General features: G+C 69.5%; 51 protein-coding genes and 2 pseudogenes (2 of these 53 only partly in view). 30 read left to right on the top strand and 23 right to left on the bottom strand.

Annotated features, from left to right (window positions below; genetic code table 11):
* Positions 1–353, top strand: partial view of a putative bifunctional diguanylate cyclase/phosphodiesterase gene (locus tag KIK09_RS33510; RefSeq protein ID WP_214323402.1) — the 3' end only. Its footprint begins 1,699 nt before the window's first position; the window shows 353 of its 2,052 coding nt (coding positions 1,700–2,052); the start codon falls outside the window, past its left edge; its stop codon occupies positions 351–353.
* Here the strand turns inward: KIK09_RS33510 and KIK09_RS33505 are convergent.
* Positions 343–840 (bottom strand): O-acetyl-ADP-ribose deacetylase, encoded by a 498-nt coding sequence (locus KIK09_RS33505; protein WP_214323401.1) that lies wholly within the window; start codon positions 838–840, stop codon positions 343–345. The genes KIK09_RS33510 and KIK09_RS33505 overlap by 11 nt on opposite strands.
* A gap of 100 nt (positions 841–940) precedes the next feature.
* Here KIK09_RS33505 and gatC point away from each other — a divergent pair, with 100 nt between their 5' ends.
* The 3 genes from gatC to gatB are packed head-to-tail and all read left to right on the top strand — an operon-like array spanning position 941 to position 4,220.
* Positions 941–1,240, top strand: coding sequence for an Asp-tRNA(Asn)/Glu-tRNA(Gln) amidotransferase subunit GatC (gene gatC, locus KIK09_RS33500; RefSeq protein WP_214323400.1), 300 nt, complete (start codon positions 941–943; stop codon positions 1,238–1,240).
* Positions 1,237–2,727: an Asp-tRNA(Asn)/Glu-tRNA(Gln) amidotransferase subunit GatA gene (gene gatA, locus KIK09_RS33495; protein WP_214323399.1), complete on the top strand. Its 1,491-nt coding sequence runs from the start codon at positions 1,237–1,239 to the stop codon at positions 2,725–2,727. The genes gatC and gatA overlap by 4 nt, the downstream gene beginning before the upstream one ends.
* Positions 2,728–2,732: 5 nt before the next feature.
* Positions 2,733–4,220 (top strand): Asp-tRNA(Asn)/Glu-tRNA(Gln) amidotransferase subunit GatB, encoded by a 1,488-nt coding sequence (gene gatB / locus KIK09_RS33490; RefSeq protein ID WP_214323621.1) that lies wholly within the window; start codon positions 2,733–2,735, stop codon positions 4,218–4,220.
* A 58-nt stretch (positions 4,221–4,278) separates the two neighbouring features.
* Here gatB and KIK09_RS33485 read toward each other — a convergent pair whose 3' ends face one another.
* Positions 4,279–4,911, bottom strand: a complete 633-nt coding sequence (locus KIK09_RS33485; RefSeq protein WP_214323398.1) for a hypothetical protein — start codon at positions 4,909–4,911, stop codon at positions 4,279–4,281.
* Between the two features lie 132 nt (positions 4,912–5,043).
* Here KIK09_RS33485 and KIK09_RS33480 point away from each other — a divergent pair.
* Both KIK09_RS33480 and KIK09_RS33475 read left to right on the top strand, forming a co-directional pair.
* A pseudogene (locus KIK09_RS33480) lies at positions 5,044–5,211 on the top strand (SDR family NAD(P)-dependent oxidoreductase); the annotation flags it as partial.
* Positions 5,212–5,230: 19 nt separating this feature from the next.
* Positions 5,231–5,560, top strand: coding sequence for an SDR family NAD(P)-dependent oxidoreductase (locus tag KIK09_RS33475; protein WP_308164462.1), 330 nt, complete (start codon positions 5,231–5,233; stop codon positions 5,558–5,560).
* A gap of 105 nt (positions 5,561–5,665) precedes the next feature.
* Here the strand turns inward: KIK09_RS33475 and KIK09_RS33470 are convergent, their stop codons facing one another.
* On the bottom strand, positions 5,666–5,911 hold the full coding sequence (locus KIK09_RS33470) for a hypothetical protein (protein ID WP_214323396.1): 246 nt from the start codon (positions 5,909–5,911) through the stop codon (positions 5,666–5,668).
* Positions 5,908–6,657 (bottom strand): AraC family transcriptional regulator, encoded by a 750-nt coding sequence (locus KIK09_RS33465; protein ID WP_214323395.1) that lies wholly within the window; start codon positions 6,655–6,657, stop codon positions 5,908–5,910. The genes KIK09_RS33470 and KIK09_RS33465 overlap by 4 nt, the downstream gene beginning before the upstream one ends.
* A 71-nt stretch (positions 6,658–6,728) precedes the next feature.
* Between KIK09_RS33465 and KIK09_RS33460 the strand changes: the two genes are divergently transcribed.
* The 3 genes from KIK09_RS33460 to KIK09_RS33450 all read left to right on the top strand — a co-directional run bounded on the left by KIK09_RS33460 (position 6,729) and on the right by KIK09_RS33450 (position 9,159).
* Positions 6,729–7,520: a phytanoyl-CoA dioxygenase family protein gene (locus KIK09_RS33460; RefSeq protein ID WP_214323394.1), complete on the top strand. Its 792-nt coding sequence runs from the start codon at positions 6,729–6,731 to the stop codon at positions 7,518–7,520.
* A complete protein-coding gene (locus KIK09_RS33455; RefSeq protein ID WP_214323393.1) occupies positions 7,517–7,780 on the top strand; it encodes a hypothetical protein in 264 nt (87 codons plus the stop codon). The genes KIK09_RS33460 and KIK09_RS33455 overlap by 4 nt, the downstream gene beginning before the upstream one ends.
* A 62-nt stretch (positions 7,781–7,842) precedes the next feature.
* On the top strand, positions 7,843–9,159 hold the full coding sequence (locus tag KIK09_RS33450) for an MFS transporter (protein ID WP_214323392.1): 1,317 nt from the start codon (positions 7,843–7,845) through the stop codon (positions 9,157–9,159).
* Between the two features lie 78 nt (positions 9,160–9,237).
* On the opposite strand, the gene KIK09_RS33445 is transcribed toward KIK09_RS33450, so the two are convergent.
* Genes KIK09_RS33445 through KIK09_RS33435 form a run of 3 tightly spaced genes read right to left on the bottom strand, consistent with a single transcriptional unit; the run spans position 9,238 to position 12,191 of the window.
* Complete coding sequence (locus KIK09_RS33445) at positions 9,238–10,752, bottom strand: tripartite tricarboxylate transporter permease (RefSeq protein WP_214323391.1); 1,515 nt, start codon at positions 10,750–10,752, stop codon at positions 9,238–9,240.
* Positions 10,753–11,229 carry a tripartite tricarboxylate transporter TctB family protein gene (locus tag KIK09_RS33440; RefSeq protein WP_214323390.1) on the bottom strand — a complete coding sequence of 159 codons (477 nt, stop codon included), beginning with the start codon at positions 11,227–11,229 and terminating at the stop codon, positions 10,753–10,755.
* Positions 11,229–12,191, bottom strand: coding sequence for a Bug family tripartite tricarboxylate transporter substrate binding protein (locus KIK09_RS33435; RefSeq protein WP_214323389.1), 963 nt, complete (start codon positions 12,189–12,191; stop codon positions 11,229–11,231). The genes KIK09_RS33440 and KIK09_RS33435 overlap by 1 nt, the downstream gene beginning before the upstream one ends.
* A gap of 133 nt (positions 12,192–12,324) precedes the next feature.
* Here KIK09_RS33435 and KIK09_RS33430 point away from each other — a divergent pair, with 133 nt between their 5' ends.
* The 3 genes from KIK09_RS33430 to KIK09_RS33420 all read left to right on the top strand — a co-directional run bounded on the left by KIK09_RS33430 (position 12,325) and on the right by KIK09_RS33420 (position 16,607).
* A complete protein-coding gene (locus KIK09_RS33430; RefSeq protein ID WP_308164434.1) occupies positions 12,325–13,857 on the top strand; it encodes a sensor histidine kinase in 1,533 nt (510 codons plus the stop codon).
* Positions 13,854–14,510, top strand: coding sequence for a response regulator (locus tag KIK09_RS33425; protein WP_214323388.1), 657 nt, complete (start codon positions 13,854–13,856; stop codon positions 14,508–14,510). Before KIK09_RS33430 ends, KIK09_RS33425 begins: the two co-directional genes overlap by 4 nt.
* Positions 14,511–14,597: 87 nt before the next feature.
* Complete coding sequence (locus KIK09_RS33420; RefSeq protein ID WP_214323387.1) at positions 14,598–16,607, top strand: VanW family protein; 2,010 nt, start codon at positions 14,598–14,600, stop codon at positions 16,605–16,607.
* On the opposite strand, the gene KIK09_RS33415 is transcribed toward KIK09_RS33420, so the two are convergent.
* The gene (locus KIK09_RS33415; RefSeq protein ID WP_308164433.1) at positions 16,597–17,526 is read right to left on the bottom strand and encodes a PQQ-dependent sugar dehydrogenase; all 930 of its coding nucleotides are present in this window, start codon (positions 17,524–17,526) and stop codon (positions 16,597–16,599) included. The genes KIK09_RS33420 and KIK09_RS33415 overlap by 11 nt on opposite strands.
* Before the next feature lie 152 nt (positions 17,527–17,678).
* On the opposite strand from KIK09_RS33415, the gene KIK09_RS33410 reads away from it, so the two are divergent.
* The 7 genes from KIK09_RS33410 to KIK09_RS33380 all read left to right on the top strand — a co-directional run bounded on the left by KIK09_RS33410 (position 17,679) and on the right by KIK09_RS33380 (position 27,200).
* Complete coding sequence (locus KIK09_RS33410; protein WP_214323385.1) at positions 17,679–18,587, top strand: 2-hydroxyacid dehydrogenase; 909 nt, start codon at positions 17,679–17,681, stop codon at positions 18,585–18,587.
* A 227-nt stretch (positions 18,588–18,814) separates the two neighbouring features.
* Positions 18,815–21,442, top strand: coding sequence for a putative bifunctional diguanylate cyclase/phosphodiesterase (locus KIK09_RS33405; protein ID WP_250574136.1), 2,628 nt, complete (start codon positions 18,815–18,817; stop codon positions 21,440–21,442).
* A gap of 205 nt (positions 21,443–21,647) precedes the next feature.
* The gene (locus tag KIK09_RS33400) at positions 21,648–23,384 is read left to right on the top strand and encodes an acetolactate synthase large subunit (protein WP_214323384.1); all 1,737 of its coding nucleotides are present in this window, start codon (positions 21,648–21,650) and stop codon (positions 23,382–23,384) included.
* Complete coding sequence (ilvN, locus tag KIK09_RS33395) at positions 23,377–23,901, top strand: acetolactate synthase small subunit (RefSeq protein WP_214323383.1); 525 nt, start codon at positions 23,377–23,379, stop codon at positions 23,899–23,901. Before KIK09_RS33400 ends, ilvN begins: the two co-directional genes overlap by 8 nt.
* Before the next feature lie 16 nt (positions 23,902–23,917).
* Complete coding sequence (gene ilvC / locus KIK09_RS33390; protein WP_214323382.1) at positions 23,918–24,910, top strand: ketol-acid reductoisomerase; 993 nt, start codon at positions 23,918–23,920, stop codon at positions 24,908–24,910.
* Positions 24,911–25,563: 653 nt separating this feature from the next.
* Entirely contained in the window at positions 25,564–26,655 is a 1,092-nt protein-coding gene (locus tag KIK09_RS33385; RefSeq protein WP_250574135.1) for a helix-turn-helix domain-containing protein, read from the top strand.
* Positions 26,652–27,200, top strand: coding sequence for a PIN domain-containing protein (locus KIK09_RS33380; RefSeq protein ID WP_214323380.1), 549 nt, complete (start codon positions 26,652–26,654; stop codon positions 27,198–27,200). Before KIK09_RS33385 ends, KIK09_RS33380 begins: the two co-directional genes overlap by 4 nt.
* A 19-nt stretch (positions 27,201–27,219) precedes the next feature.
* Here the strand turns inward: KIK09_RS33380 and KIK09_RS33375 are convergent.
* Positions 27,220–27,994 (bottom strand): annotated as a pseudogene (locus KIK09_RS33375) (transposase family protein).
* Positions 27,995–28,186: 192 nt separating this feature from the next.
* The gene (locus KIK09_RS33370) at positions 28,187–29,083 is read right to left on the bottom strand and encodes a LysR family transcriptional regulator (protein ID WP_308164431.1); all 897 of its coding nucleotides are present in this window, start codon (positions 29,081–29,083) and stop codon (positions 28,187–28,189) included.
* Positions 29,084–29,215: 132 nt separating this feature from the next.
* Between KIK09_RS33370 and KIK09_RS33365 the strand changes: the two genes are divergently transcribed.
* Positions 29,216–29,803 (top strand): isochorismatase family protein, encoded by a 588-nt coding sequence (locus KIK09_RS33365; protein WP_214323379.1) that lies wholly within the window; start codon positions 29,216–29,218, stop codon positions 29,801–29,803.
* 113 nt (positions 29,804–29,916) lie between these two features.
* Positions 29,917–30,297 carry a hypothetical protein gene (locus tag KIK09_RS33360; protein ID WP_214323378.1) on the top strand — a complete coding sequence of 127 codons (381 nt, stop codon included), beginning with the start codon at positions 29,917–29,919 and terminating at the stop codon, positions 30,295–30,297.
* Positions 30,298–30,982: 685 nt separating this feature from the next.
* On the opposite strand, the gene KIK09_RS33355 is transcribed toward KIK09_RS33360, so the two are convergent.
* Positions 30,983–31,525 carry a dihydrofolate reductase family protein gene (locus tag KIK09_RS33355; protein ID WP_214323377.1) on the bottom strand — a complete coding sequence of 181 codons (543 nt, stop codon included), beginning with the start codon at positions 31,523–31,525 and terminating at the stop codon, positions 30,983–30,985.
* 496 nt (positions 31,526–32,021) lie between these two features.
* Positions 32,022–32,588, bottom strand: a complete 567-nt coding sequence (locus KIK09_RS33350) for a TetR/AcrR family transcriptional regulator (RefSeq protein ID WP_214323376.1) — start codon at positions 32,586–32,588, stop codon at positions 32,022–32,024.
* 92 nt (positions 32,589–32,680) lie between these two features.
* On the opposite strand from KIK09_RS33350, the gene KIK09_RS33345 reads away from it, so the two are divergent.
* Positions 32,681–33,595 carry a TIGR03564 family F420-dependent LLM class oxidoreductase gene (locus KIK09_RS33345; RefSeq protein WP_214323375.1) on the top strand — a complete coding sequence of 305 codons (915 nt, stop codon included), beginning with the start codon at positions 32,681–32,683 and terminating at the stop codon, positions 33,593–33,595.
* 324 nt (positions 33,596–33,919) lie between these two features.
* Here KIK09_RS33345 and KIK09_RS33340 read toward each other — a convergent pair whose 3' ends face one another.
* Positions 33,920–34,906: an NADP-dependent oxidoreductase gene (locus tag KIK09_RS33340; protein WP_214323374.1), complete on the bottom strand. Its 987-nt coding sequence runs from the start codon at positions 34,904–34,906 to the stop codon at positions 33,920–33,922.
* 89 nt (positions 34,907–34,995) lie between these two features.
* On the opposite strand from KIK09_RS33340, the gene KIK09_RS33335 reads away from it, so the two are divergent.
* On the top strand, positions 34,996–35,595 hold the full coding sequence (locus KIK09_RS33335) for a TetR/AcrR family transcriptional regulator (RefSeq protein ID WP_214323373.1): 600 nt from the start codon (positions 34,996–34,998) through the stop codon (positions 35,593–35,595).
* Here the strand turns inward: KIK09_RS33335 and KIK09_RS33330 are convergent.
* The gene (locus tag KIK09_RS33330; protein ID WP_308164430.1) at positions 35,580–36,149 is read right to left on the bottom strand and encodes a TetR/AcrR family transcriptional regulator; all 570 of its coding nucleotides are present in this window, start codon (positions 36,147–36,149) and stop codon (positions 35,580–35,582) included. The genes KIK09_RS33335 and KIK09_RS33330 overlap by 16 nt on opposite strands.
* Before the next feature lie 82 nt (positions 36,150–36,231).
* On the opposite strand from KIK09_RS33330, the gene KIK09_RS33325 reads away from it, so the two are divergent.
* The 3 genes from KIK09_RS33325 to KIK09_RS33315 all read left to right on the top strand — a co-directional run bounded on the left by KIK09_RS33325 (position 36,232) and on the right by KIK09_RS33315 (position 38,387).
* The gene (locus tag KIK09_RS33325; protein WP_214323372.1) at positions 36,232–37,320 is read left to right on the top strand and encodes an FAD-dependent oxidoreductase; all 1,089 of its coding nucleotides are present in this window, start codon (positions 36,232–36,234) and stop codon (positions 37,318–37,320) included.
* Between the two features lie 90 nt (positions 37,321–37,410).
* A complete protein-coding gene (locus KIK09_RS33320) occupies positions 37,411–38,166 on the top strand; it encodes a putative protein N(5)-glutamine methyltransferase (RefSeq protein ID WP_214323371.1) in 756 nt (251 codons plus the stop codon).
* Entirely contained in the window at positions 38,163–38,387 is a 225-nt protein-coding gene (locus tag KIK09_RS33315; protein ID WP_214323370.1) for a hypothetical protein, read from the top strand. Before KIK09_RS33320 ends, KIK09_RS33315 begins: the two co-directional genes overlap by 4 nt.
* A 340-nt stretch (positions 38,388–38,727) precedes the next feature.
* On the opposite strand, the gene KIK09_RS60205 is transcribed toward KIK09_RS33315, so the two are convergent.
* From KIK09_RS60205 to KIK09_RS33300, 3 genes are all read right to left on the bottom strand, one after another.
* Positions 38,728–39,537, bottom strand: a complete 810-nt coding sequence (locus KIK09_RS60205) for a CAP domain-containing protein (RefSeq protein ID WP_308164428.1) — start codon at positions 39,535–39,537, stop codon at positions 38,728–38,730.
* Between the two features lie 497 nt (positions 39,538–40,034).
* Positions 40,035–41,576 (bottom strand): D-alanyl-D-alanine carboxypeptidase/D-alanyl-D-alanine endopeptidase, encoded by a 1,542-nt coding sequence (gene dacB / locus KIK09_RS33305; protein WP_214323369.1) that lies wholly within the window; start codon positions 41,574–41,576, stop codon positions 40,035–40,037.
* A 99-nt stretch (positions 41,577–41,675) separates the two neighbouring features.
* Positions 41,676–42,227, bottom strand: a complete 552-nt coding sequence (locus KIK09_RS33300; protein WP_214323368.1) for an FHA domain-containing protein — start codon at positions 42,225–42,227, stop codon at positions 41,676–41,678.
* 195 nt (positions 42,228–42,422) lie between these two features.
* On the opposite strand from KIK09_RS33300, the gene KIK09_RS33295 reads away from it, so the two are divergent.
* The 3 genes from KIK09_RS33295 (at position 42,423) to KIK09_RS33285 (ending at position 46,218) form a co-directional block, all read left to right on the top strand.
* Positions 42,423–42,920 carry a PadR family transcriptional regulator gene (locus KIK09_RS33295; RefSeq protein WP_214323367.1) on the top strand — a complete coding sequence of 166 codons (498 nt, stop codon included), beginning with the start codon at positions 42,423–42,425 and terminating at the stop codon, positions 42,918–42,920.
* Entirely contained in the window at positions 42,917–43,615 is a 699-nt protein-coding gene (locus tag KIK09_RS33290) for an ABC transporter ATP-binding protein (RefSeq protein ID WP_214323366.1), read from the top strand. Before KIK09_RS33295 ends, KIK09_RS33290 begins: the two co-directional genes overlap by 4 nt.
* Before the next feature lie 74 nt (positions 43,616–43,689).
* On the top strand, positions 43,690–46,218 hold the full coding sequence (locus KIK09_RS33285; RefSeq protein ID WP_214323365.1) for an FtsX-like permease family protein: 2,529 nt from the start codon (positions 43,690–43,692) through the stop codon (positions 46,216–46,218).
* On the opposite strand, the gene KIK09_RS33280 is transcribed toward KIK09_RS33285, so the two are convergent.
* Both KIK09_RS33280 and KIK09_RS33275 read right to left on the bottom strand, forming a co-directional pair.
* Complete coding sequence (locus KIK09_RS33280) at positions 46,196–47,497, bottom strand: MFS transporter (protein WP_214323364.1); 1,302 nt, start codon at positions 47,495–47,497, stop codon at positions 46,196–46,198. The genes KIK09_RS33285 and KIK09_RS33280 overlap by 23 nt on opposite strands.
* A 41-nt stretch (positions 47,498–47,538) precedes the next feature.
* Positions 47,539–48,396 carry a hypothetical protein gene (locus KIK09_RS33275; protein ID WP_214323363.1) on the bottom strand — a complete coding sequence of 286 codons (858 nt, stop codon included), beginning with the start codon at positions 48,394–48,396 and terminating at the stop codon, positions 47,539–47,541.
* A 237-nt stretch (positions 48,397–48,633) separates the two neighbouring features.
* Here KIK09_RS33275 and serA point away from each other — a divergent pair, with 237 nt between their 5' ends.
* Positions 48,634–50,223, top strand: coding sequence for a phosphoglycerate dehydrogenase (gene serA / locus KIK09_RS33270; protein WP_214323362.1), 1,590 nt, complete (start codon positions 48,634–48,636; stop codon positions 50,221–50,223).
* 44 nt (positions 50,224–50,267) lie between these two features.
* Here serA and KIK09_RS33265 read toward each other — a convergent pair whose 3' ends face one another.
* The 4 genes from KIK09_RS33265 to KIK09_RS33250 all read right to left on the bottom strand — a co-directional run.
* Entirely contained in the window at positions 50,268–53,252 is a 2,985-nt protein-coding gene (locus tag KIK09_RS33265) for a DUF11 domain-containing protein (RefSeq protein ID WP_214323361.1), read from the bottom strand.
* Between the two features lie 488 nt (positions 53,253–53,740).
* A complete protein-coding gene (locus tag KIK09_RS33260; protein WP_214323360.1) occupies positions 53,741–54,604 on the bottom strand; it encodes an ROK family protein in 864 nt (287 codons plus the stop codon).
* Positions 54,601–55,785 carry a sugar ABC transporter permease gene (locus KIK09_RS33255; protein WP_214323359.1) on the bottom strand — a complete coding sequence of 395 codons (1,185 nt, stop codon included), beginning with the start codon at positions 55,783–55,785 and terminating at the stop codon, positions 54,601–54,603. Before KIK09_RS33255 ends, KIK09_RS33260 begins: the two co-directional genes overlap by 4 nt.
* Positions 55,782–56,153, bottom strand: the 3' portion of a protein-coding gene (locus KIK09_RS33250; protein ID WP_214323358.1) for an ATP-binding cassette domain-containing protein. It continues 348 nt past the right edge of the window; 372 of the gene's 720 nt are visible here — the last part of the coding sequence; its start codon lies off the right edge, out of view — the gene reads right to left on this strand; its stop codon occupies positions 55,782–55,784. The genes KIK09_RS33255 and KIK09_RS33250 overlap by 4 nt, the downstream gene beginning before the upstream one ends.

The raw sequence follows: 56,153 nt of genomic DNA, 5'->3' as shown, positions 1-56,153 counted from the left end.
TGCCGCTGGCGCTGGACGACTTCGGCACCGGGTACTCCTCGCTCATCCGGCTGCAGCGGCTGGTCGTGGCGGAGGTGAAGATCGACTCCTCGTTCGTGACGCGGATCGCCGAGTCGGAGGACGACGACCGGATCGTGCGCTCGATCGTGGACCTGGTGCGTTCGCTCGGGCTGCGGTCGGTGGCCGAGGGCGTGGAGTCGGACGAGATCGCGATTCGGCTGGCCGAGATGGGCTGCTGCATGGGGCAGGGCTGGCTGTTCAGCGAGCCGATGCCGGCCGCGGAGGCCACCGTGTGGCTGCGGGAGCGCGTGGGCGGCAACCTCGAGGAGGCCCCGGCAGGGGTCAGCGTGTGAACACGTCGTAGGCCTGCTTGTCGAACAGGACGAAGCGGACCTCCTCCACCTGCGTGTCGGCGGTGCGGACCGCCTCCAGGGCGATGCGGGCGGCGTCCTCCAGCGGCCAGCGGTAGATGCCCGTGGAGATGGCGGGGAAGGCGACCGTCTTGGCGCCCAGTTCGTCCGCTATGCGGAGGGACTCCCGGTAGCAGGAGGCCAGCAGGTCGGAGCGGTCCTCGGTGGCCGAGTAGACCGGGCCCACGGTGTGGATGACCCATCTGGCGCCCAGGTTTCCCGCGGTGGTGGCGACGGCCTTGCCGGTGGGGAGGCCCTTGCCGTACTTACTTGACCTGATTTTTCGGCAGTCGTCGAGGATTGCGTGGCCGCCGCGCCGGTGGATCGCGCCGTCGACCCCGCCACCGCCCATGAGCGAGGAGTTCGCGGCGTTGACGATCGCGTCCGCCGTCTGGTCGGTGATGTCACCTTGGAGCATGGTGAGCCTCATCTGTCGACGGTATCGCGGGTTAATGGTTCGGACACGCTCAGTCAGGGCCCCTAGGATGACAAGTGACCGAACACCAACCACGAAACGGGTTCTCCGACACATGTCCGCCATAACCCGCGATGAAGTCGCGCACCTGGCGCGGTTGTCCCGCATGGCGCTCACCGACGATGAACTCGACCACTTCGCCACCCAGCTCGATGTCATCATCGGAGCGGTGGCCAAGGTGAGCGAGATCGCCGCCGTGGACGTGCCGCCTTCGTCGCACGCGCTGCCCCTGACCAACGTCTTCCGCGACGACGAAGTGCGACAGTGCCTCACGCCCCAGCAGGCGCTCTCCGGCGCGCCCGCCGTCGAGGACGACCGCTTCCGCGTGCCGCGCATCCTGGGGGAGGAGGAATGAGCCTTATCCACAAGACCGCCGCGGAGCTGGGCGCGCTGATCGCCGCCGGCGAGGTGACGGCGGAAGAGGTCACCGAGGCTCACCTCGACCGGATCGAGGAGGTCGAGCCCAAGGTCAAGGCCTTCCTGCACGTCGACAGGGAGGCCGCGGTCGCGCAGGCCAGGGCCGTCGACGCCCGCCTGGTCGCGGGCGAGAAGCTGGGCCCGCTGGCCGGGGTGCCGATCGCGCACAAGGACATCTTCACCACCAAGGACATGCCGACCACGGCCGGGTCGAAGATCCTGGAGGGCTGGCGCCCGCCGTACGACGCGACCGTGACGGCGCGCCTGCGCGCGGCCGGGCTGGTCATCCTGGGGAAGACGAACCTCGACGAGTTCGCGATGGGCTCCTCGACGGAGAACTCGGCCTACGGCCCGACGCACAACCCGTGGGACCTGTCCAGGATCCCCGGCGGTTCGTCCGGCGGTTCGTCGGCGGCCGTGGCGGCCTACGAGGCGCCGCTGTCCACCGGCACCGACACCGGCGGCTCGATCCGCCAGCCCGCCGCGGTGACCGGCATCGTGGGCATGAAGCCCACCTACGGTGGCTCGTCCCGGTACGGGCTGATCGCCTTCGCGTCCTCGCTGGACACGCCCGGGCCCTTCGCCCGCAACGTGCTGGACGCCGCGCTGCTGCAGGCGGCCTTCTCCGGCTACGACCCGATGGACTCCACCTCGGTGGACGAGCCGGTGCCCGACGTGGTGGCGGCCGCCCGTCATGCCGATGTCTCCGGCATGCGGATCGGCGTGGTCAAGGAGTTCGACGGCGAGGGATACCAGCCGGGCGTCCTGGCCCGCTTCCACGACGCGATCGAGGTGCTTGAGTCGCTGGGCGCCAAGGTCGTCGAGGTGTCCTGCCCGACGTTCACCACCGCGCTGCCCGCCTACTACCTGATCGCGCCCTCGGAGTGCTCGTCCAACCTGGCGCGCTTCGACGCCATGCGGTACGGCCTGCGGGTCGGCGACGACGGCACTCGCAGCGCGGAGGAGGTCATGGCGCTGACCAGGGCCGCCGGGTTCGGTCCTGAGGTCAAGCGGCGCATCATGCTGGGCACGTACGCGCTGTCCAGCGGCTACTACGACGCCTACTACGGGCAGGCCCAGAAGGTCCGCACGCTGATCTCGCGTGACTTCGAGGCCGCCTACCAGCAGGTCGACGTGCTGATCTCGCCGACCACGCCGACCACGGCGTTCCCGATCGGCGAGCGCGCCGACGACCCGATGGCGATGTACCTGGCCGACCTGTGCACGATCCCGTCCAACCTGGCGGGCAACGCCGCCATCTCGGTGCCGTGCGGTCTGGCCGACGAGGACAACCTGCCGGTGGGCCTGCAGATCATGGCCCCCGTTCTGGGCGACGACCGCTGCTATCGGGTGGGCGCCGCCGTGGAGAAGGCTTTGGAAAGCCGCTGGGGCGGCCCGCTGCTCAAGGAGGCTCCAGCCCTATGACCGTGATGGCCTACGACGAGGCGCTTGACCGGTACGAGCCGGTCCTGGGCCTGGAGACCCACGTCGAGCTCGGCACCAGGTCGAAGATGTTCTGCGGCTGCGCCACCGCGTTCGGCGCTCCGCCCAACACTCAGGTCTGCCCGACCTGCCTGGCCTTCCCCGGCTCGCTGCCGGTGGCCAACGCCGAGGCGATCGAGTCCACGATCCGCATCGGCCTGGCGCTCAACTGCTCGATCGCCGAATGGTGCCGCTTCGCCCGGAAGAACTACTTCTATCCGGACATGCCGAAGAACTACCAGATCTCGCAGTACGACGAGCCGCTGTGCATCAACGGCTACCTCGACGTCGAGGTCGACGGCCAGACCGTGCGCGTCGAGATCGAGCGCGTGCACCTGGAGGAGGACACCGGCAAGTCCACCCACGTGGGTGGCGCCACCGGCCGCATCCAGGGCGCCGACTACTCGATCGTCGACTACAACCGCGCCGGCATCCCGCTGGTCGAGATCGTCACCAAGCCGATCGAGGGCACCGACCGGCTCGCCCCCGACGTGGCGCGCGCCTACGTCACCGAGCTGCGCGAGGTCATGCGGGCTCTGGGTGTCTCCGACGTACGCATGGAGGAAGGCTCCCTGCGGTGCGACGTGAACGTCTCGCTGATGCCGCGCGGCTCGTCCGAGTGGGGCACCCGCACCGAGACCAAGAACGTCAACTCCCTCCGCTCGGTCGAGCGCGCCGTCCGCAGCGAGATCGAACGGCAGGCCTTCGTGCTGGCCGAGGGCGGGCGCATCGTCCAGGAGACCCGCCACTTCCACGAGGACACCGGGGTCACCACGCCCGGCCGGTCCAAGGAGGAGGCGCAGGACTACCGCTACTTCCCCGACCCCGACCTGGTGCCGATCGCGCCCGACCCGGCCTGGGTCGCCTCGCTCAAGGCCGAGCTGCCGGAGATGCCGCTGGCCAAGCGCAAGCGCCTGCAGGCCGAGTGGGCCGTGTCGGACCACGACCTGGAGTCGATGCACAACGCCGGCGCCATCGAGCTGGTCGAGGCCACCGTCGCCGCCGGCGCGCCGGCCGCGGACGCCCGCAAGTGGTGGATGGGCGAGCTGGCCCGCACGGCCAACGAGAGCGGTAAGGCTCTGGCCGACCTCCCGATCACGCCCGCGCAGGTCGCCCGCGTGACGGAGCTCGTGGCCTCCGGCGCGCTCAACGACAAGCTGGCTCGCGAGGTTCTCGAGGGCGTCCTGGCGGGCGAGGGTTCGCCCGACGAGGTCGTCGCCTCCCGCGGCCTGCAGATCGTCAACGACGAGGGCGAGCTGTCGGCGATCATCGACCAGGTGCTCGCGGACAACGCGGACGCGGCCGACAAGGTCCGCTCCGGCAAGATCGCCGCTGCCGGCGCCCTGGTCGGCGGCGTCATGAAGGCCAGCCGCGGCAAGGCCGACGCCGCCAGGGCCCGCCAGCTGATCCTGGAGAAGCTCGGCGTCTCGGAGTAGCCCGATCCCACGCCTCACGAGAAGGGGTACGGCCTGCCGTACCCCTTCTCCAAGGGCGTCAGCCCACGATCACCTTCTCGCAGCGGTTCATTCTGTCCCCTGCGTCGGCCCTGACTTCGTCGGGCTTCTCGAAGAGGCCGCGCGCCCCGCAGTCGACGTCGTCGGCCTGGCCGTCGCGCACGTCGGCGGTGTCGGCGTTGAGGCCCAGTCGGACGGTGTCGTGCCCGCCGTTGGGCAGGACGGTGTCGTTGCCGGATCCGCTGTCGATGGTGTCGTCGCCGTTGCCCGTGGAGATGTCGTCGTCTCCGGTGCCGCCGTCGACGATCATCGGGATGGACAGTTCGACGCCGCCGCGCATCCGGTCGGCGCCGCCGCCCAGCTCCACCTTCAGGCTGCTCACCAGGGCCAGGTCGCAGTGGACCAGGTGGCCGTTGTTGGTCGTGACGCAGTGCGCCAGGTTCTCGGTGAGCAGCGCGCCCTGGTCGGAGAGGGCGATCCTCTCCTGACCGCTGACGAGGATCTTCCCGACGGACAGGTCGTTGTCCACGCCGTTGCCGGCGGTGAAGATCAACGTCGTGTTGTTCGCGGTGATGGTGCCGGGGTTGGGTGTGGCCGCGGACGCGGGGGTGGCCATCGCGAGCGCGGCGAGAGCGGCGGTCGCGAGGACTGTGAACGGTGAGCGGAACTTCATGATCTGGCCCCTCCTGGGTGCTACCCCGGGCCCCCTAGGCGTACAAGAGTGGGCACGTTCCGTAACCCCTACCGCGCACAAAGCCACAGTCGGAGCGTGCCGTTGTACGTGGACACCGGGTAGGTCTTGACCATGGAGATCAACAGTGCTGTCGTCACCGGTGCCGCGGGTGGGATCGGGAGGGCGCTGGCCGTACGGCTCCGTGAGGGCGGAGCGCGGGTGGTGCTGGCCGACGTGGACGGGGCGGCCCTCGCCAGGACCGCGGACGAGCTGGGCGTCGAGGCCGTCACGACGGACGTGTCCCACGCCCAAGCACCTCCTGATCACCGCCTCCCTGGCGGGGCTCGTGACGTTCCCCGCCGGAGGCGCCTACGCGGCCTCCAAGCACGCCGTCGTCGCCGTGGCCGAGCAGGCGGCGCTGGGGCTGGCGGGGACGCCCGTCGGGGTGACGGTGCTGTGCCCGGCGCTGGTCCGCAGCGGGATGTCGGAGGAGGGCGAGGATCCCCTGGTCGTCGCCGAGCAGGCGCTCGCGGCCGTACACGCGGGCACCTTCACGGTCACGCCCGGCGAGTGGACGGAAGAGATCGCCCGCCGTGGGCACCGCCTCGCCACCGGCGCGCAGCCGCAGATGCCCTCACCGACCGCCTGACATCAGGCCGACCACCCGGTCGTAACGGCGTATCTCGTCCGCGGGCACCGTCCCGGTGAACAGGATCGTCGTCGCCAGCCGGAAGATCAGAGCCCGCACCAGCAGCTATTCGGCGGCCGCCCAGCCCTCCACCATGTACTCTCCCGTGGGCGAGTGGAGTGGTCGTGGCACGCGGAATCCTGGGGCGGTGGGCAGGGACGCGTAGAGCCGGGAGGTCCACTCGGTCTCCTCCCGCGAATCGACGGGCTTGAGTACGGCGTCGCCGACCCGGACCGACGTACCCTGGCCGCCCCCGAGCGGCACGGGTGGGCCGCTGAGCCCGAAGGCGTTCAGCACGGTCTCGGGGATCATGCCCGGATGGTGGTCGGGGAGGCGCCGAGTTCGCGGCGGCAGGTCTTGTTGAAGGCCTGCAGGTCGGGGATGCCGACCTCGGCGGCGATCGAGGCGATCGACTGGGTGGAGGCGCGCAGCAGGTGGCGGGCGCGCTCCATGCGGCGCTGCCGGATGTAGGCGACGATCGTGGCTCCCGTCTCCGCGCGGAAGAGCCGGGTCAGGTGGTTGTGCGAAAGCCCCGCCGCGCGGGCGATGGCGGGGACCGTCAAAGGACCCGCGAGGTTGGACTCGATGTGGGCGATGGCCGCGGAGACGGCCGGGTGCGGGCCGTTGTGCGGAGACATGGTCAGGGTGGCGACGCGCCACAGCACCGTCCAGAGCTCGGCCGACCTGCGGGCGGGCGGCGCGGTGACGGCCGCGCGCATCAGGCCCGACAGCAGGGGCGTCTCCGCACCGGCGTCCTGCATCAGCGGCACCGTCCGCCGGTCCTCCAGACCTGGCAGCCGGAAGTGGGCGAACAGGTGCGTGGACCGCCCGAGGTAGTCGAACCGCACCTCGACGTCCGGCGGCACCAGGCTCACGTGCCCGGGCCGGATCGCGTGGCCGACCCCGTGCACGGTCAGCGTGGCGGCATAGCCGTACAGGTGCAGTTGCCACAGATCGGGCAGCCGGAAGACGTCGAAGGGCCCGCGCGTGCCGTGGACGCCGATGCCGACGTCGGCCACGACGGGCGGCTCGTTCAGCGCCAGCTCCACCTGATCCATGGTGAAAAACTACCAGGAGACGCCGAATACACCCCACGACAGGACGGATCCCTATAAATAGCGTTTGATGCATGCGAACCACTAAGTTGACCTCTGTCCAGATGGCGAGGTTCGTCGCACACGGATACCTGCGCCTGGACGGGGTGGTGCCCGACGAGCTCAACCAGCAGGCGATCCAGGTCTTCGACGAGGGCATCCCCGAGGTCCCGTACGGCACGCCGCTGCGTGAGGCGTTCCCCGCGGGATCCTTCGCCCGGCGCCTGATCGAGGTGCCCGAGGTGGCCGGGGCGCTGGAGAGCCTGGTGGGCCAGGACCCGACCGTGGACCACCACGCCGTCCACATCAGGGAGCCGCACGGCGGCGAGGCCCAGCCGCTGCACGGCGACGCGATCATCGACGTCCGGCGGCAGGCCTTCGACGTGCAGCTCATGTACTACCCGCGCGAGGTGGCCGCCGACATGGGCGGAACCCTGGTCGTCCCGGGCAGCCACCTGCGCCGCACCAACGAGAGCGACACCGGCCGCTACCAGAACCTGCTCGGCCAGACCAGGCTCACCTGCCCGGCGGGCACCGTGATGTTCGTGCACCACGGCATCTGGCACGGCGGCAGGCGCAACGACAGCGACGTGCCGCGGTACATGTTCAAGATCCGCTTCAACCCGACCGTGCCGCAGGTCAGGCTCTGGGACACGGCCGACCTCGGCGACCCCGCGGTCGCGAAGGAGCTGGACACCCCCTTCCCGTGGTACGAGCACGCCGCCGGACGGCTGGAGATCTACAACCGCGTCAAACTCTGGCGGGCGCTGACCGCCGACGACACCTTCGACATCGACTACTGGGTAACCCGGGTGAGTGCCGTATGAAGCAGCAGGTCCTGGTCCTCTATCTGGCCACCTCGGCCCTGGACTCGCAGGTCGTCGGCTGGGCGAACTACGACGGCACCGGGCGCACCAGCCCGACCACCGGCGACGGTGACGTGCCGCCCTACGAGAGCGGAGTCCACGCGCTCCGCGACGGATGGCGGCTCTTCCAGGCCTCGCAGCTGATCCCGCCGTATCCGGGTCAGGAGTACGACACGTCGTTCATGAAGCACGAGTTCTTCTTCGAGAAGCTGGAGTCCTAGGCCCATCTGCGTAGGCCTCTCGCTGGAGGCGCCGAGCCGGATTGATCCGTAGCGTCTTATTCATGACGCGCAGGGCATTGACGGCAGGTTTGGTGGCCATGGTCACGCTTGTGGCCTTCGAGTACATGGCGGTCGCGGTCGCCATGCCGGTGGTGGCCAGGGAGCTCGACGGCGTGCCACTGTACGGGCTGGCCTTCAGCGGGTCGATGGCCTCAGGCGTGATCGGTACCGTCCTGGGCGGGCGCTGGGCGGACCTGCGCGGGCCGCTTGCCCCGCTGTGGGCCGGGGTGGCGACCTTCGCCGGCGGGCTGGCCGTGGCCGGGTTCGCCCCGGCCATGGAGGTGCTCATCCTTGGCAGGCTCGTGCAGGGGTTCGGCGGCGCGCTGGTCAGCGTGGCGCTGTACGTGGTGGTGGCCAGGGCCTATCCCGAGGAGCAGCACCCGAAGATCTTCTCGCTGTTCGCCACGGCCTGGGTGGTCCCGTCCATGGTCGGCCCCGCCGTCGTGGGGATCGTGGTGGACACGGCCGGATGGCGGTGGGTGTTCCTCGGCGTGCCGATCCTGACCGCGCTGGCCGCCATGGTGCTCCGGCACGGGCTGGCCGGCCAGCCGGTCGTGGGCGGGCAGGCCGAGCCGGCGCCCGGGCTGGCCGCCAAGATCGGCTGGGCCGCGGTCACGGCCGTGGGCGCCGGGCTCATGCAGTACGGAAGCTCAGGCGACTTCCTGCTGGTCGTGGCCGGGCTCGTGGTGCTGTTCGTGGCGCTGCCCAAGCTGCTGCCCGCGGGCACGATGAAGGCGGCGGGCGGCCTGCCCGCGGTCGTGGCGCTGCGCGGGCTGGCAACCGGCGCGCTGTTCGCCGCCGAGGTGATCATCCCGCTCATGCTGGTGGACTCCAGGGGACTGTCGCCGCTGCTGGCCGGCTTCGCGCTCACCGGCGGCGCGCTGACCTGGTCGTTCGCCTCCTGGCTGCAGGGGCGTGGCGTGTTCAGCCGGATGACGAACCTGCGCGGCGGATCGGCGCTGATCGCGCTGGGCATCCTGGCCATGGGAGCCGTGACCTTCGACGCCGTCCCGGTGTGGCTGGCCTACCCGTCGTGGATCGTCACCGGGTTCGGCATGGGGCTGATCTACCCGACGCTGTCGGTGCTCACGCTGGAGATCTCCCGGCCAGGAGAGCAGGGCATGAACACCTCGGCGCTGCAGGTGGGCGAGGCCGTCTTCTCGGTGGTGGCGGTGGCCGTCACCGGCGCGCTGTTCACCGCGGCCGGGTCGGGCTACTGGACGGTCTACGCCGCGACCCTGGCGATGGCGCTGGCCGGCTTCTGGGTCGCACCCCGCGCGCTCGCCGCTCAGCGGGCGCGCCAGGTCGTGACCGTGTGAAGCAGGAAACCCCGCCGGGTGGACGACGTCCGGCGGGGCCCCAAGAACCATCTGGGTGATGCCCGGAAACAGGCCGGGTCAGTCCAGTTGAGACGGCACCGTGACGGGTTCGCCGCCGCGGCGTGCCCACAGCTTCCTGGCGAGCGGGGCCAGCAGCGCGAGCACCGCCAGCGCCAGCAGGATCACCGCGATCGGGCTCTTGACGAGCACGGTCACGTCGCCCGCCCCGATGGCCAGCGCCCGCCGCAGCTGGACCTCCGCCATCGGCCCCAGGATCATCCCGATGACCGCGGGAGCGACGGGAAGGCCGAAGCGGCGCATCGCGAAGCCGAGCAGCCCGAGCAGGAACAGCACCCACAGGTCCACCAGCGACCCGTTCAGCGCGTACACCCCGAGCGCCGCGAACACCACGATCCCGGCGTACAGGTACGGCCGCGGGATCCGCAGCACCCGCGCCCACAGCGGCGCCAGCGGCAGGTTCAGCACCAGCAGCATCGTGTTGCCGATGAACAGCGAGGCGATCATGCCCCACACCAGCGCCGGGTTGTGGTCGAAGAGCTGGGGTCCCGGTTGCAGGCCGTACTGCTGGAAGGCGGCCAGCAGGATCGCGGCCGTGGCCGAGGTGGGCAGGCCCAGCGTGAGGAGCGGCACGAGAGTCCCGGCGGCAGAGGCGTTGTTGGCGGCCTCGGGCCCGGCGACGCCCTCGATGGCGCCCTTGCCGAACTCGTCGCTGCCCGACAGCCGCTTCTCCGCCGCGTACGACAGGAACGTGGGGATCTCCGCGCCGCCGCCGGGCAGCGCGCCGAACGGGAAGCCGAGCGCGGTGCCGCGCAGCCACGGCCCCCAGGAACGGCGCCAGTCGCCGCGCCCCATCCACGCCCTCCCGACCGGCACCACCTCGGGCGGCGAGTGGCGCAGCCGGGAGGCCACGTACAGCGCCTCACCCAGCGCGAACAGGCCGACCGCGACGACCACCACCTCGATGCCGTCGAGCAACTGCGGGATGCCGAGCGTGAGCCTGGCCTGCCCGGTCTGCTGGTCGATGCCGATCAGGCCGATCACCAGGCCGAGCCCGAGCGAGGCGAGCCCGCGCACGACCGAGCGCGACAGCACCGAAGAGACCGCGGTGAAGGCCAGGATCGCCAGCGCGAAGTAGTCCTCGGGCCCGAACGCGATCGCGAAGCTGACCACCGCGGGCGCGGCCACGACCAGCAGCGCGGTCGCGATCGTGCCCGCGATGAACGACCCGATCGCCGCCGTGGCCAGGGCCTGCGCAGCCCGGCCACGCCTGGCCATCTTGTTGCCCTCCAGCGCCGTGATCATCGACGACGACTCGCCGGGCGTGTTGAGCAGGATGGAGGTGGTCGAGCCGCCGTACATGCCGCCGTAGTAGATCCCGGCGAACATGATGAACGCGCTGGTCGGCGGCACGGTGAAGGTGATCGGCAGCAGCAGCGCCACGGTCATCGCGGGCCCGATGCCGGGCAGCACGCCCACCAGGGTGCCCAGCGTGACGCCGATCAGGGCGTACATCAGGTTCACTGGGGTGAGCGCGGCGCCGAACCCGTCGAGCAGGAGCCGGAGCGATTCCACCTAGAACACCCCCGAGGGCAGCGAGACGCCGAGCACCTCGACGAACAGCAGGTAGGTCACCACGCCCAGCGCCAGCGCCACGATCGCGGCCCTGACCTTGTGCTCGGCCCCGAGCACCACGGCCACGCCCCAGAACAGCAGGCCGGCGGAGATCACCCAGCCGAGGTACTCCAGCACCGCCGTGAACGCCAGGAAGATCCCGCCCATCAGCAGGACGGCACGCCAGTCGGCGGGCGCGTCGGCGTCCACGTCCTCGCCTTCCTCGGGGTCGCCGTGCCCGCCGCGGAGCACGTCGGCCACGTAGCAGACGCCGACCACGATCATCGAGCCGCCGACGAGCATGGGGAAGAAGCGCGGCCCGATCCCCAGGGTGGAGGCCGCGGCCGAGACGTCCAGCGTCCCGACCACGACGAACACCCCGAGCCCGAGCACGACCAAGGCCAGCCCCAGCTCGGGCCGCCACAACCGGGTGAGCATCAGGACACGAGCCCCATCTCGGCGATGATGCCCTTGACCCTCGTCTGCTCGGCGCCGAGGAAGTCGGTGAACTGCTGCCCGGTCTGGAAGGAGTCGATCCAGCCGTTCTTGGCCACCGCGTCCTTCCACGGCTGCGAGTCGTGCATCTTGGTGACCAGGTCGGTCAGCGCCTTCTCGTCCGCGTCCTTGATGCCGCCGGGGGCCACGAAGCCGCGCCAGTTGGCCAGCTCCACGTCCAGGCCGCCCTCCTTGATCGTGGGCGCGTCCAGGTCGGCGATCCGCTGCGGGGCCGAGACGGCCAGCGCGCGCAGCTTGCCGGACTTGACGTGCTCGGCGAACTCGCCAAGCCCCGAGATGCCGATCGTGGCCTTCTCACCCAGCAGCAGGTTGAGCGCCTCGCCGCCGCCGGAGTTGGCCACGTAGTTGATCTGCTTGGGGTCGACGCCCGCGGCCTTGGCCATCAGCCCGGCCAGGATGTGGTCGGTGCCGCCGGCCGAGCCGCCCGCGATCGACACCTTGGCCGGGTCGGCCTTCCACGCCTTGACCAGGTCGTCGAGCGACTTGAGCGGAGAGGAGGCGGGCACGACGACGATCTCGTACTCCTCGGTCAGCTTGGCGATGGGCGTGGTCTCGCTCAGCGTCACCTTGGACTTGTTCTGCTCGATCGCGCCCACCATGACCAGACCCATGGTCATCAGCAGGTTGCCGTTGCCCTTCTCGCCGGCCAGCTGGGCCAGGCCGATCGTGCCGCCCGCGCCGGGCACGTTGAACACCTCGACCTTGCGCTGGGGATCGGCGGACTTCAGCGCCTGCTCGGCCGTGCGGGACGTCTGGTCCCAGCCGCCGCCAGGGGCGGCGGGCGCCATGATGCGCAGCGAGCCGGTGCCGCCGCCGGCGCCCGAGCCGGTGCCGCAGGCGGTCAGCGCGGCCAGCATGACGGCCGCGAGTATGCGTAGACGCATGGTGTCTCCTCACAGGGGGTGACTCCGGATCGTGAGCCGCCTCCCGGGAGAAAGCCATAAATCGCAACTACCCGTCTTATTGGTCTTTTTGGTCGCGACCCGCCTGTGACCTGGGGATGTTTCCATCGGTGGGGTGAGACTCGGGACCCAGCTGTTCGTGCTGCAGATGGTGATCGTGCTGCTCGCCGTAGGAGGGACCGCGACCGTCTGGGCGGTGCACACGCGCAACCAGCTCGACGCGCTGCACAAGCAGCGCGCGCTGGCGATCGCCCAGTCCGTCGCCGGGCTCCCGCAGGTCAGGGAGGCCTTCAACCGGCGCAACCCGGAGACGGTGCTGCAGCCGCTCGCGCTCGGCGTGCAGCAGGCCACCGGCGCCGACTACGTGGTCATCGCCAACAGCGAGCAGACCCGCTACGCCCACCCCAACGCCGCGCTCATCGGCAAGAAGCTGTCCACCGACGGCACGACCGTGCTCAGGACGGGCAGGAGCTGGATCGGAACCGAGACCGGCACGATCGGCACCACCGTGCGCGGCAAGGCGCCCATCTTCGACGAGTACGGCAACGTCATCGGCCTGGCCTCGGTGGGCGTGCTCCAGACCACGGTCATGGGCCAGCTCTGGACGGCGCTGCCGCCGCTGCTGTGGACGGCGCTCGCCGTACTGCTGGCAGGGCTCGCGGCCGCCGCGCTGATCACCGCGCGGATGCGCAGGCAGACCTTCGGCCTGGAGCCCGGCGAGATCGCCGCGCTGCTCGAGCAGCGCGAGGGCGTGCTGCACGGCGTCAAGGAGGGCGTGCTCGCCTTCGACCTGACCGGCAAGGTGACGCTGGTCAACGACGCGGCCCGCGAGCTGCTCGGCGACGTCGGCCCCGACCTGGCCGGGATGCCCGTCTCCGACCGCCTGCGCGACGTGCTCGGCGGCGCCGACCCTGGCGTGGACAGGGTCGTGCTGCACGGCGACCGGGTGCTCGTGCTCAACCGCACGCCCGTCTCCGTGCGCGGCCAGCAGCGCGGCTGGGTGGTCACGCTGCGCGACAGGACAGAGCTGGTACGGCTGGCGCGCGAGCTGGACGACACGAGCTCGGCCACCGAGGCGCTGCGCGCCCAGGCCCACGAGTTCGCCAACCGCATGCACACCGTGGTCGGCCTGCTGGAGCTGGGGGAGCCCGACGCGGCGGTCGCGTTCATCACCCGCACCACGCGCAGCACCTACGCGACGGGCATCCGCGAGCGGGTCCAGGAGCCCACCCTGGCCGCGCTGCTGCTCGCCAAGTCGGCCGAGGCGGCGGAGCGAGGCGCCACGCTGGAGCTGGCGGCCGACTCCTCGGTGCCGGAGGCTGCGCTGTACGACCCGCAGGACGCGGTGCTCGTGGTCGGCAACCTGGTGGCCAACGCCATCGACGCCCTGGACGGCGCTCGCGGCACGATCGAGGTCTCGGTCCGCGCCGACGCCGACGGGCTGCACGTGCGGGTCGGCGACTCGGGGCCCGGCATCGCGCCCGACCTGGTCGAGGAGGTCTTCAGGGAAGGCTTCACCACCAAGGCGGCACACTCGGGCACTCGCGGGCTCGGGCTGGCGCTCACCCGGCAGGCGTGCCTGCGCAGAGGCGGCTGGGTGCGGGTGGCCAACTCGGGAGGCGCTGTGTTCACGGCACTCCTGCCATGATCAGGGTCCTGGTGGTGGACGACGACTTCATGGTCGCCAGGATCCACGCCGGGTACGTCGCCAGGATGCCGGGCTTCGAGGTGGTCGCCGCCGTGCACACGGGGGCCGAGGCGCTGGAGGCGGTCGCCGAGCACGAGCCCGACCTGGTGCTGCTCGACATCTACCTGCCCGACATCTCCGGACTCGAGGTGCTGAAACAGCTGCACGACGTGGACGTCCTCATGATCAGCGCCGCCCGCGACGTGCCCACCGTCAAGGAGGCCATGCGCGGCGGCGCCGTGAACTACCTGATCAAGCCGTTCTCCGCCGACGCCCTGGCCGAGCGGCTCCAACAGTACGCCGACACGCGCAGGCGGCTCACCGCGATCGGCCCCGAGGCCCGCCAGGACGACGTGGACCGCCTGTTCGGCACGCCCACCGGCGCCGACCCGCTGCCCAAGGGCCTGTCGTCGGCCACCTGCGCGCTGGTCGAGCAGACGCTGCGCCAGGCCGGCGGCGACCTGTCGGCGGCCGAGGCCGCCGCCCGCGCGGGCCTGTCACGCGTCAGCGCCCGCCGCTACCTGGAGTACCTGTGCGTCGTGGGCAGGGCGGAGCTCCATCCCAGGTACGGCACAGCCGGCCGCCCCGAGCACCGCTACCGTTGGATCGGATGACACAGTTGCCATTTCCAGTGACATATACGGATGTACGTGCCTTACTGTTGCCTGAGGAATGGCGGCGGAGCGGGAGGAGATTGAGGCGTGCCTAACGCCGGACCGATCGAATCACCGACCGACCCGTTCGCCTCGGTGCCGCTGCCGACGCCCGGCGCGCGCAAGCCACGGGTCGAGGGATTACCGCCTGGTGTGTCCCGCGAGATCTTCGGACCGCAGGACCAGCACCAGCCCCAGGAGCCGCAGGGACCCCAGCCGTCGAGCGGCCCGCAGGCCAGAGGAGGCGGCGCGCTGCCCCCGGTCGCCCCGCCGCCGCAGCCGTGGCCGATGAACGACGCCCAGATGCCCGAGCCGCAGGCTCCGCCCGTGTTCGGCGGCCTGGCCCCGGCGCCCGAGCGGCTGCCCGCCTTCATCGAGCCCGAGCCGCCCCGCCGGCGCATCCTGCCCGGCATCGTGGTCGTCGTCCTGGTCCTGATCGCGCTGGCCTACCTCGCGCCCGCCGTGATCATGTCGGGGTCGGTGCTGCGCGGCACCAAGGTCGCCGGGATCGACATCGGCGGGCTCACCGTCACCCAGGCCGCCGACAAGCTGCGCACGGAGCTGTCCGCCAAGCTGGCCAAGCCGGTCGTCGTCGACATCGGCGGCCAGAAGGAGACCATCCAGGCCGACGAGGCGGGCCTGGAACTGGACGTCGTGGGCACCATTGGGCAGGCCTCAAGCGGCTTCCCAACCCCGGCCGAGGTGTGGCGGGGGCTCACCGGCACCACGAACCTGGACCCCAAGGTCACCCTCGACCCCGCCCAGCTCACCAGGACCGTGGAGGGCCTGGCCGAGAGCGTCGACAAGGCGCCGCGTGAGGGCAGGGTGTCCTTCGTCGGCCTGCGGCGGCAGATCGTCATCCCGCGAGACGGGGTCCTGCTCGACCGCGGCGACGCCGTCAAGCAGATCAGCGACGCGTTCCTGCACGCCAGGGGCTCGGTCGCGCTCACGCTCAGGCCCGCCAAGCCGGACACCACGCTCGAGGCGGTCAAGCAGGCCGCCGCCGACGCCAAGCAGGCCATCTCCGCGCCCATCACGCTCACCCTCGGCGGCAAGCAGGCGCAGCTCACCCCGGCCGTGATCGCCGCCAACCTGTCGTTCGTGCCCGACGGCAAGGGCGGGCTCGAGCCGAAGTTCGACGCCGCCAAGGCGTGCGACACGGTGGAGGGCAGCCTCGTCGACGCCGCCCAGGCGCCGCGCGACGCTACGTACCAGATCGTGAACGGCAAGCCCGTCCTGGTTCCCGCCCGTGCCGGGCGCGGCGTGGACGACGACATGGTGGCCGCCGCGGTGGCCAAGATGATCAAGTCAGGCGGCAGCCGTACCATCGCCGTCGAGCTCGCGACCGTCAAGCCCAAGGTGAGCACCGCGCAGGTCAGCGGGCTGGGGATCAAGGAGCAGGTGGCCGAGTTCACCACCAGCTTCGACTGCTGCCAGCCGCGCGTGACGAACATCGGGCGGATGGCCGAGCAGCTGGACGGCTACGTGGTCAAGCCCGGCGAGACGTTCTCGCTCAACCAGGTCGTGGGGGAGCGCACCCACGAGGGCGGCTACGTGGACGCCGGGCAGATCGTCGGCGGCCGGATGGTCAACATCGTCGGGGGCGGCACCTCGCAGTTCGCCACCACGCTCTACAACGCGGTGTTCTTCGGCGGATACGAGGAAGTCGACCACACGCCGATGGACTACTTCGCCACCCGCTACCCGGCCGGGCGCGACGTGGCGCTGCTCTACCCGGATCTGGATCTGAAGTGGCGCAACGACTCGCCGGACGGCGTGCTGATCAAGACGACCAGCACGCCCACCTCCGTCACGGTCACGCTGTGGGGGACCAAGCGCTACGACAAAATCGAGGCCGACGAGTCGGACAAGCGCAACATCACGCCGTTCCGCCGCGAGTCGGGCAGCGGGCCGAACTGCCTGACCACGCCCGGGCAGCAGGGCTTCACCATCGATGTCACCCGCGTCTTCTACCAGGACGGCAAGGAGATCAAGCGGGACAAGAAGCTGACCACCAAGTACCGGCCGCAGGCGCAGGTGGTCTGCGCTACGGGGTGACGGACAGGATCTTGTCGTCACCGGTGCGCGGGGTGCCCCGGCCGTCCTTGTTGCTGGTCGACACCCAGAGCCTCCTGTAGTTGGGTGTCGTCGCGACCGCGCGCAGCCTGCCGTACTCGCCGGTGAAGTGGGCGATCGGCGTGCGGGGCGTGCCGTCCCACTTCAGCGGGACCTCCCAGAGCCGCTCGCCGCGCAGCGCCCCCACCCACAGCGAGCCCCTGGCGAAGGCCAGGCCGGAGGGTGAGGCCTCGGCGGGGGTCCAGGTGACGATGGGGTCGATGAAGCGGGGGTCGTTGCCCTTGCCCTCGACCACGGGCCAGCCGTAGTTGCCGCCGGGCTTGATGCGGTTGATCTCGTCCCAGGTGTTCTGGCCGAACTCGGTGGCGTACATCCGGCCCATCCAGTCCCAGGCCAGGCCCTGGACGTTGCGGTGACCGTAGGAGTAGATGAGCGTGCCGAACGGGTTGCCGGGGGCGGGCTTGCCGTCGTTGGTCATCCGCAGGATCTTGCCGCCGAGCGAGTCGAGCCGCTGGGCCAGGCTGCTGTCGCCGCCCTCGCCGGTGCTGGCGTACAGGTATCCGTCGGGGCCGAAGGCCAGGCGGCCGCCGTTGTGGATGTTGCCCTTGGGGATGCCCGTGACCAGCACCTTGGGGCTTGTGAGATGCCCGGAGGACATGCGGTAACGGACGATCCTGTTGTCGTCGGCCGCGGTGTAGTACAGGAAGACCATGTCGCGCTTGACCGCGACGCCCAGCAGGCCGCCCTCGCCCGAGGCCTGGACGCCGTCGATGGTGGCCACCTCGCTGACGTTGCCCTGCTGGGTCACCCTCAGCAGCCGGGCCGAGTTGCGCTCGGTCACCAACGCGTCGCCGTTGGAGAGAAAGGCGATCCCCCACGGTACGGCGAGGTCGGTCGTCACGACCCGAACAGTGGGACGCTGGGCCGAAGTCTCGGCGGAACTCTCGGCTACCCCACCGGCGCTTGAGCAGGCGGTGAGTACGGTGACGATAGCAATCGTCCAGATCTTCCTCATGTGTTCCATACTTCTCCACGGGTCGTAAGGTTCTCGGCATGAAGATCTGGGTGTCGTCCGAAGAGATCACCAAGACGCTGTCCGACCTGCCCAGACTCGAGTTCTCGATCTACGACGGCACCGGGCCCCTGCCCGACGGCATCGACGAGGTCGAGGTGTGGGTCCCGCCTTTGATCTATGTACCCGACCTGGCGGGCACGCTGGCAAGGATGACCTCGCTGCGCCTGCTCCAGACGGTCTCGGCCGGTGTGGAGGCCTACCAGCCGCACCTGCCGCCCGGCGTCGTGCTGTGCAACGCCCGCGGCGTGCACGACGCGGGCACCGCCGAGTGGGTGGTCGGCGCGATGATCGCGGTGCTGCGCGAGTTCCCCGGGTTCGCCGCGGCGCAGCGCAGGGGCGAGTGGACCTACCACCACACCGGCTCGCTGGCCGACTCGCGCGTGCTGATCGTCGGCTACGGCTCCATCGGCGCGGCGCTCGAACGGCGGCTGTCCGGGTTCGAGGTGGAGGTGGTGCGGGTGGCCAGGGCCGCCCGCGACGGCGTCCACGGCATGGCCGAGCTGCCCGCGCTGCTGTCCGAGGCCGACGTGGTGGTGCTGCTCGTGCCCGCTACCGCCGACACCGCCGGGATGGTGGACGCGGACTTCCTGGCACGGATGAAGGACGGCGCCCTGCTGGTCAACGCCGCCAGAGGCTCGGTCGTCGACACCGACGCGCTGCTGGCCGAGCTGAAGACCGGCCGCCTGCTCGCCGCCCTGGACGTGACCGACCCCGAGCCGCTGCCCGACGGTCACCCTCTGTGGAGCGCGCCGGGACTCTTCCTCACTCCGCACATCGCGGGAAGCACGCCCGCCTCGCGGCGCAGGACGCTGCGGTTGATCCGCTCGCAGCTGCTGCGTTACCTCGCGGGCGAGCCGCTGAACAATGTGATCAACGACGCGTACTGAGAGGAATCCGGAACGTGGCTGGCCCGTGACCTTCGGTGCGTACGGTAGTCGTCTACCGGGGGTTCCTGACTGGATGTCAAGGAGATCCTCGAAGGGAATTGGTCTGTGTGGTTATCAGATCGGTGACGACATCGCCGTTGTCACCCCCCGCGCACCCGGAACCGCACACACTGGCGATGAGCCCCTCGGGGCACGGAGTCGAGTTCTAGACGGGATGGGCAACTACATTGATCCGCTGGCGTGACCCGCGAGCACCGCTGACCGCAGCGGCGGCCGCCGGTGCCGTGGGCGTGGCCGCCGCGCTGCTGGTCGGCGGCCCTGCCCTACGGACCGGCGCGATCGCGGGTGTGCTCGCGGCGCTGCTGGCGGCGGGGTCGCTGCTGCTCGCCTCGGTGAGGCTCGGCGGGCACCGGCCGGCGGCGATGGGCGCACGCTGGATGAGCGGCGCCGCCGTGGTGTGGGCAGCGGGGATCGCCGTGCGGCCGATCGCCGAGAGCGCCAGCATCCTGGTGAGCTTCGCCGACCTGCTGGTGCTGGTCGGCACCGTCCTGCTGGCCAGCGGCGCGCTGCTCGCCGCGGGCCGCCGCGTGCCAGGCAGGATCGCGGTACGCCACCTGACCGACGCCTTTCTCAGCGCGGCCTCGCTCTTCCTCATCGGCTGGGTGGTGGCGCTGCGGCAGGTCTACTTCGACGCCGCCGACCCCGCGGCGTTCACCGTCGCGCTGCTGCCGCCGATGATCTCGCTGCTCGTCACGTTCGCGGTCCTCCCCTCCGTCCTGCGCAGCAGGTCGAGCGCGTGGTCGCTGGGGCTGGCCGGGATCGGTGTGCTGGCCACCTCCACCGTGTCGGGCATGGCCTCCGCGGTCGCCCGCCTCGACGGCGGGCCGCCGCCGATGTGGAGCATGATCCTCGCGCCGCTGGCGTTCCTGCTGCTGGCCGCGGTCGCCCAGACCGACCTCGGCCCGGACGACTCCCGCCCGCCCGCCGGCTCGGCGGTCGGCAACTTCACCGCGATGCTGCCGCTGGCCCTGGTCGCGCTGGCCACCTGCACGATGCTGGTCTCGGTGGCCGGCGGCAGGGAGAAGCCCGTCACCGGCGTCGTCGCGCTGGCGGCCTCGGTGGTGCTGGTGCTGCTGGTGCGCATGTTCGTGCTGTCGGGGGCCAACATCCGGCTGCGCAGGCTGGTCTCGCTCGGCGACAGGCAGCTCAGGGAACTGGCCGAGAGCACCGGCGACGTGGTGCTGCTGTGCGACTACGACGGCGTCGTCCGCGAGATCGGCCCCGGCGTCGAGGTCACGTACGGCTACCGCCCCGACGACCTCGTGGGCGGCTCCATCTTCGACTACATCCACCCCGAAGACGTGCCGGGGATCCAGGCGGCGCTGCGGCAGATGGGCCTCGACGAGGAGAACGCGCCCGGGGCCTGCCTGATCGCCTGCCGGGTCCGGGCCGCCGACGGCACCTGGCGGCCCACCGAGTCCGTGGCCACCCGCCACGTGGGCGGCGAGGACATGCTCCTGGTCACCACCCGCGACATCAGCGACCAGGAGGCGCTGCGCAACCAGGTGGCCCACCTGACCTTCCACGACGGCATCACCGGGCTGCCCAACCGGGCCTACTTCGAGGAGCGCACCCGCGAGGTGCTGTCCGGCAGGACCTCGGGGCAGTCGGCGGTCATCTTCCTCGACCTGGACGGGTTCACCTCGGTCAACGACTCCGTCGGCCACGCCAGCGGCGACACGCTGCTCGGGCAGGCGGCCAGGCGCCTTCGCGGCGCCGTACACCCTGACGACACGCTGGCCCGCTGGGGCGGCGACGAGTTCGCGGTGCTCGTGGAGACCGGGGGAGAGGCGCAACTGGCGGTCGACCTGGCCGAGCGGCTGGTCAGGGCCGTCTCGCAGGAGCCGTTCCGGGTGGCCGACCGCGACGTGGCGCTGACCGCGAGCGTCGGCGTGGCCTTCGCCGAAGACGACATGCCCTCCGGTGACCTGATCCGCAACGCCGACGTCGCCATGGCCCGGGCCAAGGAGCTGGGCGGTCGGCGGGTCGAGGTGTTCGCCGCGCAGATGCACACCGACGTGGTGCGCCGCCTTGAGCTGGCCGCCGACCTGCAGCGCGCGCTGATCGAGAACCAGTTCGCCATCGAGTACCAGCCCGTCGTCGACCTGGCGACCTCGCGGGTGACCGCGGTCGAGGCGCTGGTGCGCTGGTGGCGCGGGTCGGTGTTCGTGCCGCCGGACCAGTTCCTCGGGCCCGCCGAGGACACCGGGCTGATCGTGCCGCTCAGCGAGTGGATCCTGCGCGAGTCCTGCCGCGAGGTGGCCGCCTGGCGTGCCTCCTCCTGGGACATCGGCCTGTCGCTGAACCTGTCGGCCCGCCAGATCACCGCGCCGCGCTTCGTGGAGACCGTGGAGGAGGCGCTGGCCGAAAGCGGGCTGCCCGCTTCCGCGCTGACGCTCGAGGTCATCGAGGAGATGCTGGTCGAGGACGCCGAGGAGACGATCCGCCGGCTGTCCGAGCTGCGCTCGCTCGGCGTGCGGCTGGCCATCGACGACTTCGGCACCGGCTACGCCTCGCTGGCGTTTTTGAGACAGCTGCCGGTCGACATGATCAAGATAGATCCGTCGTTCGTGTCCGGGCTCGGCCGCGACGAGACGTTGACGCTGCTGACCAGGACGATCGTGCGGCTCGGCCACGACCTCGGGCTCATCGTGGTCGCCGAGGGCATCGAGCGTCCCGAGCAGCTGGAGAAGCTGCGCGAGATGGGCTGCACCCGTGGCCAGGGCTTCCTCGTCGCGCGGCCGATGGCGGCCCGCGGGGTGGACTCGCTGATGCGGACGAGTCTCACAGTCTGAGACGGATGTCCACGAAGTTGACACCAGGGCCTGGATGGAGGCTAAGGTGTGGTCATGCTTCGCAGTGAGATTCTCGTAGTACTTCGCCGGCGCGCAGGCCGATAGCGAAGCACGACGACCTGCGCGCCGCCCCAGCCCACCTTTTCCCGGTGGTGAGGGGCATTTTTTATGTCCTGAACGTGTAGCCACGCAAGGAACGAGCCGAATGACCGAACGGATGACTGGTGCACAGGCCCTGGTGCGGGCCCTGGAGCACATGGACGTCGACACCGTGTTCGGGATCCCTGGCGGCGCCATCCTCCCCGCCTACGATCCCCTCTACGACTCGACCAAGGTCCGGCACGTGCTCGTACGGCACGAGCAGGGCGCTGGTCACGCCGCCGAGGGATACGCGCAGGCCACCGGGCGAGTCGGGGTGTGCATGGCCACCAGCGGCCCCGGCGCGACGAACCTGGTGACGCCGATCGCCGACGCCTACATGGACTCGGTGCCGATCGTGGCCATCACCGGTCAGGTCGCGAGCAGGGCCATCGGCACGGACGCGTTCCAGGAAGCGGACATCTCCGGCATCACCATGCCGATCACCAAGCACAACTTCCTGGTGACCAACCCCGCTGACATCCCGCGCACGATCATGGAGGCCTTCCACATCGCCTCCACCGGCCGGCCCGGTCCCGTCCTCGTGGACATCTCCAAGGACGCGCTGCAGGCGGAGACGGAATTCCACTGGCCGCCGACCATGCAGCTGCCCGGCTACCGCCCGGTCACCCGGCCGCACTCCAAGCAGATCCGCGAGGCCGCCAAGCTGATCGCCGAGGCCAAGCGGCCCGTGCTCTACGTCGGCGGCGGCGTGCACAAGGCGCACGCCTCCGCCGAGCTGTTCCGCCTGGCCGAGCTGACGAACATCCCCGTCGTCACGACGCTGATGGCCCGCGGCACGTTCCCCGACAGCCATCCGCAGCACATGGGCATGCCGGGCATGCACGGCAGCGTGTCCGCCGTGGGCGCGCTGCAGAAGTCCGACCTGCTCATCGGCCTGGGCGTCCGCTTCGACGACCGGGTGACCGGCGAGCTGTCGTCGTTCGCGCCCGACGCCAAGATCGTCCACGCCGACATCGACCCGGCCGAGATCTCCAAGAACCGCCACGCGGACGTGCCGATCGTGGGCGACTGCAAGGAGGTCATCGGCGACCTGATCGACGCCATCGAAGCGTCGGGGGAGAAGGGCGACTACTCCGCCTGGTGGACGGCGCTCAACGCCATCAAGCAGACCTACCCCCTCGGCTACGAGGAGTTCGAGGACGGGTCGCTGGCCCCGCAGTACGTCATGCAGCGGCTGAGCGCGATCGCCGGACCCGAGGCGTACTACGTGGCCGGGGTCGGCCAGCACCAGATGTGGGCCTCGCAGTTCATCGACTACGAGAACCCGGGCACGTTCATCAACTCCGGCGGCCTGGGCACGATGGGCTTCGCGGTCCCGGCCGCGATGGGCGCCAAGATGGGCCGCCCCGAGGCGACCGTGTGGGCCATCGACGGCGACGGCTGCTTCCAGATGACCAACCAGGAACTGGCCACCTGCACGATCGAGGGCGTCCCGATCAAGATCGCCGTCATCAACAACGGCAACCTCGGCATGGTCCGGCAGTGGCAGACGCTCTTCTACGACCAGCGTTACTCCAACACCGATCTCCAGACGACTCGCCGTATCCCTGACTTCGTCAAGCTCGCGGAGGCCTATGGTTGTGTTGGCCTGCGATGCGAGCGTCCTGAGGACGTCGACGCGACCATCAAGAAGGCCATGGAGATCAACGACGTGCCCGTCGTGGTCGACTTCGTGGTCCACCAGGACGCCATGGTCTGGCCCATGGTCGCGGCAGGCACCAGCAACGACGACATCAAGATCGCCCGGGACATGGCGCCGAAGTGGAGTGAAGATGAGTAGGCACACGCTGTCGGTGCTCGTGGAGAACAAGCCCGGCGTCCTGGCCAGGGTCTCCGCGCTGTTCAGCCGGCGCGGCTTCAACATCGACTCGCTCGCCGTCGGTCCCACCGAGCACGACGACATCTCCCGCATGACCATCGTGGTCAGCGTCGAGGAGCTGCCGCTCGAGCAGGTCACCAAGCAGCTCAACAAGCTGGTGAACGTGCTCAAGATCGTCGAGCTCGACCCGTCCCAGTCGGTGCAGCGCGAGCTGATGCTGATCAAGGTCAGGGCCGACGCTGACAGCCGCTCGCACGTGCTCGAACTCGTCCAGCTCTTCCGCGCCCGCTGCGTCGACGTGGCGGCCGACGCCGTGACCATCGAGGTCACCGGCACGCCTGACAAGCTCGAGGCGTTCGTCAAGGTCCTCGAGCCCTTTGGGATCAAGGAACTTGTTCAGTCGGGCATGGTGGCCATCGGCCGCGGCGCCCGTTCCATCACCGACCGGTCCCTCAGGGCACTGGACCGTACCGCCTGAAAGGTTTTTTCGTTCAATGACCGAGATCTACTACGACGACCAGGCCGACCTGTCGATCATCCAGGGGCGTCACGTGGCCGTGCTGGGGTACGGCAGCCAGGGCCACGCCCACGCGCTCTCCCTGCGTGACTCCGGCGTCGACGTCCGGGTCGGGCTTCCCGAGGGCTCCAAGAGCCGCGAGAAGGCTGAGAACGACGGTCTGCGGGTGCTGACCCCGTCCGAGGCCGTCGAAGAGGCCGACCTCACCATGATCCTCGCGCCGGACCACATCCAGCGCGACCTGTACGCCCAGCACGTGGCGCCGAACCTGGTCGAGGGCGACGCGCTCTTCTTCGGCCACGGCCTCAACATCCGCTACGGCCTCATCGAGGCCCCCGAAGGCGTCGACGTCTGCATGGTCGCGCCCAAGGGCCCGGGCCACCTCGTCCGCCGCCAGTTCGAGGCGGGCCGCGGCGTGCCCGTGCTCGTCGCCGTCGAGAAGGACGCCTCCGGCAAGGCTCTCGACCTGGCACTGTCCTACGCCAAGGGCATCGGCGGCACCCGCGCGGGCGCCCTGCGCACCACGTTCACCGAGGAGACCGAGACCGACCTGTTCGGCGAGCAGGCCGTCCTGTGCGGTGGCGTGTCCGAGCTCATCAAGGCGGGCTTCGACACGCTCATCGAGGCGGGCTACCAGCCGGAGGTCGCCTACTTCGAGTGCCTGCACGAGATGAAGCTCATCGTCGACCTCATGTACGAGGGCGGCATCTCCAAGATGTACTGGTCGGTCTCCGACACGGCCGAGTACGGCGGCTACACCCGCGGCCCGCGTGTCGTCACCGACGAGACGCGCGCCGAGATGCGCCGCATCCTGGGCGAGATCCAGGACGGCGCGTTCGCCCGCGAGCTCGTCGCCGAGTTCGACGGCGGCCAGAAGGAGTTCACCCGCTACCGCGAGGAACTCGCCGAGACCGCCATCGAGAAGACCGGTGCCAAGCTCCGTCCGATGATGAGCTGGCTCAAGGGCTAACTTCCTGTACGGCAGGGCCCAGCCACCCCGGTGGCTGGGCCCTTCCCGCAAAAAGGCCTTCGCTTCGCTCAGACGTTCTTCTGAGACCCACCCGTTGCCGTGGCTACCCAGTAATCCATCTGGACCCCGCCCTGCTCCAAGGTGCTCGCTCCGCTCGCGCGTTCTCCCGGTCGAGCTGAAGCTCGACCCCTGAATGCCTTCGCTCCGCTCAGACGTCCTTTCACGAGCCCACCCGGCACCCACCTGAGCTCCCACCCACCTGACGCCCACCCAGGCTGGCGCCTTGCGTGCGCGTGGCCCCCGCCGTCGGAGGGACAACACAGTCCACACTGCCGGGGTTACCTCACCGAGCGGCGCACAGACGGTAGCGGCTTGCTACAGGCGGCAATTTCATAGCTGCTCGGGGAGAAGGATGAGCGATCCCACATGCGCTGGCCGAAGTGTCGGCCATCGAGCGTGGCAACCTCCGCGATGTGATCAGTCCCCCGGTGAGCCCGCAGAGCACGGACTGCCTACACAAAGACGAAGTGGCGATGTAGCCCATATCTACAAGAGCCCTACGAATCATGCTCGCGCGGGGTGAGAACGCAAAGTTATCCCCAGGCTGCTCGCAACCATGTACGAGCCATCGGCGTGTGTGCGATTATCGCACCATGAGCACGCTCGACTGGAGCGAGATCGGCGAGCGGGTCCGCGAAGCTCGGCTGGCCATGCGGTTGTCACAAGAACAGCTGGCCCAGGAGACCGATCTCGACAGAACGATGATCAGCAAGATCGAAGCCGGTTCGAGGCGACTTGACGCACTGGAGCTCTCTCGACTGGCCCGCGCCCTGGACATGCCGCTCGGTCATTTTCTCAGTGCCCCGCCAGCAGTGATGTCACACCGAACACCCCTGGCCGAGGACACCACGACGGAAGCCACGCAGGCCTCTTATCGCATCGACAGCACATTGGCCATGTGGATGCGGGAAATCCGATTGCTCATATCGCTGAACATGCTTCAGCCCAGTCCCATCAGGCAGTATCCAGGCAAGGTGGATGGCCCTCTGGCCGCCGCAACAGCTGCCAGGTGGCTGCGAGCCGAACTCAGCCTGGGAAGCGGCGCCATTGAGTCGATGGCCGAGCTTTGCGAGAGATGCGGCCAATACATCCTGGTGATTGATCTGCCCGGGGACGGGGCGTCGGCAGTGGATATCGAGATAGCAGCAGCAGTGGTGAGTCTCAATGGTGATCCCGGTCGTCGACGCAGCACCGCCGCCCACGAGCTCGGCCATCTCATACTTGGCGACGAGTATTCGACAGACGTAGGAGTCAGCGCTTCCCGAGCGGAACGCGAAGACATGGTGGACGCCTTCGCAGCGGAACTTCTTCTGCCGGTGGAGGCGATCCGACGTGCCAAAAACAACGAGACGTCAAATCGATCGATGCTTGTACGGCTGGCAGCCGAATATCGCACTTCCTGGAGCCTCACGCTTCGGCAGGCCAGGACTGCCGAGGTTTTGACGCCACGTGAGGAGAAAAAGCTGCGAGCATGCCCACCGACCTTCGCAGAGTTCAGAGACTCCGTGGGTTGGACGCCTCAGCCGGATCTCAACTCCATCCGCGTGCCCCCAAGCTTTGCGCACGCCGTGATGACGGCGTACCGACTCGGCCACATCACCAGCACCCGCGCCCTGGAGTTGATGCACGGACAGCTCGAAAGTGCCGCGGATCTGCCACCAAGGCTTGAAGACGAGGCTCCGTGACGGACGCGACACCGGCTGAGCCGCTCCCTCCGTTGGTGGTCGACGCCATGATGCTGCACCACTTCGCCAAAGCCGACCGCCTAGACGTGCTCGGCGCCTGCGTCTCGACCATGTCGACCACGCACGTCGTTGCTACAGAAGTCGACAAGTACACCAACGCCTATCCATCTCTCCGGTCCATTACAGATCTCGAATGGTTGCGCATCCTGTCGCTGGACACCGACGAAGAGCTGCTCGCCTTCGTGACGTGGGTCGATCTGCTGGGTGCAGGCGAGCACAATCTCGGGGAAGCCAGCGTCTTCGCAGCTGCCGAGATTCATCGACTAATAGCCATCACAGACGACCGCGACGCGACCAAAGTTGGGCGAACACGAGGCCTCGAGGTGCACGGCACGGTGTGGCTCCTGACGCGACTTCACCGGCTTGGCAAGATGACCCTTGTGGAAATCTCCGGCCACGTGGACGCCTTGCGACACACTGGGATGCGTCTTCCTTGCACTGGTCGCGATCTTTGCCGATGGGCACGCGAACGCGGGCTCCTCTAAGACGGACCCTTTTTCAACCTCATGCGGTCTGTGCGACGCGGTGGTTTTGAAGGACGGCGATGGCCTTGCACAGATGACCGGCCTTGAGAGGGCAGCAGCGTAGCTTTCGAAGGATCTTCCAGCTCTTCAACTGGGCATTCGCGCGTTCACCGGGCCCGCGGAGCCCGGCATGGGAGCGGTTGGCCTGCTTCTGCGAGGCGGGCTTGTCCTTGCCCTTGTACGGGGTGATGATCGGTCCTTCGGCTCCCTGATAGGCCTTGTCGGCCAGGGTGATGATGCCGGCCCGCTCCAGCTCGCTCAGGATGCCCCAGATCCGGGCGGCGCTCAGGTGATGGGCTTTGCCCGGCAGGGCTCCGGACGTCCACAGGATCATCCCGTCGGGGGAGGAGATGACCTGCACGTTCATTCCGTGCACCCGGTGCTTGCCGGAGAAGTAGGGCCGGTCGGCCTTGACCCGGTCGATGCGGATCAGCGTGCCGTCCAGGACCAAGGTAGTGCAGCCCGTCCCGCTTGGCCTTCCGTAACGCCTGCGCAAGCTTGGGCGAGCGAGCCGACAGCAGTGCCACGGTCTCCTCGACATACCGCCACGCGGTCGTGGTCGACACTCCGAAACCCGCGCCGTGCTCGATGAACGTTTCGCCCTTCCGCAGGTAGACCAGGACCGGCAGTGCCTGCTGGCCGGGGTTCAGCAGCCGCCAGGCCGATCCGATCGCCTTGCGCTGCCTGCGGATCAAACCGGCCACGTAGTTCAGCGTTGAACGCGACAAATCGACCGCGGCACGGTAGGACAGCACCCAGAGCTCCTGGTGATGACGGTGATGGTTGTGGTGATCAACCCGTCTACCAGGGGCTCTTCTACGTCAGGCAGCGAACACCCGACTCGCGATCATGCTGTGACCAGCCACCGCCAACCAGGCATGAAGAGGGTCACCGGAAACGCACGGCACACCCACCGCCAGTCGAGAGCGGCCCGTTGGAATCGGCGTTCATGGCGCGGTTTTGTCGTGGACGGCGGCTTGGGCGAAGGCGCTGACTCGGGTGGTGGCGCCGGTGGTACGCCAGACCAGCCCCCATTCGAACGGTGGAGCGTCGTCAAAGGGCACGTAGACGACATCGGGACGGGCGTAGTAGCGGACGGCCTGCGCGCCCACGACGAGCATTCCGGCGCCCGCCCCGACCAGAGCGAGTGCTTCCTGGACTGTTTCTGTGACCTGGCCCCTCCGGATGGGCTTTCCGGAAGGGGTGGTCTGCGGCGCCCGGTCCAGACGCCAGTAGGCGGGCAGGGAGGTGGGCGGCTGCAGGAGGACGTCGCGAGCCAGGTCCTCCAGGGTCACCGAGGCGCGACCGCTGAAGGGGTGTCCGGCGTTGACCGCCAGCATGCGCTGCTCGGTGAACAGGACCGGGCCAGTGGTCAGGTCGGGTTCCCTGACAGGAAAGCAGACGATCGCCACGTCCACCTCCTCGGTGCGCAGCCGGTGCAGGAAGTCGGACATGTGCAGTTCGTGCAGCTGGACCTGGCAGTCGGGATGGCGTCCGCGGAACGCGGTGACGGCTTCCAGCGCCACCTGGCCGGCTGCGGCTCCGGCGAACCCGAGGTGCAGCAGGCCACTGATCCCTCTGGCCGCCGCGATAGCCCGGTCCAGCCCGGCCTGGATCTGCGCGTGCGCCGGCGCGAGGTCGTCGTACAGCCTTCGACCGATCGAAGTGAGGGCCACCCGGCGGCTGGTCCGTTCGAACAACGGGGCGCCGATTCGCCGTTCCAGCTTCTGGATGGTCTGGGTGACGTGCGAGCGCGACACCAGCAGCCGTTCCGCGGTGTGGCCGAAATGCAGTTCCTCGGCCAGGGCCAGGAAGGCCTCGATCTCGTGCCGTTCCAAAGCCACCTGTGCCCCTTTTCTATCGTTCACCCTGACTGAACGATTGTTCCAGGCTGCGGCGTTGTTCGGCGATTCGCCCTGAAACAGAGTGGATGGCGCGGGAAACACCCGTTGATCACCTGCTAACAGGAGCTTGAGATGACTTACGTGCCCTTCACCCCGGACGACGCCGCTGTGCTGCTGATCGATCACCAGGTGGGAACGATCGGCTGGGTCGGCTCGGCCGATCACGACGATCTGCGGGCCAACACCGTCCGCCTGGCCAAGACGGTCAAGGCGCTGGGCATGCCGACCGTGCTGACCACCAGCATGGAGGACCAGGTTCAGGGGCCGCTGATCCCCGACCTCGAGCAGATCATGCCGGCGGAGTACTTCGCGCGGATCCAGCGCACCGGAGTGGTCAACGCGATGGCCGACCCCACCTTCGCCGCCGCCGTCAAGAACACAGGTCGCCGGCGGCTGATCGTCGCCGGTGTGACCACCGACGTGTGCGTGGTCTACCCGGTCCTCAGCGCGCTCGCCGACGGCTACGAGGTCCAGGTTGTCGTGGATGCCTCCGGGTCGCTCAGCCCGGTCAGCGACGAGATCGCGCTGCGCCGCATGGAACGCGCCGGCGCCGTGCTCAACACCACCCGTCCTCTGCTGGCAGAGCTCGCCGACAATTGGGCCAGCCCGGCTGGTCAAGCCGTCCTGGGCGTTCACGCCGAGCTTGAGGCACAGCGCTGATCCACCTCGGGCGCGTGCTCGGCCCTGAGCCTCGCACTCGGTCGAGTACGCGCTCGGAGCGCGAGCAGCGGATCGAGCGGCCCCCACCGTCGTCTTTCCACAGGAGCGATGAAATGACGAAGATCCTTATGATCGGGCTGCATGCGAGCGCGGTCGACCTCAGCAATCACCCGGGCCTGGATGAGGCGACGCTCGCCGCTCGGATCGAGCAGAGTTTCGCGGCTGTAAGGGCGGCCGGCTTCGACGCGGAGTCTTGCCTGGTCGATGCCGACCCGGACGCGGCTGAGAAGACCGTCCGCGACCGGCTGTCCGAAGGACCCTTCAGCGTGGCCATGATCGGAGGTGGTGTGCGAATGGCGCCCGAGCACACCCTCCTCTTCGAACGGCTGATCAACGTGCTGGTTTCGACCACACCCGGAATCCGGTGCTGTTTCAACACCTCCCCGGAGACCACGATCGATGCCGTTCGCCGTTGGGCGCCGCAGTCCCCCTGAGCCGGTACGAAGGCTCGACGCTGCTCCCGGGGCGTCCCAGGGCCGCGTCCGAACCAGGCGTTGATTCCTGCCTCGCCACTGTCGGCGACACCCGTGGGCGCTGCCACACCGCCGAGGGCGGGCGTCGAGGATGAAGCGAGCAAGGGGCCGCGCAGGTGATGTCGTCCTCTGGGGCGTTGGTCTTTCGGGCGAGGGCCGTTACATGGCGTGCTGCGGGCGTACTCCTGCAGGGCGGGGGTTCCCTGGACGAGGCAAGGGGCTCGCTCCGCTCGCGCGTCACTGGCCGCCCGCTTCAGCGTCCTACGTCGCGAGCCCGTCAGCAGTGAGAGCACAAACCAGGTCATCGAATATCTGGCCGCACTGTTCACGGCGGGACCGGACGCGCCCGGCGCGAGGATGGCCCCACGCGCAGAAGAGGGAATCGGCGAACCTGAGACGGTCGCCTTGGCAACATCCGTTCCTCGCCGCTGATCCCGTGCGGGTCTTGGAAGGCGACTAAGCCAGCGGGCGCGATACCAGCAGCGCAGGAATTTCGTCGAGGATCCTGCTGGTCAGTCGGACGGAGAACCGGCGACGGGTTCAGGCCGCCGCGGGAGTTGCCACCGGCCGGATACGCAGAACCGGAGCCTGATCGCCTTTCGGCTGGTCAGGGCCCGGTTCTTTGGGGGTCACCGATCGGGCTCGATCACGGCTGTGCCTTGAAGACATGGGCGACGGCTCCGCCGCTGAAGACGGTCGTGCTTTTCGGCTCGAGGGTCAGCGGCGCCGGGAAGATTCGCTCGCCCCCGCCGAGGACGACCGGGTGGACGAGAAGGCGGTATTCGTCGATCAAGCCGGTCTCGACCAGCGACCGGGCGAACCGTGCCCCGCCGTGGGCGAGCAGGTAGCCGTCGGAGCGCTCCTGCTTGAGCCGCTTGATGGATTCGGCCAGTTCTCCGGCGGCGATCGTCGTCTCGTCCCAGTCGGCGGAGGTGAGCGAGTTCGAGAACACGACCTTCGGGATGTCGTTCATCGGCTTGGCGAACGGCCCGGAGTCGTTGGGGTAGTGGGCGGCCAGCACCGCGTACGTGGTGGCTCCCATGAGATGCGCGCCGGCGTTGCTCACGGTCTGGACAGACCAACTGAGAGTGTCATCGGAGCTTCCCGCGGCGATCCAGTCGCCGCTCCCGTCGAGTGATGCGACATAACCGTCGAGCGAGACCGACATCTTCAGAACCAGTGAGGCCATGTCCTGTCTCCTTCCAGGGAGGGACGACACGAGCGGCTCGTGTCGATGGAGATACCGGGGTTGTTCGGGGTCGGCGATACAGACTGGCGACCACCGCGAAACTCATCGCCGTTCCCGGGTGAACTCCTTTCCGCAGGATCCGGTCGCTCCAGCTTCGCAACCGCGAACCGCGCACAAGACCAGCCCTTGGCCGTCTTTGGGCTGGTCAGTACTCCAGCCGGACTTATCGATCTTTGAGCTGTTGTCGCTGGTAGTGACTTCGCCGGGCGCGGGCTTGATGGCGTCGTCGCCGGCGTGACCAGTGCAGGATGTGGGGCCGGCTGGTGGGTGGCCGGGTCGGCAGGGCGAAAGGGCCGGGTCAGCAGGGCAAAAAGTCGGGGGATCTCGTTTGTGGAGATCTCGATGAGCGGGCCGGTGGGGCGGGTCTGGCGCCGAGGGCGGTACGGGTCACGGCGAGGAAGGCCCGGGCGAGCATGACGGCCGTCTCCCGGTAGGCCTAGTTCCGTAGGTTGTGGACTGGATCGTCGTCGGGGGTGGGGGTTCGGGAGTTGAGGCCGTCCAGGAGGACTGTGGTGAGGGGGTCGTCGGCGCGTGCTCCCGGGCGGCAGATCGCCACGTTGAGCAGGTCTACGACCTGCCCGGGTGTCAGGTCGCGGCGCAGGCTGCCCTCCCGTTGGGCTTGCTCGACGAGGTCGGCGAGCAGGGTGTCGATCTCGGCGGTCAGCCGCAGGCGGGTCTCGGACGTGGGTGCGGCGTCGGTGAGCGAGGTGAGCAGGGCCAGGGGCTGTCCGGCGCAGTAGCGCACCAGCTCGAGCAGCACTTCCCAGCGCGGGACACGTTCGGCGGCGCCGGTGCGCAGGTGGTCGCGCAGGGCCGTCAGCGTGGTCACCGCGATGTCCTCCACCAGGGCGCGACGGTCGCGGAAGTGCCGGTACAGCGTGCCCACGCCGAGGCCGGCGGCCTGGGCGATCTCCTCCATCGACACGCCCGCCCCGTGCTCGGCGAACAGGTCGAGTGCCGCGCCGACAATGCGCTCGCGGTTGCGCCGGGCGTCGGCTCGCATGGTGTCCGCCCCTCTATCCGGAATCCGAGATTCAGGTTACTGTACCCTGCGGAATCTGAAGCGGAAGGTCCGCTTCATGTTAGGAGGGCATCATGCGCGTCGGCGTCTACCTCAACACCCTCGGCACGGATCTGGACACCCTTCTGGGCAGGGCCCGCGCCGCTGCCGACATGGGGTTCGCCAGCGTCTTTCTCAGCCAGCTCACATCGCTGGACGCGATCGCCGTGGCGGGACTCGGCGCGCGAGAGGTCGCGGGCATCGAGGTCGGGACGGCCGTCGTCCAGACATATCCGCGCCACCCGCTCGCGCTGGCGGTGCAGGCCCTGACGGCTCAGGTGATCAGCGGGAACAGGTTCACCCTCGGCATCGGGCCCAGTCATCGGCAGATCATCGAGGGCTCGTACGGCCTGCCGTACGAGCGCCCGGCCCGGCACACCCGCGAATATCTCACCGCGCTGGTGCCCCTGCTGCGCGGTGAGCCGACAGAGTACCGAGGCGAGACGCTGTCGGTCGCCGGGCAGGTCGAGGTGCCCGGCGCCACCCCGCCGCCCGTCCTGCTGTCGGCGCTCGGCCCCGCCATGCTGCGCATCGCCGGGGAACTGGCCGACGGTACGGTCACCACCTGGACGGGCGCCGCGGCCATCGCCGAGCACATCGTGCCGCGCATCACCGAGGCCGCGCGCGCGGCGGGCCGTCCCGCGCCCCGCATCGTGGCCTCGGCCCTGGTCGCGGTGACCGCCGATCCGGAGGGTGTCCGGCGGCAGGTCGCCGAGCAGTTGGGCTTCGCGGCCGGGTTCGCCAGCTACCGCGCCATGCTGGAACTGCAGGGCCTGTCCGGCCTCCACGAAACGGTCATCGCCGGGGACGAACGCACGGTGGAGAAGGAGCTCACCCGATTCGCGGACGCGGGCGCCACTGACTTCCTGGTGAGCCCGGCCGGGAACGAACAGGACCGGACCCGAACCCTCGACGTCGTACGCGCTCTCAGGCTCCCGGGCACCGAGTGACCATCAGTAGGCCCGATGCGAGGTCTCCGTGCGTCCGTGCTTGTGCGGGAAGTACGAACGGAGTCCGGTACTCGTGCGGGGGACACGAACTCGGTCCGTGCTCGGGTTGGGGGTGCGCACGCCGTGTGTGCTCGTGTGGGAGAGGGGAGCGCGGTCCGTGCTCTTGCCGAAGACACGGAAGGTGTCCGTCGTGCTCCTGTGGGAGGGCGCGGACGGTGTCCGTGCTGGTGGGGGGTGGGAACGGCGTCTGCGCTCGTGTGGGAGAAAGTGGACGCGGTCCGGTGCTCAAGGCTTGGCTTGGTCGGTGGCCAGAGGGGCTTTCGGTTACGTGGTCTGGTCGTCGATGACTCGGAGGATGATTTTGCCCTGGATGTGGCCTTGTTCGGCGCGTTCGTGGGCCTTCGGTGCGTCTGTGAGCGGGAAGACGCTGTCGATCCCGACGCGTAGCCGGCCCGCGTCGATCAAGCGAGCCAGCTCGGCCATCTGCGGTCCATCGGAATGAACCTGGCCTGACTTGAAGGTGATGCCCAGCTCGGCCGCGCGTTCCCGGTGGTATTCGCCGTAGAAGACCGGGCTGATCGTGCCGCCCGGCTTGACCACCGGGAGGAGCCGGTACGCGTGCGGGCCCCCGACCGTGTCGAAGAGGTGGTCGACGTCGCGTACCTCCTCCTCGACGGCGGTGGCGGTGTAGTCGACGAACCGGTCGACGCCGAGGTCTCGCAGGAACGCTTCATGGCGCCCGGAGGCGACACCGATGACGTGCGCGTTCGCAGTCTTGGCGAGCTGCACCAGGAAGTGGCCGACGCCCCCGGCGGCGCCGTTGACCAGGACGGTCTTGTCGCGTTCGAGTCGCACGTGGTCGAACAGGTACTGGTAGGCGGTCAGCGCCGCCATCGGCACGCCGGCGGCTTGGATGTGGTCGATTCCGGCGGGCTTGCGCGCGAGGTGCGAGGCGGGCGCGGTGGTGTACTCGGCGTAGCCCTTGCCGCCGTTGTTCAGCTGGGGAAAGCGCACCAGCCCGAAGACGGGATCGCCTTCGCGCCACTCGGTGACCGCCGAGCCGACGGCGGCGACGACGCCCGAGACGTCCGAGCCCGGGGTGAACGGCAGGCGCAACGACGGCCGCATCGCTTCAGGAATGTTCGCGAACCCCGTGCGGGCGTACCAGTCGGGCGGATTCAGGCAGGCCGCGTGCACCTGGACCAGCACCTCGTCCGGCTCTGGTTCGGGGAGCGGGACCTCCTCGTACACCAGGGCGTCAGGGCCGCCGAACGCGTGCACGCGTACGGCCGTCATCGTTGGTTTCCGCATGGCTGTCACCTCTTCGAGTAATATGCGGAGCAGTGTTCCGGAATAATAAGCGGAGCACTGCTCCGATTGTCAAGGCTCAGGATGGTCCCGTGACGGAGAAGCCGGCGCCCGCCACTCGAACGGCACGCGCCCAGCGCGTCGACGCGCAGCGCAACCGCGCCCGAATCCTCGAGGTGGCACGGATCGTGGTCGCCGAACAGGGGACCCAGGCCTCGCTCCGCGACATCGCCCGCCGCGCCGGCGTCGGCCTGGGGACCCTCTATCGCCACTTCCCCACCCGCGACGAACTGCTCGAAGCGCTGCTCGGCCAGAGATTCGATCGTCTCGCCGAGAAAGCCGCCTCGCTGGAGACCACCCACTCGCCCCAGGACGCCCTGATGGAGTGGCTCGGTGACTTCATGGTCGGTGCCTCTGCCTATCGGGGCCTTGCGGCATCGATGATCGCGACACTCGACGACGAGAACTCGTCCTTGCACGCGTCATGCCTGGCCATGCGACAAGCCGGCGCCCGCCTGCTCAGGAACGCCCAGGACGCCGGATACATCCGCCCCGACGTCGATGGGACCGACCTGTTCGCACTCATCAGCGCCGTCGGCTGGATCGCCGATCAGGCCCCCTCCGTCGCGGCCCGGCGCGAGCATCTCTTCTCGCTCGTCATCGGCGGGCTCAGGTGTCAACCACCCTCATGACCGGATTCCAGCAGGCTGATGATCCGGTCGGCAGCCTGGCGGGGGTTCGGGGAGCGGTGGATCAGGTCGCGGGCGTCGAGGATGAAGCGGGCCAGGGCCGCGCAGGTGATGTCGTCCTCAGGGGCGCCGGTCTCCCGGGCGATGGCGTGGGCGAGGGCCGTTTCGTGGCGCATCCACATTCTGCGGGCATACTCCCGCAGGGCAGGAGTTTCCTGGATGAGGCGGATGAAGCTCGCCATCTCCGGAGTCTCGACGCTCGCCGTTGAGCGGAGGATGTGCTCGCCGAGCGCGCGAGGGATCGACCAGCCCGCGGGCCGATCGTGGACGGCGGTGACCAGGGCGGATTCGATGTCCGACTCCTGATCGAAGACGAGCGCTTCCTTGCTGGGGAAGTGCTTGAAGAGCGTGGTGAGCGAGACGTCCGCGGCCTCCGCCACGTCCTTGACGCCCACCTGGTCGAAGCCTCGCTCGAGGAAGAGGCGGAGCGCGGCGTCGGCCAGGGCCTTGCGGGTCTGGGCCTTCTTGCGCTCCCTGCGCCCGATCGTCTCCGTCACGTGCCCAACGATACCGCAAGCCGTACTCGCTAAAAAAGTGTAGCGATTGCACTTTCTTAGTCACTGTGCTTCTCTGATGGGCATGAACATCGCCATTGTCGGCGCGGGCCTCGGCGGCCTGGCCTGCGCCCGCGTTCTTCAGTTGCACGGCCGCGACGTCACTGTTTTCGAGGGGGAACCGTCCGCCGGAGCCCGGTCCCAGGGCGGGACGCTCGACGTGCACGCCGATTCGGGGCAGGTCGCGCTGCGTACGGCGGGGCTGCTCGACCGGTTCCGCGCGCTGTCACGGCCCGAGGGGCAGGAGTGGCGGACGTTTTCGCCCGACGGCACCCTGGAGGGGCACGACTGGCCCGACGACGACCGGCCGGAGATCGACAGAGGCCAGCTGCGCGGGCTGTTCCTGGAGGCGCTGGAGGAAGGGACCGTGCGGTGGGGGCACGGCGTGGCCGCGGTCGAGCCGCCGGGGCGGGTGGTCTTCGAGGACGGGACGAGCCGGGACTTCGATCTGGTCGTGGGGGCCGACGGGGCCTGGTCCCGGGTCCGCGCGGCGGTGACGGGGGCTGTGCCCGAATACACGGGCGTGACGTTCGTGGAGGCGTGGTTCGACGATTCCGACCGGCGGCATCCGGAGATCGCGCGGCTGGTCGGCAACGGGACCATGGTCGCCAAGGAGCCGGGCAAGGGGCTGTTCGCCCAGCGCAACAGCAACGGCCACATCCGCGTCTACGCCGCGCTGCGGGTGCCCGAGGACCTGGGGCTCGACTTCGCCGACACCGAGGGCGTGCGCGCCCGGCTACTCGGACTGTACGACGGGTGGAGCGAGACCCTGCGTGACCTCCTGCGCGACAACGACGGGCCCTTCGTCCACCGGCCGATCCACGCGCTCCCGGTGCCGCACGTGTGGGACCCGACCCCAGCCTTGACGCTGGTGGGCGACGCCGCCCACCTGATGCCGCCGCTCGGCGTGGGCGCGAACCTGGCCATGCAGGACGGCGCCGAGCTGGCCATGGCCCTGGTCGGCGAGCCCACGGTGGAGGAGGCCGTGCGGGCGTACGAGAGCGTCATGCTGCCTCGCTCGGTGGAGCTCGCGCGCCAGTGCAAGGAGGGCCTCGGACACCTGCTGCCCGACGACGGGGTACAGTACTGGTCGCCATTGCAGGAATCGGCCTAGGAGGTGAGACCCATTTCCGTTCGGACAGGTGGTTGGGTGCTCACCGCGCATAGGTGATCCCGTGGGGGCGCCCTGATCGAAAGGCGCTCCATGTCGATTGTTTCCAGGCTCCGGGCGGCGGGCTGCGTGTTCGCCGAAGAAGAGGCCGAGCTGCTCGTCTCCGCCGCGACAGGTCCCGACGAGCTCGACGCCATGGTCGAGCGGCGGGTGGCGGGGTTCCCGCTCGAGCAGGTGCTCGGATGGGCGGAGTTCTGCGGGCTGCGCATCACGGTCGAGCCGGGGGTGTTCGTGCCCCGGCGCCGCAGCGAATTCCTCGTGGCCCAGGCCGTCTCCCGGGGCGGATCGACGATCGTCGACCTGTGCTGCGGGACGGGCGCGATCGGGCTGGCGATCTCGAAGGGGCTGCCGGGCTCCCGGGTGTACGCGGCGGACATCGACCCGGCGGCGGTGCGGTGTGCCCGCCGTAACCTCACGCACGTCTACGAGGGGGACCTGTTCGAGGCACTCCCCGGCGAGCTGAGGGGGAACGTCGACCTGCTGGTGGTGAGCCCGCCGTACGTCCCGACCGAGGCGATCGCGCTGCTGCCCGCGGAGGCGCGCGAGCACGAGCCGCGCAGCGCGCTCGACGGCGGCGCCGACGGGCTCGACCTGGTCCGCCGGGTCGCCGCCGAGGCGGGCACGTGGCTGTCCGACGGCGGCGGCCTGCTGGTGGAGATGAGCGAACGGCAGGCGGGCGAGGCGGCCGGGCTGGTGCGCGCGGCCGGACTGGCGGCGGAGGTTCGGCTCGACGAGGAGCTGGGCGCGACTGTCGTGACCGGCACCTACCATGCGACTCATGTCGAGTGATCAAGAACTGGACACCCTGCAGTCGCGCTGATCGTGGTGCGCGGGGCACTGCGCGAGGGCCCGAGCAGGTCAGGCAGCGGCTGGGCCCGCAGATCCGGCGCTCCATCCAGGCGCGGCTGCTCGACCCGGCCGCCCGCCGTACTTCGGTTTCGGGCTCGAGTTTCGCGATGTTCTTGTACGGCGAGGCCGCCGCCACCGGCCGCCCGCCGCACTTCGGCTGAGGGCCTGCACGCGGCGCTTCCGGCGAGTCGGTGACACTTGCCCACCGATACGGCGCCACGTACCCGGGCACCACGGTCCCACCCGCCGTACAAGGCACCGCCGTCCGCCCACGCCCCGCCGACCCGGCGCCGCCTGCTCCCCGCCAGCACGGCACCGCGTGCCAGGTGCGCCACGGTCCCGCACTGCCGCCGTACATGGCGCCGATTTCGCCGCTCCTCGCCCCGCCGACCCGGCGCCGCCTACTCCCGACCTAAACGCCTGGCCGGAGAGTGTGAGGGCTCGTGATGAGCGGGGCGTGACGATCGAGGAGGGGCCGTCTCGGCCGTTTACGAGCGGTTCTCAGTGGGCGGCGAAGACCTGGGTCCAGAGGGGGCCCTGCTTGGCGTAGCCGACGCCGATGTGGGTGAAGGCGCAGTTCATGATGTTGGCGCGGTGGCCGGGGCTGTTCAGCCAGCCCTTGACCACGTCGGCGGGCGTGCGCTGGCCCATCGCGATGTTCTCGCCCCACGTGCTGATGGGGGAGAAGCCGGCCGCCCTGATGCGGTCGCCCGGCGACCTGCCGTCCTTGGAGGTGTGGTCGAAGTAGTTCTTGGCGGCCATGTCGGACGAGTGCTCGCGGGCCGCCGCGCTGAGCTTGGGGTCGTTGATGAGCGGGCGGCAGCCCTGGCTCTCCCTCGCCTTGTTGGTGAGGCTCACCACCTGGTCCTCGATGCTCGAATCGCCGCCGGTCGTGGGCGTGGGTGTGGGCGTGGGGGTGGTGGGTGTGGTCGCCGTCTTGCAGGACAGGATGGCGAACGGGGACTTCGCGGGCGCGCCCTTGTAGTCCATCGCGATCACGTAGTAGCGGCGCGGCGTGGTCGTGCAGCGGACGGCCGTGGTGAGGCGGCCGCTGGTGACCTCGCGCGAGCCGCTCTTGACGGCACGGCTCTTGCCGGCGACGACCTGCACGATCCGCACGCGCAGCCGTGCCGTGTCGGTGCAGCCGACCCTCGAAGCGGTTCCCCTGATCATGCCCTTGCTGTCGACGTACGGCTTGGCCGCCGTGACGCGGCACGCCCGCGCGGTGGCCGCCTGGGCCGTGGCGGGCACGGGGATGCTCAATGCCGCCAGACTTCCGAGGCAGGCCAGTGCCTGGAGTTGTCTGCGCACTTTGTCCTCCGATGGGGGTTAGACACTGCGTCGAACCCGCATTCTGGACCCCGCAAAAGCCACATGTCCCCCAAAACCCACCAACACCTGGAGCCCCAACCGTCCCATCAGCGTGCCCGCCATACGTCGCTTGTATGCCGCCGTCGGTGATGTCACGTATACGCCGCCCTCCGGCGATGCCGCCTACATGCCGCCCTCCGGCGACGTCACCTGCATGGCGCCCCTCCGGTGATGCCGCCTGCACGCCCCCTCCGGTGATTTCGTGGACACCAGAGGTCAGGCCACGCCTTGCACGCCCACGGTTCGCGAGCCCAGGGACGCGGATGGCTGGGCGCCGTTGCGGCGCCCAGCCATGTATCGCCCGAGAGCGTCTCCCTGGACAGGGCCCGGCCGAAGTATGGTGACTGGCGGTTGGGGCGGCCTTGCCGTACGAGAGCGCCTTAAGAACTTGCCGTACGAGAGCGCCTAAAGAACGCTGTACGAGGGCGCCTGAAGGATCAGCACTCGGCCGGCTTGAGCCAGGAGCACTCGAGGTCGCCGGACTCGGTCGTGGCGCGGAGCGGGGAGACGGGCGCGTCGAAAGCCTTGGTGCGGGAGAAGTTGGCCAGGCGGATGGCGATCTTGTCCTCGATGTCCTTGGGCGCCGACGACAGGTACTGGTTGAGCATGATCGAGAAGATCAGCGGCTCCCCGTCGGCGTCCGTGACGTACCCCGACAGCGAGGTGACGCCCGTCAGCGAGCCCGTCTTGGCGTGGACGTTGTTGGCGGCCGCCGTGCCGCGCATCCGGCTGCGGAGCGTGCCGCCGGTGAAGCGGTCCGGGTTGCCGGCGATGGGCAGGGCGTCGTACCAGGTCTTGAACCAGGGCTTGCCGCGGGCGGCGGTCAGGATCTGCGCGATCGAGGTGGGCGTGAAGCCGTCCCGCCGCGACAGGCCGGAGCCGTCGCGCATGTTGAGCACCTGGACGCCGTTGGCCTTGGCGAAGTCCGTGGTGACCTTGAGGCCGGCGGACCAGCTGCCCTCGCCGGAGACCTTGCGGCCCATGGCCTTGGTGAGGATCTCGGCGTGCATGTTGTTGCTCAGCTTGAGGAAGGGCACCAGCAGCTCGCTCAGCGGCATCGAGTCGTGCCTGGCCAGCTCGGCGGCGCCGGCAGGGGCCGCGCCTGTGACCGTCGGGCCGAGCACGTGGACCCCGTGCCTGGCCAGGGCCTTGCGGAACAGGTCCGACACGTACGACGTGGGGTCGTCGACCGCGACCCACTCCTGGTAGGGGTCCTTGACCGTGCCCGTGATGACGACGGTACGGCTGGCGTGCTGCCGTTCGATGAGCACGTCCGTCTCGGAACCCACCGTGGCCTTGTTGACGATCTTGAGGTAGTCCGTCTCCGGGGTCGTGGACACCTTGACCTTGTCGCCGTCGGCCGCGACGGACACGATCACCGACCCGGCGTCGTAGTCCCTGTCGGGCGAGGCCGTCAGCGCCGAGATCGGGGCGGCGTAGTAGGCGGTCTCGTCGTCCCAGGCCCAGTCCTGGCCCAGGCGTACCGAGTCGAACCAGGTGTCGTCGGCCACCAGCCTGCCGGTGACCAGCTTCACGCCCTGGTCGGCGACCTTGGCGGCCAGCGCGTCGTAGTCCTCGGCCAGCATGGTCGGGTCGCCGGTGCCCTTGAGCACCAGATCCCCGGTGATCGCCGAGCCGAGCTTGCGGCCCGCGTTGAGCACCGTGGTCGGGAAGCGGTAGTCCAGGCCGAGCGTGTCGACCGCGGCGGCCGAGGTGAACAGCTTGGTGTTCGAGGCCGGGGTCAGCAGCTTGCCGGCGTCGGTGGAGTACAGCTCCTCGCCGGTGGCGGCGCTGCGGACCACCACGCCCGCCCGGGCGATCGTGAGCCGGGAGTCGCTGAGAATCTTGTTGATGTCCTGGGTCAGGTCCTGCACGCCGACCGCCGGCTCGAGCGCCGTGGCCGGGGAGGTCGGGCTGGACGCCCACGCGAGGGCCGCGACGAGCGCGCCCGCGGCGAGCGTGGCTGAGGTGCGCCGCATGGGATCTCCAAAGGGCTGGGGGTCTCGCTTGGGATCATGAGCCAGCCCCTGCGGCCTTGGAATCCGCAAATCTCCGTATTTATCGGAGCTTTATGGCATTCAGGCGGAGGGATTCTCCGAGGAGATCAGGAACCCGCAGTCGCCGAAGGAGATCTCGTCCCCCGAGCGCACCCGCGCCGGCCCCACCAGCCGCCAGCCGTTCAACCGCGTCCCGTTGAGCGAGCCGAGGTCGACCAGCATCCAGCTGCCGTCCTCCTCGCGCCGCAGCTCGGCGTGCACCCGCGACACGGTCAGATCCGACAGCACGAGATCGCAGGCAGACCCGCGCCCCACGACGTACCGCAGCCTGTTGTCGTCGGGCAGCGCCAGCCGGGGCAGCCGCGGCTTGCGCCAGGCGGACTGCACCTTGGTCGTGAAGTCGGAAACGGCGGCCACCATGTCGGTCAGCCGCTTGCGCATCGTCGGCCGCTCGGGGAGATCGGCTACCAGCTCGTCGAGCTCGTACCGGTTCCGCGCCCGCAGCGCCTGATCGACCCGCCCCACGAACGTGTCGTGTGAGATCCGCCCCTCGACGGCCCGGTCGCGCAGCTCGTCGATCGCACGATCACGTTCCCCGTCGGATGCGCGAAAGTGCGGATGCGTCGAGCTCATGCCCCGAGTATCGGCCTCATCGCCACCCCCTGTCCAGAATACGCCGATCTCACCGGGCTTCCGTGGCGCGACGAGGCGCGAACCGTTGCTCCACAGGCGTTCACCGAGCGCCACGGGCCGTGGCCTGCCGCCCAAAGAGCGCCAAGGGGAGGCGATATTGACCTTGGGCATACTCGGTATGCATACTCGGTATTCATGTCGATCAGGCACGGGCTGCTCGCCCTGCTGAGCCGGGGCCCACGCTACGGCTACCAGCTCAGGGCGGAGTTCGAGGCGTCGACTGCGGAGGCCTGGCCGCTCAACATCGGCCAGGTCTACACAACGCTCTCCCGCTTGGAACGCGACGGCCTGGTGACCTCACGCGGGCAGGACGAGCAGGGGAGGGCGATCTACGCGATCACCGAGGCGGGAGGGGAGGAGCTGGAACGGTGGTTCGCGACGCCGGTCGACACGTCCGACCCTCCGAGGGACGAGCTGGTGATCAAGCTCGCCCTCGCCGTCGAGACCGGTGACGCCGAGATGGTGCTGCATGCCCAGCGTGCGGCCACCATGCGGGCGTTGCAGCAGTTGACCAGGACGAAACGGACCGCGGATCTCGCGCAACGGCTCGTCCTGGATTCGTTGATCTTCAAGGCCGAGGCGGAACAGCGCTGGCTGGACCACTGCGAGGCACTGCTGAGGGAGAGGCGATGAGCGCAGTCGAACTGACCGATGTGACCCGAACATATGGGGAAGGGGCGCAGTCCGTGCACGCGCTCCGAGGCGTGAGCCTGCGAGTGGATCCGGGCGAACTGGTCGCGGTGATGGGTCCGTCAGGATCGGGAAAGAGCACCCTGCTCAACCTCGCGGGTGGCCTGGATCGGCCTGCGTCGGGGACGGTGTCGGTCGCGGGAACGGATCTTGCTTCGCTGAAACCCAAGCGATTAGCGGCGCTGCGTCGCCGACATGTGGGCTACGTCTTCCAGGACCTCAATCTGATCCCGGCGCTGACGGCGGTGGAGAACGTGATGCTGCCGCGGGAGTTGGACGGCGTGCGCGCGGGGAGGGCACGCCGCGAAGCCCTCGCGGCTCTGGCCGAGGTGGGTGTGGAGCCGGCTGCCCGCCGATACCCCGACGAGCTGTCAGGTGGCCAGCGCCAGCGGGTCGCCATCGCCCGCGCACTGATCGGGGAGCGCGGACTCCTCCTGGCCGACGAACCCACCGGCGCCCTCGACACCCGGATGGGCGACGAGGTCCTCCAACTCCTCAGGTCCCGCTGTGACAACGGCGCCGCGGTCCTGCTGGTTACCCACGAGCCGCGGTACGCCGGATGGGCGGACCGGGTCGTCTTCCTGCGTGACGGCGAGATCGTCGACTCCACCGAGAGCCGCCTGGAGAGTGCGAGGTGATCGCCCGCCTGCGGTTGGCCTTACGGCTCGCTCGCCGCGGCATCTGGCGGGGGAGGGGGCGTAGCGCGTTGATCATGGCACTGGTGGCGCTGCCGGTCGCCGCCGCGGTGGTGCTCGCGACCAACGACGAGTCGGGGCACTTCAGCACCGAAGAGCGGCTGACGCAGCTGCTCGGCACGACCGCGAACGCACGGCTCACTTTGGGCGGCGGCGTGATGCACCAACTGCCCGACGGCACGCAGTGGACCACCGATCAGGACGCCTTCATCGAGAATCACGAAGCCTACGAGCGAGCCGACCAGGGGCCGCGCACGCGCAAAGCCATCCTTGCCGAGCTGCCGAGCGGGTCTCGCGCGATGCCGCTCGTGACCACGTCCGTCGACACCTACACGCCGGGGGAAGAGAGCCTGTTCGGCGCGCAGGAGCTCGACTTCGACGATCCGCTCGCAGCCGGGTTGTTCGAGCTCGTCGACGGACGGCTGCCGCGAGCGCCGGATGAGATCGTGGTCACGCGCGACATGGACGTGCTCGGCGTGGCTGCCGGTTCCACGCTGGAGGTGCGCCCCAACCACAGGCGGCTGCACGTGGTCGGAACCGTGATGCAACCCATGATCAGGGCAACGTGGATGCTCATCGGCAGGCCGGGCACCTTCGTCGGTAAGACGCGGTGGTCGAAGTCGGACGATTACCTGCTGTCAGTGCCCGGCGGAATGAGCTGGGAGGAGGTGAAGCGCTGGAATGCCCTCGGCTGGGTGGTCTGGTCGCGGCAGGTGATCGAGCATCCGCCGGCGGAGAAGGTGACCTTGAAGCTGGATGCCCCTTCCGCAGATGATGACCGGTGGAGCAAGGCCCCGTGGGTACTTGTCTGGTCGATGTTGCCGATCGAGGTGATCCTTCTCGCGAGTCCCGCGTTCGTGATCGGAGCCCGCAGACGGCGGGGAGAGCTTGCTGTGGTGGCGGTCCAGGGTGGTAGCAGGAGCACTCTTCGTGCGGTCGTGCTGGCCGAGGCGCTCGTGCTCGGTGGAACGGCGGCGCTCGCCGGGGCTGGGATCGGCCTGGGAATGACGGCGGCCTTCCGCGACATCAGGATCCTCTGGTACGTCAACGACGGCGTGATCGCGTCGCTCAAGGTGCCCTGGGTGACGCTGCTCGCAATCGTGGCCTTGGCGGTGGTGACCTGCGTGGCTGCCGCCCTTGTGCCTGCCGTACAGGCGGGAAGGACAGACGCGGCGGCGGTGCTCGCGGGACGCCGGGACCCGGTGCGTAGGCCGAGGGCGCTGTGGTGGCTCGGGTTGATCCTGCTGGCGCTAGGGGCAGCCATGTGCGTCGCGACGGTGAACCTGTCAAAGATCGGCCGGCCCGTGGACAGCGCTGTGCTCGGCCTCCCCGCCATCGTCGCCGGGGTCGTGTGCACCCAGCTGGGGTTGCTGATGGTGGCGCCGGCGGTGGTCTCGGTCGCAGGCAGGGTGAGCGGGCGGCTGTCGCTGGCGCTCAGGTTCGCGGTCAGGGACGCGGCGCGCAACCGGCACAGGACGGCACCCGCGATCGCGGCCGTCATGACCGTCGCGGCGGCCGCGTGCGCGCTCGGCGTGCTCTACGAGAGCGGAACCGCTGCTGGGCGCCACGCGTACAGGGCGGAGTTGCCTTCAGGGGTCACCCGGATCCAGGCCGACGAGCATCTCTCCGAAGATTGGCCGGCTGTCGTGTCAGCCGCCAGGGCCGTCCTTCCCACCGCTCGTCTGATCGAGGTGCGTAAGTCGGTGAACTCTGTCAGCAACGAGTTCTCCGTGGGCGACGAGGGTCTTCTGCGCCTGGCGCTGGGGCACGAGGACCCGGTGTTGACGGCGGCGCTCGGGCAGGGAAAGGCGGTCGTGTTCGATCCGTCGCTCGTCTCAGGTGGAGTCCTGACGATAAATATCCAGCCCTACACCGGCCAGAAGCTCAAGGAGCGGAATCTGCGGATTCCCGCCGTCGTCGCACATGCCTCCAGGCCGTCGATCGCCTCGGTGATCGTGCCACCCGAGGCGATGCGCAAGGAGCGGTTGGAAACCTCTCCGGTGTGCCTCTACGTCGATCCGGCGGATCACGTGACCTCTCCCGAGGAGGAAGAACGCCTCGACAGAATGCTCCAGACGATCAGCCGCAGGGGAGACGCATACGTCGAGCGGGGCTACCGGCCGGGGGAATCGCCGTTCCTGCGATGGGCCACGGCCGTCGCGTGCGTCATTGCCCTGCTGGCGACGCTCCTCGCCACGGCTCTGGTGCTGGCCGACACCCGGCGGGATCTGCGCACTTTCGCGGTCGTCGGCGCCTCGCCAGGGGTCAGGCGCAGGATCGCGGCCGCCGAGGCGGGATTCCTCGCGCTGGTGGGTGGCGCGGTGGGCGTCGTCGCGGGGCTGGGACCAGGCCTCGCCGCGGCCTGGGGGAGTCAGACTCAGCTCTGGTTTCCCAAGGACACCGAGGTTTTCGCGGGCACATCGCCATCGCCGATCAGGGGCGTCACCTTTGGGATGCCGTGGACGATCGCGGGGCTTCTGGTGGTCATCGTCCCGCTGGTGGCCGCGTTGATGGCGGGGATGGTCACACGGTCACGGGTGCGGTGAGGCGGTAGCGGAGGGTCATCACCACCGCTACCAGGATGATGACGGCGGGGATCGCGGTCTGGCCGAGGAGGACCGCGGTCACCGCCGAGTCCGGTTGGGCTACCGGGGTGGAGGGGTCTGAGGAGATGAAGCCGCCGATGGTGAGGACGGCGCCGAAGAGTAGCGCTCCCAGGGATGAGACGCCGCTTTCGATGGCTGTCCACAGGCCTGTGAACACTCCCGCGCGGCGCTTGCCCGTGGCTGAGGCGTCCAGGGCGATGATGTCGGCGAGCATGGAGAACTGCAGCAGCTGGACCCCGGCGATGCCGGTCCCGACCAGGAGCAGGCTGGCGTGGGCGTACCAGGCGCCGACCAGCGGCGTGAGCGTGGCCGCCAGAGTGCCGACGCCGAACAGCAGGCCGGCCAGGACCATCGCGCCGCGCTTGTCGTAGCGGCGCGACAGCCACACCCACAGCGGCATCGTCAGCAGGATCGGCCCGGCCAGCGCCGCGAAGAGGCTGCTGGTGGCCCGCGGGTCGCCGATCGTGTAGGCGGCGAAGTACGGCGCGGCCGCCTCCATCATGCTGACCGCGACCATCTGCGTGCAGCTGAGCACGAGCAGCCACACGAACGCCGGGTTCCCCTTGGCCGCGGCGAGCTGGGCGCGCCAGCCTCCCGCGTCGGGCTCGGGAGCCCCGGTCATGGGGGCGCGTGCCGTACCGAAGAACGTGCCGAGCATGGCGGCGAGCAGGATCACCGCGATCACCAGGGCCATCGTGCGATAGCCCGAGCCGTTGACGATGGCGGGGGCGGCGATGCCGCTGATCGCGGTGGCGACGCCGATGAAGACCATCCGCCACTGCAGCAGCGAGGTGCGCTCGTGGTAGTCGCCGGTCATCTCGGCGGGCATGGCCTTGTAGGGAACCTCGAACAGGGCGTAGGCGGTCGCGGCGGCCATGAAGCAGGCGCCGACGTAGAGCGCCGCGGGCACCCCGCGCAGCGGCGGGCCCGCGAACACCAGGAAGAACAGCACGGGCAGCGTGCACGCGCCCGCGAGCAGCCACGGCCGGCGCGGACCCCACCGGGAGGTCGTGCGGTCGGACCAGCGGCCGACCAGCGGGTTGATCACCAGGTCCCAGACCTTGGGCGCGGTGACGACCACCCCGGCCAGCCACGCGGGCACGGCCAGGTAGTTGGTCATGTAGTACAGCAGCAACAGCCCGGGCACGGCGGCGAAGGTGGCCGTGCAGAAGGAGCCCACGCCGTAGCCGAGGCGCGCGCCACGGGAGACCGTGATCACGCCTCACATTGAAGCCTACCGAGCGCTTGTTTGTAAGGGTTTCAGTCTGTCACGTCCGCGCACACCACGTGCGCGCCGATCTCGATCATCCGCCGTTCGCTGCGGGCGTCCGCCACCCGGGCCATCAGGATCGGCGCCCCGCTGGCCGCGAACTGCGGTAACCGCGCCCGAACGCCCCTGTGCAGGTCGCGCACCACGTCCTCGGCCGCCGACATGTGCACCTTGACGTGCAGCATGATCCCCGGCGCCCCGGAGGCCGTGCTCGCCTCGGAGATCCACACGTGGTGCACCAGCGGGTAGTCCATGAGCAACTGGGCGATCGCGTACCGCAGCGCGGGCAGGATCGGGTGCGCGCACCGGCGGTACCCGGGGTCCACCTGCTGCATCGGCCCCGACAGGTGCGGCCGCGGCGCCGGGATCCAGGGCAGCGACGGCGCCTCGGGGATGGGGGGAGCGACCTGCGCGACCGGCGCGCCCCCTCGCGAGATGGTGGCCATCGCCCCCGTCGCGTAGGCCGCGGGCGCGGCCCCCGACAGCACCGGCGTCGGTCCCGTGCGGGTCGAGGTCAGATAACGCTGCAGGTCGTCGATCGGTACGGCTGCCGCCGCCGGACCCGCCGCGTCGATCACGATTTCCCGGACCCCGGTGACGCGCTGGATGTCCAGGATGGTGTCGGCGTCACAGGCCGACAGGGAATGGCTGCCACGGTGCCTGGCGTAGGTCACAGGCCCGGTGTATCCGAGCAGCACCCGGTCGCCGGCCTGGGTGGTGCCCAGGACGACGGAGCGATCTGGCCGCACGGCTACCAGGACCCCACCGTCGGCGAGCGCTGCCAGCAGGCGGTGCGGGGCGCCATGCTGGGCGAGCACGTCGGCAAGCGCAGGATTCCCGATGCTCATATGACGAACCATAGGTAGTTGGCCACGGCTTAACAGGCTAATCGCCAACAAATCTCCCGATCAAGACAAAGATGGGTTCAACGTGGATGACTTTGCGACGCTCTGGGTAGGGCGCCACGCGTCTCAGATCCCGGGACCCTCGTGAATGCGTTCACAAGCGTGGATACACTCAGAAGGATCCCGAGGGGCCCGTTGACGTGTCCCTCAGCCCGCCGCATGCCCCATAAGGATCCACTCGTGACAAAGCCCGTCGTACTGGTCGCAGAGGAGCTGTCCCCGGCAGGCCTCGCCGTGCTCGGCAACGATTTCGAGGTCCGCCACACCGACGGCGCCGACCGCTCGCAGCTGCTGCCCGCCCTGGCGGACGTGGACGCGGTGATCGTGCGGTCCGCCACCCAGATCGACGCCGAGGCCATCGCGGCCGCGCCCAAGCTGCGCGTGGTCGCCCGCGCCGGAGTCGGCCTGGACAACGTCGACGTCGAGGCCGCGACCAAGGCCGGCGTCATGGTCGTCAACGCGCCCACCTCCAACATCACCAGCGCCGCCGAGCAGACGCTCGCGCTGATCCTGGCCAGCGCCCGCAACACCGCCCAGGCGCACGCCGCGCTGAAGAACGGTGAGTGGAAGCGGTCCAAGTACACCGGCGTCGAGCTGGACGAGAAGGTCATCGGCATCCTCGGCCTCGGCAAGATCGGCCAGCTGGTGGCCCAGCGCCTGCAGCCGTTCGGCGTCGAGCTGATCGCCTACGACCCCTACCTGCCGCCGGCCCGCGCCGCGCAGATGGGCGTCAAGCTGGTCAGCCTGGAGGAGGTCATCCGGCAGGCCGACTTCATCACGGTCCACCTGCCCAAGTCCAAGGAGACCGTCGGCCTCATCGGCGACAAGGAGCTGCACGAGGTCAAGCCCAACGTGCGGATCATCAACGTGGCCCGCGGCGGCATCGTGGACGAGGGCGCGCTCTACTCGGCGATCAAGGAGGGCAGGGTCGCGGGCGCGGGCATCGACGTGTTCTCCAAGGAGCCCTGCACCGACAGCCCGCTGTTCGAGCTGGACCAGGTCGTCGTCACCCCGCACCTGGGCGCCTCCACCCACGAGGCCCAGGAGAAGGCCGGCACTCAGGTCGCCCGCAGCGTCAAGCTGGCGCTGGCCGGCGAGTTCGTGCCCGACGCGGTGAACGTGCAGGGCGGCGTCGTCGCCGAGGACGTCAAGCCCGGACTGCCGCTGGCCGAGAAGCTGGGCCGCGTCTTCACCGCGCTGGCCGGCGAGGTGGCCACCAAGCTCGACGTCGAGGTCCGCGGCGAGATCGCCTCCCAGGACGTGCGGGTCATCGAGCTGGCCGCGCTCAAGGGCGTCTTCGCCGACGTCATCGAGGAGCAGGTCACCTACGTCAACGCCCCGCTGCTGGCCAAGGAGCGCGGCATCGAGGTCGAGCTGGTCACCAGCTCCGAGAGCCCCGACTGGCGCAACGTGGTCACGGTCCGCGGCGTGCTGGCCGACGGCCGCCAGGTGTCGGTCTCCGGCACGCTGTCGGGGCCGCGGCAGATCACGAAGATCGTCGAGGTCAACGGCTACGAGATGGAGATCGAGCCGACGGCGCACCTGTCGTTCTTCACCTACACCGACCGTCCCGGCATCGTCGGCGTGGTCGGCCGCCTCCTCGGCGAGGCCGGGGTCAACATCGCCTCGATGCAGGTGGCCCGCGACACCAAGGGCGGCAAGGCCCTGATCGCCCTCACGGTCGACTCCGCGATCCCCGCGGACGTCGTGGACCAGATCACCACGGAGATCGGCGCCGAGAGCGGCCGCACGGTCGACCTGGAGGACTGAGCCCCGAACGGGCGGGTACGGCATGCCGTACCCGCCCGTGGGTTCTACCCGAGGACGCGGACCGCGTCGCAGCCGAAGAACCGGTAGACCCGCCCGCCCTCTCCGGTGAACGAGCCCTTGACGCAGGCCTCGGTCGTGCTCGGCTGCAGGCCGGCGTCACCGGAGTTGAAGTGCAGGACCATGTCGGCGTCGCCGTCGCGGACGGTTTCGCGTTCTCCTCGTTCGACGGAATCCTCGATGTGCCCGCGCTGGTGCACTTCGCTCGCGCCGTTGCCGGCCCACGCCGTCCCGCGCGGGGCGAACCGCACGGTGAGGGGCTGGACGGTGGTCGCGTCGAAGGCGAGTGGCAGGCCGTACTCACCTGCTGAGGTCGTCAGGACCGCCAGCGGGACGAGTGCGTTCGGCGGGTTGATGGAGTTGGGGTTGCTCCCGGGCTTGATGTTGACCGCCACGGGGACCACGCAGTCGAGGGTGAACTCGACGGTGCGCGTGTTGTTGCCCGGCTCGGGATCGATGTCCTCCGCACTGGCCGGTTCGATCGAGGAGGCCAGCTCGTAGGTGTGGTGGCCGGGCCGCGTGCAGCCGACCGTGAAGCTGGCGTCGAGCTCGCGCGGGCTGCCCACGGCCAGGGCGGGCACGGACAGCTCGCCGGTGGACGGGGTGATCGAGGCGCCCGACTCGGCGCTCGCGGAGAGCTTCACGGTGGCGTTCATCGGGGTGGAAGGACCCTTGTTCGCGGCCGTCACGTGGAGCGGGATCTGCTGGGTCTGGCCGATGAGGAGCTGGTCGGGCGCGGTGGCGGTCAGCCCGGTCACCGCCAGATCGGCCATCGCGACGACCTTGGTGCTCTCCTGGGCCCGGTTGTCCGAGGAGTCGGGGTCGGGGCCCGCCTGGTTGGAGACCTCGACGCCGGCGGTGACGGTCTTGGGTCCGCCGTTGCGGTGGACGAGGTCCTCAGGGACGTGGGCGGTCACGGCGAAGGAACGCTGCCCGTGCGCCGGGATCTCACCCAGATGGCAGCCGGCGGCGTTGCACGCGGCGGTGCTGCCGACGTAGGTGAGGTCCGACGGCAAGGTGACCTTGGCCAGGACCGAGGTCGCAGGAGCAGGGCCGGCGTTGCGCACGGTCACCGTGTAGGTGAGGTCGGTGCCCGCGCCGACCGGGTCGGGGGAGTCGGACAGGGCAACCGACAGGTCGGCGGTGTTCAACGTCCGCCACAGCTGCTGGATCTCCTGCTCGGTGGGCTCGGGTTCCGTCTCGGGGTTGACGGGGGCGTCCGAGGAGTCGCCGGAGTCCCGGAACGGCAGGGAGATGTGGCTCCAGTCGTCGTAACCCTTGAGCGTGCTGGTGGTGCTGGTGTTGACGCACTTCTTGGGATTGCCGCTGGGATCGGCGTTGTCGATGTTGGCGGTCACCGGGTTCTCGTACGGCGGGTCGGCGCCGTCACCGTCCCAGTCCGGATTGGCGTCGAGGTCGTGGGGTGCAAGGCTGCCCTTCTTGTCGGTGAAGTTGAAGCGGTTGACCTTGTCGCCGGGATCCACGATGACGTTCTCGTTGAGTATGTTCTCCACCAGCGGGGCGAGCGGAGCACTGTCCCGGGCGGAGCCGTCCAGCGTGGTGCGCGGCGGGGAGTAGTCCAGGATGGCTCCGCCGTCCTGGCGTGGGATGCCCGGCTTGTAGGTGTAGTTCATCAGGCTGACGTAGTTGGGCTTGCAGGGGTTGTTCTCGAATCCGCCGTGTCGCAGCCCGAGGTTGTGACCGAGCTCGTGGAAGAGCGTGCGGCCAGTGCCGTTGTGATCGACGATGTCGTTGCCGCCGATCTCGCCCTGCCCGCCCTTGCCACAACCGGCCGAGCTGTCAAGGCTGATCCCGTAGTGGAAGATGAAGCGCCTGGCCGGGTCGAAGGCCATCCGCTTGGTGTTGTAGAAGCCGTCGCCGTTGAACCCGCAGAACGGGGTCACGCCGGTCAGCTCGCTCCCCTTCCACAGATCATGGAAGTCGTCGCCGATCAGGCAGTCGTCGTCATAGGCGTCCGTCTTGTGGTCTCCGTCGTTGTCGACGTTGTCGACGTTGTCGAGGCAGTTGCCGGTCTGGGGGTCCTCGACGCTGCCGTCGAGGAACGTGCAGTCGGAGTCGGCGCCGTCGATGTCACCGTCGCCGCCGTTGTCGATCCCGTCGCCGCAGGTGCCCTTGGCCTGTCCCTCGCGCAGGTCGGAGTCGGCCCGCGCCCCCATGTCCAGGTGGAAGGTGATGCCGCGCTTGCCGTCCGGATTGCGCACCCCGCCCGCGTCGACGGGGGCGGCGGCGTAGGCCGCCCTGACGGCCTCCACGTCCTCCTTGGAGGGGAAGTGGTCGCCCACGTAGTCCAGCTCGACGAAGAGGTCCTTGTGATCGGGCTTGGCCCCCATCCTGGGCAGATCCACGTCGATGACCGAGTCGTCGTTGTCGTTGTAGCCGTTGCGCTCCCAGCCGTCCAGCAGGCCGTCGCCGTCGGAGTCGCCGGTGGTGGAGTCGGTGGAGATGTCGAAGCAGACCTCCACCCGCGGTTCGTCGTCATCGCCGCCGTCGCCGATGGAGCACGACTGCGGCCAGTTGACGTCACCGGTCCAGCGGCCGGTGTCCATCGAGACGGTCAGGTCGAGGTTGTTGTCGCCGTTGTTCGGGCTGGCATCGCCGAGGTCGTGGCCGGAGGTGGTGTCCCAGTCCCAGATCTGGATGGTGATGGGCACCTGCGTGTGCGTCGAGTCCACGTCGGCGGGGACTACCCAGAACGGGGTCACCTCCTCCTGGTCGTCGGGGGCTCGGGGAGGTCTGGGCCGCTGGACACCGTCGATCCAGACCAGGGCGAAGAAGTCGGCGGCCGACTCGCCATCGCTCTCCAGGCCGTCGTTGCGGCAGTCGTCGATGCATTTGACCTTGGTGATGGTCAGAGCGAGTGGCCGGGTGGCCGCGGAGTGCGCCGGCGCAGCCGACAGCAGCGCGGCGACGAGCAGGCTCGCCACGAGGGCGGCCAGACGGGTTAAACGCATGGTTGCTTCCCCTCCCTAGGTACCGTCTGGCGCCTACGGTGGGGCCGCTTCGCGCTCGCCGCATGAGTAGGACGTACTCAGCCGGTCACGCAGGGCGATCACTCGATGCGTCTCAGCATGTGAGATGCTAGGACATCCAACGAGATTCCGAGGTAACCTGGCGACTAATGCGCCAGGTTCTCGTACTTATTACCTGCCGCGGCGGGGCCTGTTAGGGCAGGTCGACGACTCGCCGCGGTGGAGTGGCGTGTGTCGGCCGATAAGTCCCTTCCCTCCGGAGGTCCGCGATCCGGATCTCGCGAGCATCAGGCCCGGTCGGATTCGCGACCGGAGTCCGGCTCCCCGTTCATCCCGCGCCCGCGTAGAGAGATGAGACTCATGTACGAGATGTATCCCTGGAACCGATCCGAGGAAGGCAAGGACGAGGCCGCCGAGGCCCTGCAGACCGCCCTGGACCGCAGGGACAACGGCGGTGCACCCACCGAACGCTAGCCAGGCTGCGTGGCGGCGTGAGCCAGGGCCAGCGCGCCCAGTAGCGGCGCGTCGTCGGCGAACCTGGCCGCCCTGATCTCGGGCGGGAACGGCACCGCCCGCCGGAGCTCGGCCGCCAGCCTGGGCAGGATCAGCTCGGCGGCGCCCATCATGCCGCCGCCGACCACCAGGCACTCGGGGTCGACCATCGCGCACAGGTTGGCCACGCTCATCGCCAGCGTGTCCAGCGCCTGGTCCACCAGGCCTGTCACGGAGCCGTCGGCAGCGGACAGGACCTCGGCGGCCGTGACCTGACGGCCGAGCAGCGCGCTGCCCTGGGCGGCGAGCGCGCTGCCTGAGACGACCTCCTCCAGCGGCGCCCGGCCGTCGGCGAAGGCCGGCTCGCCGGGCCGCACCTGCACGTAGCCGATCTCGCCCGCGGCGCCGTGCGCGCCGGGCACCACCCGGCCGCCCACCACGAGCGCCGCCGCCAGGCCCGTGCCCAGGTTCAAGTAGAGCCCGGTCGAGACGTCCTGGAGCGCGCCCCAGCGCAGCTCCGCCGCCGCGGCCGCGTTCACGTCGTTGTCGATCGCCACCGGGGTGGCACCGTACTCCTCCCTCAGCAGCCTCGGCAGCTCGAGCCCCTCCCAGCCGGGCACGTTGGGGGCCAGCCGTACCACGCCGTCGCGGATCACGCCGCAGGTGGAGAAGCCGACCGCGGCGGGGGCGCCGTCGAGCGCCCTGGCCGCCGCGAGCGCGCGGACGAGTGTGTCGGGGCCGGTGTCGAGCCTGGTCCGCGTCAGGATGAACGGACCGTCGGCGCCGGAGATCCCGATCGCGACCTTCGTACCTCCGACGTCGATGCCCAGGACCCGGCTCACCGGGCCGCGCCTCTGCGGGCCAGCGAGTCGATGGCCACGGCCAGCGCCAGGACCGCCGCGGTGACCATGAAGCGCACCGAGGAGTCCACGCTGAGCAGGAACATGCCGTTGGTGATGGCCTGGATGACCAGCACGCCGAGCAGGGCGTCGTAGGCGCGGCCGCGCCCGCCGAACAGCGAGGTGCCGCCGATGACGGCCGCCGCGATCGCCATGAGCAGGATGTCGCTGCCGCCCGAGGCCTGGTTGACCGCCGACAGGCGGCTCGCGGCCAGGATGCCCCCGGCCGTGGCCAGCGTGGAGGCCAGCATGAACGCCAGGATCCTGATCCTGACGACGTTGATGCCGGCCCGGCGGGCGGCCTCGGCGTTGCCGCCGACCGCGTAGATGTGCCGGCCGAAGGTGGTGTTGCGCAGGATGAGATCGAAGAGCACCACCAGGCCGGCGAAGATGATCAGCAGCAGCGGGACGCCCCGGTCCGCCGACATGATCACCACCACGGCGGAGAGCAGCACGGCCAGCCCCGCGGTCCTGGCCAGCAGCCACCACAGCGGCGTCACCGGCAGCCCGGCGGCCAGCCTGGCCCGCCGTGCCAGCAGCGAGGAGCCGCCGGAGAGCGCCACGAGCAGCACGACCAGCCCCCACGACAGCCAGCCGGGCAGCCAGGTGTCGCTCAGCTTGGAGATGAACCCGGTGAACGGCAGGTTGATCGTCCCGCCCTCGCGCAGCAGGAAGAGCAGCAGGCCTAGCCACCCCATCAACCCGGCCAGCGTGACCACGAACGACGGCATCCGCAGCTTGGTCAGCATCAGCCCGTGCACGAGCCCGATCGCCGCCCCGATCACCAGCGCGGCCAGGATCGCGAGCAGCGGGTTCCAGCCCTGTTTGACGTGCAGGATCGTCATGATCGTGGCGCACAGCCCGCTGACCGAGCCGGCCGACAGGTCGATCTCACCGAGCAGCAGCACCATGATGATGCCCAGCGAGATCGTGCCGGTCGCGGCCATCTGCAGCGCCAGCGTGGTCAGGTTCACCGGCGCCAGGAAGCGGTCGTTGAGCAGGCTGAACACGATCGCGATCGCGACCAGCCCGCCGACGACCGGCCAGGCGCCCACATCGCCCTGGCGCAGCCGCTCCACCGCGACCTTCGGGGTGTACGGCTTGCGCACCAGCGTGTCCGTCATTGCCTCGCTCCTGTGATGGCGGCCACGATCTCTTCCTGAGTCGCGGTGGCCGTTTCGAACTCGCCCTCGTTGCGTCCCAGCCGCAGTACCACCACGCGGTCGCTCACCGCGCGCACGTCGGCGAGGTTGTGCGAGATGACCAGCACCGCGAGGCCGCGCTCGCGCAGCCGCCTGATCAGGGCGAGCACCTGCGCGGTCTGCTCCACGCCGAGCGCCGCAGTGGGCTCGTCGAGGATGACCACGCGAGGCTCGCCGATCAGCGCCCTGGCGATGGCCACGGACTGGCGCTGCCCGCCCGACAGCATGGCGACGGGGACCCTGATGTCCCTGATCCGCACGTCGAGCTGGTGGAGCAGCTCGACGGTGGC

This window comes from Nonomuraea sediminis (assembly GCF_018531495.1).
GTDB lineage: Bacteria > Actinomycetota > Actinomycetes > Streptosporangiales > Streptosporangiaceae > Nonomuraea > Nonomuraea sediminis.
The sequence above is the reverse complement of the archived record's forward strand: the minus strand, read 5'-3'. Positions and strand labels throughout refer to the sequence as shown.

Coding starts and splice junctions, on each gene's coding strand:
- KIK09_RS33460 (WP_214323394.1), top strand. CDS start 6,729: ATGCGAACCACTAAGTTGACCTCTGTCCAGATGGCGAGGTTCGTCGCA.
- KIK09_RS33465 (WP_214323395.1), bottom strand. CDS start 6,657: ATGGATCAGGTGGAGCTGGCGCTGAACGAGCCGCCCGTCGTGGCCGAC.
- KIK09_RS33275 (WP_214323363.1), bottom strand. CDS start 48,396: ATGAGCATCGGGAATCCTGCGCTTGCCGACGTGCTCGCCCAGCATGGC.
- KIK09_RS33470 (WP_214323396.1), bottom strand. CDS start 5,911: ATGATCCCCGAGACCGTGCTGAACGCCTTCGGGCTCAGCGGCCCACCC.
- KIK09_RS33440 (WP_214323390.1), bottom strand. CDS start 11,229: ATGCTCACCCGGTTGTGGCGGCCCGAGCTGGGGCTGGCCTTGGTCGTG.
- KIK09_RS33265 (WP_214323361.1), bottom strand. CDS start 53,252: ATGCGTTTAACCCGTCTGGCCGCCCTCGTGGCGAGCCTGCTCGTCGCC.
- KIK09_RS33300 (WP_214323368.1), bottom strand. CDS start 42,227: ATGAGCTCGACGCATCCGCACTTTCGCGCATCCGACGGGGAACGTGAT.
- KIK09_RS33435 (WP_214323389.1), bottom strand. CDS start 12,191: ATGCGTCTACGCATACTCGCGGCCGTCATGCTGGCCGCGCTGACCGCC.
- KIK09_RS33385 (WP_250574135.1), top strand. CDS start 25,564: ATGAGCACGCTCGACTGGAGCGAGATCGGCGAGCGGGTCCGCGAAGCT.
- gatB (WP_214323621.1), top strand. CDS start 2,733: ATGGCCTACGACGAGGCGCTTGACCGGTACGAGCCGGTCCTGGGCCTG.
- KIK09_RS33325 (WP_214323372.1), top strand. CDS start 36,232: ATGAACATCGCCATTGTCGGCGCGGGCCTCGGCGGCCTGGCCTGCGCC.
- KIK09_RS33320 (WP_214323371.1), top strand. CDS start 37,411: ATGTCGATTGTTTCCAGGCTCCGGGCGGCGGGCTGCGTGTTCGCCGAA.
- KIK09_RS33365 (WP_214323379.1), top strand. CDS start 29,216: ATGACTTACGTGCCCTTCACCCCGGACGACGCCGCTGTGCTGCTGATC.
- KIK09_RS33425 (WP_214323388.1), top strand. CDS start 13,854: ATGATCAGGGTCCTGGTGGTGGACGACGACTTCATGGTCGCCAGGATC.
- KIK09_RS33355 (WP_214323377.1), bottom strand. CDS start 31,525: ATGGCCTCACTGGTTCTGAAGATGTCGGTCTCGCTCGACGGTTATGTC.
- KIK09_RS33410 (WP_214323385.1), top strand. CDS start 17,679: ATGAAGATCTGGGTGTCGTCCGAAGAGATCACCAAGACGCTGTCCGAC.
- KIK09_RS33290 (WP_214323366.1), top strand. CDS start 42,917: ATGAGCGCAGTCGAACTGACCGATGTGACCCGAACATATGGGGAAGGG.
- gatA (WP_214323399.1), top strand. CDS start 1,237: ATGAGCCTTATCCACAAGACCGCCGCGGAGCTGGGCGCGCTGATCGCC.
- KIK09_RS33455 (WP_214323393.1), top strand. CDS start 7,517: ATGAAGCAGCAGGTCCTGGTCCTCTATCTGGCCACCTCGGCCCTGGAC.
- KIK09_RS33340 (WP_214323374.1), bottom strand. CDS start 34,906: ATGCGGAAACCAACGATGACGGCCGTACGCGTGCACGCGTTCGGCGGC.
- KIK09_RS33295 (WP_214323367.1), top strand. CDS start 42,423: ATGTCGATCAGGCACGGGCTGCTCGCCCTGCTGAGCCGGGGCCCACGC.
- dacB (WP_214323369.1), bottom strand. CDS start 41,576: ATGCGGCGCACCTCAGCCACGCTCGCCGCGGGCGCGCTCGTCGCGGCC.
- KIK09_RS33350 (WP_214323376.1), bottom strand. CDS start 32,588: ATGCGAGCCGACGCCCGGCGCAACCGCGAGCGCATTGTCGGCGCGGCA.
- KIK09_RS33505 (WP_214323401.1), bottom strand. CDS start 840: ATGAGGCTCACCATGCTCCAAGGTGACATCACCGACCAGACGGCGGAC.
- KIK09_RS33285 (WP_214323365.1), top strand. CDS start 43,690: ATGGCACTGGTGGCGCTGCCGGTCGCCGCCGCGGTGGTGCTCGCGACC.
- KIK09_RS33360 (WP_214323378.1), top strand. CDS start 29,917: ATGACGAAGATCCTTATGATCGGGCTGCATGCGAGCGCGGTCGACCTC.
- KIK09_RS33255 (WP_214323359.1), bottom strand. CDS start 55,785: ATGACGGACACGCTGGTGCGCAAGCCGTACACCCCGAAGGTCGCGGTG.
- KIK09_RS33485 (WP_214323398.1), bottom strand. CDS start 4,911: ATGAAGTTCCGCTCACCGTTCACAGTCCTCGCGACCGCCGCTCTCGCC.
- KIK09_RS33400 (WP_214323384.1), top strand. CDS start 21,648: ATGACCGAACGGATGACTGGTGCACAGGCCCTGGTGCGGGCCCTGGAG.
- ilvC (WP_214323382.1), top strand. CDS start 23,918: ATGACCGAGATCTACTACGACGACCAGGCCGACCTGTCGATCATCCAG.
- KIK09_RS33345 (WP_214323375.1), top strand. CDS start 32,681: ATGCGCGTCGGCGTCTACCTCAACACCCTCGGCACGGATCTGGACACC.
- KIK09_RS33450 (WP_214323392.1), top strand. CDS start 7,843: ATGACGCGCAGGGCATTGACGGCAGGTTTGGTGGCCATGGTCACGCTT.
- gatC (WP_214323400.1), top strand. CDS start 941: ATGTCCGCCATAACCCGCGATGAAGTCGCGCACCTGGCGCGGTTGTCC.
- ilvN (WP_214323383.1), top strand. CDS start 23,377: ATGAGTAGGCACACGCTGTCGGTGCTCGTGGAGAACAAGCCCGGCGTC.